Source organism: Qipengyuania sp. S6317L1 (assembly GCF_023015615.1).
GTDB lineage: Bacteria > Pseudomonadota > Alphaproteobacteria > Sphingomonadales > Sphingomonadaceae > Erythrobacter.
This window is the reverse complement of sequence record NZ_JALKAJ010000002.1, coordinates 799,196-855,583: the sequence shown is the minus strand read 5'-3', so window position 1 is coordinate 855,583 and position 56,388 is coordinate 799,196. Positions and strand designations below refer to the sequence as shown.

The 56,388-nt window shown below is 57.7% G+C and carries 54 protein-coding genes (2 of these 54 only partly in view); 37 read left to right on the top strand and 17 right to left on the bottom strand.

Translation table 11 applies throughout. The annotated features are described in order from the left end of the window. On the bottom strand, positions 1–82 hold the 5' end (the start) of the coding sequence (locus tag MWU38_RS05440; RefSeq protein WP_247270799.1) for a helix-turn-helix domain-containing protein. 272 nt of this gene lie to the left of the window's left edge; 82 of the gene's 354 nt are visible here — the first part of the coding sequence; it begins with the start codon at positions 80–82; its stop codon lies beyond the left edge, outside the window. A gap of 123 nt (positions 83–205) precedes the next feature. On the opposite strand from MWU38_RS05440, the gene MWU38_RS05435 reads away from it, so the two are divergent. The 4 genes from MWU38_RS05435 to MWU38_RS05420 all read left to right on the top strand — a co-directional run bounded on the left by MWU38_RS05435 (position 206) and on the right by MWU38_RS05420 (position 10,939). Beyond that, complete coding sequence (locus MWU38_RS05435; RefSeq protein ID WP_247270798.1) at positions 206–1,198, top strand: zinc-dependent alcohol dehydrogenase family protein; 993 nt, start codon at positions 206–208, stop codon at positions 1,196–1,198. Positions 1,199–1,528: 330 nt separating this feature from the next. Then, a complete protein-coding gene (gene rpoB / locus MWU38_RS05430; RefSeq protein WP_247270797.1) occupies positions 1,529–5,719 on the top strand; it encodes a DNA-directed RNA polymerase subunit beta in 4,191 nt (1,396 codons plus the stop codon). Between the two features lie 69 nt (positions 5,720–5,788). Beyond that, positions 5,789–10,087 (top strand): DNA-directed RNA polymerase subunit beta', encoded by a 4,299-nt coding sequence (gene rpoC / locus MWU38_RS05425; protein WP_247270796.1) that lies wholly within the window; start codon positions 5,789–5,791, stop codon positions 10,085–10,087. Positions 10,088–10,213: 126 nt separating this feature from the next. Then, entirely contained in the window at positions 10,214–10,939 is a 726-nt protein-coding gene (locus MWU38_RS05420; protein ID WP_247270795.1) for a hypothetical protein, read from the top strand. A gap of 6 nt (positions 10,940–10,945) precedes the next feature. Here the strand turns inward: MWU38_RS05420 and MWU38_RS05415 are convergent, their stop codons facing one another. After that, positions 10,946–11,857, bottom strand: coding sequence for a hypothetical protein (locus tag MWU38_RS05415; RefSeq protein WP_247270794.1), 912 nt, complete (start codon positions 11,855–11,857; stop codon positions 10,946–10,948). A 130-nt stretch (positions 11,858–11,987) separates the two neighbouring features. On the opposite strand from MWU38_RS05415, the gene MWU38_RS05410 reads away from it, so the two are divergent. Both MWU38_RS05410 and gltX read left to right on the top strand, forming a co-directional pair. Further along, positions 11,988–12,428, top strand: a complete 441-nt coding sequence (locus MWU38_RS05410; protein WP_247270793.1) for a DNA-directed RNA polymerase subunit beta' — start codon at positions 11,988–11,990, stop codon at positions 12,426–12,428. A gap of 56 nt (positions 12,429–12,484) precedes the next feature. After that, the gene (gene gltX, locus MWU38_RS05405; RefSeq protein WP_247270792.1) at positions 12,485–13,810 is read left to right on the top strand and encodes a glutamate--tRNA ligase; all 1,326 of its coding nucleotides are present in this window, start codon (positions 12,485–12,487) and stop codon (positions 13,808–13,810) included. 35 nt (positions 13,811–13,845) lie between these two features. Here the strand turns inward: gltX and pyk are convergent, their stop codons facing one another. After that, positions 13,846–15,327, bottom strand: a complete 1,482-nt coding sequence (gene pyk / locus MWU38_RS05400; protein WP_247270791.1) for a pyruvate kinase — start codon at positions 15,325–15,327, stop codon at positions 13,846–13,848. An 81-nt stretch (positions 15,328–15,408) separates the two neighbouring features. Here pyk and MWU38_RS05395 point away from each other — a divergent pair, with 81 nt between their 5' ends. Continuing rightward, positions 15,409–15,723 (top strand): DUF1244 domain-containing protein, encoded by a 315-nt coding sequence (locus tag MWU38_RS05395; protein ID WP_247270790.1) that lies wholly within the window; start codon positions 15,409–15,411, stop codon positions 15,721–15,723. A gap of 30 nt (positions 15,724–15,753) precedes the next feature. Here the strand turns inward: MWU38_RS05395 and MWU38_RS05390 are convergent, their stop codons facing one another. After that, positions 15,754–16,920: an adenylate/guanylate cyclase domain-containing protein gene (locus tag MWU38_RS05390; RefSeq protein ID WP_247270789.1), complete on the bottom strand. Its 1,167-nt coding sequence runs from the start codon at positions 16,918–16,920 to the stop codon at positions 15,754–15,756. A gap of 202 nt (positions 16,921–17,122) precedes the next feature. On the opposite strand from MWU38_RS05390, the gene MWU38_RS05385 reads away from it, so the two are divergent. Further along, on the top strand, positions 17,123–17,359 hold the full coding sequence (locus MWU38_RS05385; protein ID WP_223073326.1) for a DUF2312 domain-containing protein: 237 nt from the start codon (positions 17,123–17,125) through the stop codon (positions 17,357–17,359). A gap of 20 nt (positions 17,360–17,379) precedes the next feature. Here the strand turns inward: MWU38_RS05385 and MWU38_RS05380 are convergent, their stop codons facing one another. Next, positions 17,380–18,138 carry a CPBP family glutamic-type intramembrane protease gene (locus MWU38_RS05380; RefSeq protein ID WP_247270788.1) on the bottom strand — a complete coding sequence of 253 codons (759 nt, stop codon included), beginning with the start codon at positions 18,136–18,138 and terminating at the stop codon, positions 17,380–17,382. Between the two features lie 112 nt (positions 18,139–18,250). On the opposite strand from MWU38_RS05380, the gene MWU38_RS05375 reads away from it, so the two are divergent. Both MWU38_RS05375 and ruvC read left to right on the top strand, forming a co-directional pair. Next, positions 18,251–18,997, top strand: a complete 747-nt coding sequence (locus MWU38_RS05375) for a YebC/PmpR family DNA-binding transcriptional regulator (protein WP_247270787.1) — start codon at positions 18,251–18,253, stop codon at positions 18,995–18,997. Positions 18,998–19,098: 101 nt separating this feature from the next. After that, complete coding sequence (ruvC, locus tag MWU38_RS05370) at positions 19,099–19,563, top strand: crossover junction endodeoxyribonuclease RuvC (protein ID WP_247270786.1); 465 nt, start codon at positions 19,099–19,101, stop codon at positions 19,561–19,563. 17 nt (positions 19,564–19,580) lie between these two features. On the opposite strand, the gene MWU38_RS05365 is transcribed toward ruvC, so the two are convergent. Next, positions 19,581–19,850 (bottom strand): hypothetical protein, encoded by a 270-nt coding sequence (locus MWU38_RS05365; protein WP_247270785.1) that lies wholly within the window; start codon positions 19,848–19,850, stop codon positions 19,581–19,583. A 170-nt stretch (positions 19,851–20,020) separates the two neighbouring features. Here MWU38_RS05365 and MWU38_RS05360 point away from each other — a divergent pair, with 170 nt between their 5' ends. The 3 genes from MWU38_RS05360 (at position 20,021) to MWU38_RS05350 (ending at position 21,852) form a co-directional block, all read left to right on the top strand. Beyond that, complete coding sequence (locus tag MWU38_RS05360) at positions 20,021–20,371, top strand: arsenate reductase (RefSeq protein WP_247270784.1); 351 nt, start codon at positions 20,021–20,023, stop codon at positions 20,369–20,371. A 38-nt stretch (positions 20,372–20,409) separates the two neighbouring features. Continuing rightward, positions 20,410–21,396 (top strand): glycerophosphodiester phosphodiesterase family protein, encoded by a 987-nt coding sequence (locus MWU38_RS05355; protein WP_247270783.1) that lies wholly within the window; start codon positions 20,410–20,412, stop codon positions 21,394–21,396. Between the two features lie 63 nt (positions 21,397–21,459). Continuing rightward, positions 21,460–21,852 (top strand): hypothetical protein, encoded by a 393-nt coding sequence (locus MWU38_RS05350; RefSeq protein ID WP_247270782.1) that lies wholly within the window; start codon positions 21,460–21,462, stop codon positions 21,850–21,852. Positions 21,853–21,859: 7 nt separating this feature from the next. Here the strand turns inward: MWU38_RS05350 and ubiG are convergent, their stop codons facing one another. Further along, positions 21,860–22,621, bottom strand: a complete 762-nt coding sequence (gene ubiG / locus MWU38_RS05345; protein ID WP_247270781.1) for a bifunctional 2-polyprenyl-6-hydroxyphenol methylase/3-demethylubiquinol 3-O-methyltransferase UbiG — start codon at positions 22,619–22,621, stop codon at positions 21,860–21,862. 132 nt (positions 22,622–22,753) lie between these two features. Here ubiG and MWU38_RS05340 point away from each other — a divergent pair, with 132 nt between their 5' ends. The 8 genes from MWU38_RS05340 (at position 22,754) to MWU38_RS05305 (ending at position 30,515) form a co-directional block, all read left to right on the top strand. After that, the gene (locus MWU38_RS05340; protein WP_247271247.1) at positions 22,754–24,007 is read left to right on the top strand and encodes an aspartate kinase; all 1,254 of its coding nucleotides are present in this window, start codon (positions 22,754–22,756) and stop codon (positions 24,005–24,007) included. Between the two features lie 132 nt (positions 24,008–24,139). Beyond that, on the top strand, positions 24,140–24,844 hold the full coding sequence (locus tag MWU38_RS05335) for a helix-turn-helix domain-containing protein (protein ID WP_247270780.1): 705 nt from the start codon (positions 24,140–24,142) through the stop codon (positions 24,842–24,844). A 240-nt stretch (positions 24,845–25,084) separates the two neighbouring features. Continuing rightward, a complete protein-coding gene (locus tag MWU38_RS05330; protein WP_247270779.1) occupies positions 25,085–26,140 on the top strand; it encodes a diguanylate cyclase in 1,056 nt (351 codons plus the stop codon). Between the two features lie 63 nt (positions 26,141–26,203). Then, entirely contained in the window at positions 26,204–27,379 is a 1,176-nt protein-coding gene (purT, locus tag MWU38_RS05325) for a formate-dependent phosphoribosylglycinamide formyltransferase (RefSeq protein ID WP_247270778.1), read from the top strand. A gap of 38 nt (positions 27,380–27,417) precedes the next feature. Beyond that, entirely contained in the window at positions 27,418–28,437 is a 1,020-nt protein-coding gene (locus MWU38_RS05320) for a nitronate monooxygenase (protein WP_247270777.1), read from the top strand. Beyond that, complete coding sequence (locus tag MWU38_RS05315) at positions 28,438–29,238, top strand: SDR family NAD(P)-dependent oxidoreductase (RefSeq protein WP_247270776.1); 801 nt, start codon at positions 28,438–28,440, stop codon at positions 29,236–29,238. 10 nt (positions 29,239–29,248) lie between these two features. After that, positions 29,249–30,103 (top strand): formyltetrahydrofolate deformylase, encoded by an 855-nt coding sequence (gene purU / locus MWU38_RS05310; protein ID WP_247270775.1) that lies wholly within the window; start codon positions 29,249–29,251, stop codon positions 30,101–30,103. Position 30,104: 1 nt separating this feature from the next. Next, on the top strand, positions 30,105–30,515 hold the full coding sequence (locus MWU38_RS05305) for a VOC family protein (protein WP_247270774.1): 411 nt from the start codon (positions 30,105–30,107) through the stop codon (positions 30,513–30,515). Here the strand turns inward: MWU38_RS05305 and MWU38_RS05300 are convergent. After that, the gene (locus MWU38_RS05300; protein ID WP_247270773.1) at positions 30,487–31,419 is read right to left on the bottom strand and encodes a LytTR family DNA-binding domain-containing protein; all 933 of its coding nucleotides are present in this window, start codon (positions 31,417–31,419) and stop codon (positions 30,487–30,489) included. The two genes, MWU38_RS05305 and MWU38_RS05300, sit on opposite strands and share 29 nt — an antisense overlap. A 125-nt stretch (positions 31,420–31,544) precedes the next feature. Here MWU38_RS05300 and MWU38_RS05295 point away from each other — a divergent pair, with 125 nt between their 5' ends. Next, positions 31,545–32,006: a DUF2306 domain-containing protein gene (locus tag MWU38_RS05295; RefSeq protein WP_247271246.1), complete on the top strand. Its 462-nt coding sequence runs from the start codon at positions 31,545–31,547 to the stop codon at positions 32,004–32,006. A gap of 9 nt (positions 32,007–32,015) precedes the next feature. Here MWU38_RS05295 and MWU38_RS05290 read toward each other — a convergent pair whose 3' ends face one another. Then, positions 32,016–34,184 carry a PQQ-dependent dehydrogenase, methanol/ethanol family gene (locus tag MWU38_RS05290; protein WP_247270772.1) on the bottom strand — a complete coding sequence of 723 codons (2,169 nt, stop codon included), beginning with the start codon at positions 34,182–34,184 and terminating at the stop codon, positions 32,016–32,018. 133 nt (positions 34,185–34,317) lie between these two features. On the opposite strand from MWU38_RS05290, the gene MWU38_RS05285 reads away from it, so the two are divergent. After that, positions 34,318–35,202 carry a dienelactone hydrolase family protein gene (locus MWU38_RS05285; RefSeq protein ID WP_247270771.1) on the top strand — a complete coding sequence of 295 codons (885 nt, stop codon included), beginning with the start codon at positions 34,318–34,320 and terminating at the stop codon, positions 35,200–35,202. Positions 35,203–35,376: 174 nt separating this feature from the next. On the opposite strand, the gene MWU38_RS05280 is transcribed toward MWU38_RS05285, so the two are convergent. From MWU38_RS05280 to MWU38_RS05260, 5 genes are all read right to left on the bottom strand, one after another. After that, positions 35,377–36,345, bottom strand: coding sequence for a complex I NDUFA9 subunit family protein (locus MWU38_RS05280; RefSeq protein ID WP_247270770.1), 969 nt, complete (start codon positions 36,343–36,345; stop codon positions 35,377–35,379). Between the two features lie 113 nt (positions 36,346–36,458). Continuing rightward, positions 36,459–37,178 (bottom strand): hypothetical protein, encoded by a 720-nt coding sequence (locus MWU38_RS05275; protein WP_247270769.1) that lies wholly within the window; start codon positions 37,176–37,178, stop codon positions 36,459–36,461. Continuing rightward, positions 37,175–38,521 carry an O-antigen ligase family protein gene (locus MWU38_RS05270; protein ID WP_247270768.1) on the bottom strand — a complete coding sequence of 449 codons (1,347 nt, stop codon included), beginning with the start codon at positions 38,519–38,521 and terminating at the stop codon, positions 37,175–37,177. The genes MWU38_RS05275 and MWU38_RS05270 overlap by 4 nt, the downstream gene beginning before the upstream one ends. A gap of 130 nt (positions 38,522–38,651) precedes the next feature. Next, on the bottom strand, positions 38,652–38,903 hold the full coding sequence (locus tag MWU38_RS05265) for a hypothetical protein (protein WP_247270767.1): 252 nt from the start codon (positions 38,901–38,903) through the stop codon (positions 38,652–38,654). Positions 38,904–39,082: 179 nt separating this feature from the next. Next, the gene (locus MWU38_RS05260) at positions 39,083–39,490 is read right to left on the bottom strand and encodes a lasso peptide biosynthesis B2 protein (protein ID WP_247270766.1); all 408 of its coding nucleotides are present in this window, start codon (positions 39,488–39,490) and stop codon (positions 39,083–39,085) included. A 107-nt stretch (positions 39,491–39,597) separates the two neighbouring features. On the opposite strand from MWU38_RS05260, the gene MWU38_RS05255 reads away from it, so the two are divergent. The 4 genes from MWU38_RS05255 (at position 39,598) to MWU38_RS05240 (ending at position 43,422) form a co-directional block, all read left to right on the top strand. Continuing rightward, positions 39,598–41,538 (top strand): asparagine synthase-related protein, encoded by a 1,941-nt coding sequence (locus tag MWU38_RS05255; protein ID WP_247270765.1) that lies wholly within the window; start codon positions 39,598–39,600, stop codon positions 41,536–41,538. 36 nt (positions 41,539–41,574) lie between these two features. Continuing rightward, positions 41,575–41,703 (top strand): lasso RiPP family leader peptide-containing protein, encoded by a 129-nt coding sequence (locus MWU38_RS05250; RefSeq protein WP_247270764.1) that lies wholly within the window; start codon positions 41,575–41,577, stop codon positions 41,701–41,703. 612 nt (positions 41,704–42,315) lie between these two features. Further along, positions 42,316–43,104 (top strand): hypothetical protein, encoded by a 789-nt coding sequence (locus tag MWU38_RS05245; protein ID WP_247270763.1) that lies wholly within the window; start codon positions 42,316–42,318, stop codon positions 43,102–43,104. Positions 43,105–43,140: 36 nt separating this feature from the next. Further along, on the top strand, positions 43,141–43,422 hold the full coding sequence (locus tag MWU38_RS05240; RefSeq protein ID WP_247270762.1) for a PqqD family protein: 282 nt from the start codon (positions 43,141–43,143) through the stop codon (positions 43,420–43,422). Here MWU38_RS05240 and MWU38_RS05235 read toward each other — a convergent pair. Next, positions 43,419–45,071 carry an ABC transporter ATP-binding protein gene (locus MWU38_RS05235; RefSeq protein ID WP_247270761.1) on the bottom strand — a complete coding sequence of 551 codons (1,653 nt, stop codon included), beginning with the start codon at positions 45,069–45,071 and terminating at the stop codon, positions 43,419–43,421. The two genes, MWU38_RS05240 and MWU38_RS05235, sit on opposite strands and share 4 nt — an antisense overlap. Further along, entirely contained in the window at positions 45,068–46,225 is a 1,158-nt protein-coding gene (locus MWU38_RS05230; protein WP_247270760.1) for a nucleotidyltransferase family protein, read from the bottom strand. The genes MWU38_RS05235 and MWU38_RS05230 overlap by 4 nt, the downstream gene beginning before the upstream one ends. A gap of 214 nt (positions 46,226–46,439) precedes the next feature. On the opposite strand from MWU38_RS05230, the gene rfbA reads away from it, so the two are divergent. Genes rfbA through MWU38_RS05195 form a run of 7 tightly spaced genes read left to right on the top strand, consistent with a single transcriptional unit; the run spans position 46,440 to position 52,662 of the window. Beyond that, positions 46,440–47,342, top strand: a complete 903-nt coding sequence (rfbA, locus tag MWU38_RS05225) for a glucose-1-phosphate thymidylyltransferase RfbA (RefSeq protein WP_247270759.1) — start codon at positions 46,440–46,442, stop codon at positions 47,340–47,342. Continuing rightward, entirely contained in the window at positions 47,339–47,884 is a 546-nt protein-coding gene (rfbC, locus tag MWU38_RS05220) for a dTDP-4-dehydrorhamnose 3,5-epimerase (protein ID WP_247270758.1), read from the top strand. The genes rfbA and rfbC overlap by 4 nt, the downstream gene beginning before the upstream one ends. After that, positions 47,881–48,738: a dTDP-4-dehydrorhamnose reductase gene (rfbD, locus tag MWU38_RS05215; protein ID WP_247270757.1), complete on the top strand. Its 858-nt coding sequence runs from the start codon at positions 47,881–47,883 to the stop codon at positions 48,736–48,738. The genes rfbC and rfbD overlap by 4 nt, the downstream gene beginning before the upstream one ends. Then, on the top strand, positions 48,731–49,789 hold the full coding sequence (gene rfbB / locus MWU38_RS05210; protein WP_247270756.1) for a dTDP-glucose 4,6-dehydratase: 1,059 nt from the start codon (positions 48,731–48,733) through the stop codon (positions 49,787–49,789). The genes rfbD and rfbB overlap by 8 nt, the downstream gene beginning before the upstream one ends. Before the next feature lie 2 nt (positions 49,790–49,791). Next, on the top strand, positions 49,792–50,490 hold the full coding sequence (locus MWU38_RS05205) for a sulfotransferase family 2 domain-containing protein (protein ID WP_247270755.1): 699 nt from the start codon (positions 49,792–49,794) through the stop codon (positions 50,488–50,490). 31 nt (positions 50,491–50,521) lie between these two features. Then, positions 50,522–51,493, top strand: a complete 972-nt coding sequence (locus MWU38_RS05200; protein WP_348646864.1) for a glycosyltransferase family A protein — start codon at positions 50,522–50,524, stop codon at positions 51,491–51,493. Continuing rightward, positions 51,493–52,662, top strand: a complete 1,170-nt coding sequence (locus MWU38_RS05195) for a glycosyltransferase (RefSeq protein ID WP_247270753.1) — start codon at positions 51,493–51,495, stop codon at positions 52,660–52,662. Before MWU38_RS05200 ends, MWU38_RS05195 begins: the two co-directional genes overlap by 1 nt. Here the strand turns inward: MWU38_RS05195 and MWU38_RS05190 are convergent. Continuing rightward, positions 52,632–53,009, bottom strand: coding sequence for a DapH/DapD/GlmU-related protein (locus MWU38_RS05190; RefSeq protein ID WP_247270752.1), 378 nt, complete (start codon positions 53,007–53,009; stop codon positions 52,632–52,634). The two genes, MWU38_RS05195 and MWU38_RS05190, sit on opposite strands and share 31 nt — an antisense overlap. A 134-nt stretch (positions 53,010–53,143) precedes the next feature. On the opposite strand from MWU38_RS05190, the gene MWU38_RS05185 reads away from it, so the two are divergent. The 3 genes from MWU38_RS05185 to MWU38_RS05175 all read left to right on the top strand — a co-directional run. Continuing rightward, positions 53,144–53,554 carry an acyltransferase gene (locus tag MWU38_RS05185; RefSeq protein ID WP_247270751.1) on the top strand — a complete coding sequence of 137 codons (411 nt, stop codon included), beginning with the start codon at positions 53,144–53,146 and terminating at the stop codon, positions 53,552–53,554. A 77-nt stretch (positions 53,555–53,631) separates the two neighbouring features. Next, positions 53,632–54,960, top strand: a complete 1,329-nt coding sequence (locus tag MWU38_RS05180; protein WP_247270750.1) for a polysaccharide pyruvyl transferase family protein — start codon at positions 53,632–53,634, stop codon at positions 54,958–54,960. 153 nt (positions 54,961–55,113) lie between these two features. Beyond that, positions 55,114–56,388, top strand: the 5' portion of a protein-coding gene (locus tag MWU38_RS05175) for a hypothetical protein (RefSeq protein ID WP_247270749.1). The gene runs 9 nt beyond the window's last position; 1,275 of the gene's 1,284 nt are visible here — the first part of the coding sequence; the start codon lies at positions 55,114–55,116; its stop codon lies off the right edge, out of view.

Genomic DNA, 56,388 nt, shown 5'->3' with positions numbered 1-56,388 from the left:
GTTCAAGGCATGCTTCTACCGGGCAACCTTGGCTGCAGTCATAGCGCTCGAAGCGCGTTTCAACATTCGGTGCAGTATCCATTTGGTGCCTATATGCAAAAATAGTGCGTACTTGCCGCAAGGTAATCGCAAGCTATCTTGCCGTCAATCACAGGGGATCGACCCGGATTAGCGGTCGTTTCGCACCCGAGAGCAAGAGGATTTCATGATGAAAGCAGCGGTTATCAATAGCTATGGCGAAAATGCGCCGTTTGAAGTCAAAGATGTCGAGAAGCCGATAGCGGGGCCGGGCCAAGTGCTCGTTCATGTCGCTGCAACCAGTGTCAACACCGTCGACACGATGATCCGGTCAATGGGGCCGGAACAATTACCCTTGTCACCGCAAGCGCCCGCAATCCTGGGAATGGATCTTGCGGGAAGGGTTGAAGAGGTGGGTGAGGGCGTCACCGGCTTTGCCCCCGGTGATGAGGTTTATGGCTGCGCAGGAGGGCTTGCGGACCTTCAGGGAGCCTTGGCGCAGTATATGGCAGCAGACGCAAAGTTGCTTGCTCACAAACCAAAGCGGCTCTCTATGCGAGAGGCAGCGGCGCTTCCCCTCGTCGCGATCACCGCGCTCGAAGGGTTGCAGCGCGCCCAGATTGGCGCTGGGCAAAAGGTCCTTGTCCAAGGCGGTGCCGGCGGGGTCGGCCATGTCGCGGTCCAATGGGCAAAGCACCTGGGCGCTCAGGTTTACGCAACTGTGTCGAACCCCGATGATGCTGCGATCGTCTCTGGCTATGGCGCCACTGCGATCAATTACCGCAACCAATCGGTCGACGATTATGTGGCTGAACACACAGACGGCGCTGGCTTTGATGCTGTGTTTGATTCTGTAGGCGGCGAAAATCTGCTCGCCTCATTTGAAGCAGCGGCGCTCAACGCGAACCTTGCAACGACCATCTCAAGGCTTGAGCTTGATCTTTCTGCTGCTCACTTCAAGGGCCTCTCATTGCACGTGGTCTTTATGCTCATCCCAATGCTGCATGATCTGGGCCGGGAAGTTCATGGCAGGTTGCTCGCAGAACTTGCCGGGGTCATCGATGCAGGGGGTGTAAAGCCGCTTGTCGATGACGAGAGATTCTCTCTCGAAACTGTGGCGCAAGCTTACGCAAAACTTAGCGATGGCCGTGCTACGGGCAAAGTTGTGATCGACATTTAAGTTTGTCGATGATGTGGCCGGGGGGCGCGGCCTTGGTTGGCGCGAGGTCAGCCCCCTTTACAAATCCAAAAGTGCCCTTAAATAGCCTGTCACACACCGACTTCGAGCCGGTCTCGTTCATGCGCGACGGATGGGACCAAGAATAGAAGCGGTGCTTTGCCATATTCGCGAGTTTGTTAGCTGCATCCATTTTGGACCCGCACGGGGCCGACGTTGGAGTGCGGCTTATTTGCGTCTCGGATATGGCCCAGTCTCGCGTGATGACTGAAACCAATTTCGTTTTCGGAAGATTCCCTTCGAAAACAATGCAGAAAGAGGCAAATCTCCTCCATGGCAACCAAAGCGAAAGCAACCCGCAGCCGCGAGGCAAAGGGTACCGCAAAGCGGCGCATCCGTAAGATTTTTGGCGACATCCACGAAGTCGTCGACATGCCCAACCTGATCGAAGTGCAGCGGGAGAGCTATGAATTCTTCCTGCGCTCGGACAAAGATACGGGGTACGTTTCGGGCCTTGAAAAGACCCTGCGCAGCGTCTTCCCGATTCGCGACTTCGCGGGCACCGCAGAGCTCGACTTTGTTCACTACGAACTCGAAGAGCCGAAATACGACACCACCGAGTGCCGTCAGCGCGGGATCACTTATGCCGCTCCCATGAAGGTAACGCTTCGCCTGATCGTTTTCGAAGTCGATCAGGAAACCGAAACCCGTTCGGTTCTCGATATCAAAGAGCAGGACGTTTACATGGGCGACATGCCGCTCATGACCGAGAACGGCACCTTTATCGTGAACGGCACCGAGCGTGTGATCGTTTCGCAAATGCACCGTTCGCCGGGCGTCCTCTTCGACCACGACCGCGGCAAGACGCACTCGTCTGGCAAGCTCCTGTTTGCAGCGCGCGTCATTCCTTATCGCGGCTCATGGCTCGACTTTGAGTTTGACGCCAAGGATATCGTCAACGTGCGTATCGACCGTAAGCGCAAGCTTCCGGTGACTGCGCTGCTTTATGCACTTGGCCTCGATAGCGAAGGCATCCTTCACCATTTCTACGACATGATGAAATGGGAACGCGCGAAGGACGGCTGGACCATTCCATTCATCGCCGAAAACTGGCGCGGTTCAAAGCCTGCTTTCCCGCTGGTGGACGCGAAGACCGGTGAAGAGATTTTCCCTGCGAACCAGAAGATTTCTCCGCGCGCTGCCAACAAGGCGGCCAAGGATGGTCTTGAAACGCTGCTTCTTCCGACCGAGGAAGTCGTTGGCCGCTATGCCGCTTACGACATGATCAATGAGCAGACCGGCTCGATCTATATCGAAGCTGGTGACGAAGTGACGCTTGAACACGTCGAGGCGCTCGATGAAGCAGGCTTCGACGCGATCGAGCTTCTCGACATTGATGAGATCAACACCGGTCCCTGGATCCGCAATACGCTGAAGGTCGACAAGGCCGAGAACCGTGATGAGGGTCTCGAGGCGATCTACAAGGTCATGCGTCCGGGCGAGCCGCCCACCAAGGAAACCGCAGAAGCTCTGTTCGAAGGCCTGTTCTTCGATGGTGAGCGTTATGACCTCTCCGCAGTTGGCCGTGTGAAGCTGAACATGCGTCTCGACCTTGATGCCGAGGACACCGTGACGACGCTGCGCAAGGAAGACATCCTTGCCGTGGTCAAGGAACTTGTCGATCTGAAAGACGGCAAGGGCGAAGTCGACGACATCGATAACCTTGGCAACCGCCGTGTTCGTTCGGTTGGTGAGCTTCTCGAGAACCAGTACCGCGTCGGCCTCCTCCGCATGGAGCGCGCTGTTAAGGAGCGTATGTCATCGGTCGATGTATCGACTGTGATGCCGAACGACCTTATCAACGCTAAGCCCGCTGTGGCGGCTGTGCGTGAGTTCTTTGGTTCATCGCAACTTTCGCAGTTCATGGACCAAACCAACCCGCTGTCCGAAGTCACCCACAAACGCCGTGTTTCGGCGCTTGGCCCGGGCGGCTTGACGCGTGAGCGCGCTGGCTTTGAAGTCCGCGACGTTCACCCGACCCACTATGGTCGTATCTGTCCGATTGAAACGCCGGAAGGCCCGAACATTGGTCTGATCAACTCGCTGGCATCGTTCAGCCGGGTCAACAAATACGGCTTCATCGAAACGCCTTACCGTCAGGTCAAAGACAACAAGGTGTCCGGCGATGTGATCTATCTGTCCGCGATGGAAGAGCAGAAGCACACCGTTGCGCAGGCATCTGCCGAACTCAACGATGACGGCACTTTCGTCGAAGAGCTGATCTCTGCACGTCAATCGGGTGACAACCTGATGGCGCCAAACGATCAGATTACTCTGATGGACGTCTCGCCAAAGCAGCTTGTGTCGGTTGCGGCCTCGCTCATCCCGTTCCTTGAGAACGATGACGCGAACCGCGCACTCATGGGTTCGAACATGCAACGTCAGGCTGTGCCGCTTGTAAAAGCGGAAGCCCCCTGGGTCGGCACCGGCATGGAAGAAACCGTGGCGCGCGATTCGGGCGCAGCGATTGCGGCCAAGCGCGGCGGTATCGTCGACCAGGTGGATGCAACGCGTATCGTGATCCGCGCAATCGGTGATGTTGAACCTGGCCAGTCGGGCGTCGACATCTACACGCTGCAAAAGTTCCAGCGTTCGAACCAGAACACTTGCATCAACCAGCGTCCGCTGGTGAAGGTGGGTGAGACGATTGAGCCCGGCGATATCATCGCTGATGGTCCTTCGACCGATCTTGGTGAGTTGGCGCTGGGCAAGAACAGCCTCGTCGCGTTCATGCCCTGGAATGGCTACAACTATGAGGACTCGATCCTCATTTCAGAGCGTATCGTGAAAGACGACGTCTTCACCTCGATCCACATTGATGAGTTCGAAGTGATGGCCCGCGACACGAAGCTTGGCCCGGAAGACATCACCCGCGACATTCCAAACGTCGGTGAGGAAGCTCTGCGTAACCTCGATGAGGCAGGCATTGTCTACATCGGCGCAGAAGTGCACCCTGGTGACATTCTCGTTGGCAAGATCACGCCAAAGGGTGAAAGCCCGATGACGCCGGAGGAAAAACTCCTTCGCGCGATCTTTGGTGAGAAGGCTTCCGATGTTCGTGATACCTCGCTGCGTCTGCCACCGGGTGTGGCCGGGACCGTTGTCGAGGTTCGTGTATTCAACCGTCACGGCATCGAAATCGACGATCGTACCCGTGCGATCCAGAACGAAGAGATCGAACGTCTTCGCAAGGACGCAGCGGACGAACGTGCCATTCTCAATCGTGCAACCTACAATCGTCTTCGCGACATGCTGATCGGCCAAGTGGTCGCAGCAGGCCCGAAAGGCGTAAAGAAGGGCATCGATATCTCCGAGCAAGTGCTTGAAGATATTGAGCGCCACGAATGGTTCCAGTTCGCGGTTGCCGACGATGCGCGTCAAACGCAGATCGAGGCGATCAAGTCGCAATATGACGAAGCGGCCAAGATGATCGACGACAAGTTCGAAGATCGTAAAGAGAAGCTGGAGCGCGGTGATGAGCTTGCACCGGGCGTTCTTAAGATGGTCAAGGTCTTCGTCGCGGTGAAGCGCAAGCTGCAACCGGGCGACAAGATGGCGGGTCGTCACGGTAACAAGGGTGTGATTTCGCGCATCCTTCCTGCCGAAGACATGCCGTTCCTTGAAGACGGTACGCCGGTTGACCTCGTGCTGAACCCGCTGGGTGTGCCTTCGCGTATGAACGTCGGGCAAATCTTTGAAACGCACCTTGGTTTTGCAGCACGCGGCCTTGGCATGGATATCGCCGAGAAGCTCGAAGAGTGGAAAGCGGCCAATCCGAACGCTGCCGAAGACTATGCCGATGTGAAGCCTCCAGAGGCTGTCGTTGATCGTTTGAAAGACGTTTACGGCGAGCAGTATTTCGAAGACCTCGAAAGCCGCTCGACTGCAAGCATCGTTGAGCTTGCAACCAATCTGAAGGCAGGTGTCCCGATGGGTACGCCGGTCTTTGATGGTGCGCGCGAACCGGACGTGACCGATTATCTGGTCAAAGCGGGCGTCGATAGCTCAGGCCAGTCGACCTTGTACGATGGCCGCACCGGCGAGGCGTTCGACCGTAAGGTGACCGTGGGCATTATCTACATGCTCAAACTGCACCACTTGGTCGACGACAAGATCCACGCACGGTCCATCGGGCCATACTCGCTCGTCACCCAGCAGCCGCTTGGTGGTAAAGCGCAGTTTGGTGGTCAGCGCTTCGGTGAGATGGAGGTCTGGGCTCTGCAAGCATACGGCGCGGCCTACACGCTTCAGGAAATGCTCACCGTCAAATCGGATGATGTTGTGGGTCGGACCAAGGTCTACGAAGCCATCGTCAAAGGCGACGACACCTTCGAGGCAGGTATTCCAGAGAGCTTCAACGTTCTCGTCAAGGAAATGCGCTCGCTGGGCATGAACGTCGAACTCACATCGCTCGGTGACGAGGATGAGGACGGCGACGATTTCGGCGCGATTGCAGCGGAATAACGGGAGCGGGCGTTCGCGCCCCTCCCACGTTTCGCAAACAAGTTTTCATCCCAAAAGGGAAACACAGTCATGAATGAACTGACAAAATTCACCAACCAGCTCGCGAAGCCGGAAACCTTTGACCAGATCCAGATCGGCATTGCCTCGCCAGAGCGCATCCGTTCGTGGTCTTTCGGCGAGATCAAGAAGCCGGAAACGATCAACTACCGCACGTTCAAGCCAGAGCGTGACGGCCTGTTCTGTGCGCGTATCTTTGGCCCGGTAAAGGACTACGAATGCCTTTGCGGCAAGTACAAGCGCATGAAGTACAAAGGCGTCGTCTGTGAGAAGTGCGGCGTTGAAGTCACCGTCACCAAAGTGCGCCGTGAGCGTATGGGGCACATCGAGCTTGCTGCTCCTGTTGCGCACATCTGGTATCTGAAATCGCTGCCATCGCGCATCGGCCTTCTGCTCGACATTCAATTGAAGCAGCTTGAGCGCATCCTCTACTTCGAGAGCTATGTTGTGATCGAGCCGGGCCTTACCCCGCTTGAGAAATTCCAGCTGCTCACCGAAGATGAGTTGCTTGAAGCGCAAGACGAATATGGCGAAGACGCTTTCTCTGCCGATATCGGCGCAGAAGCGGTCAAGGTCATGCTTATGGACCTCGACCTCGAGCAGGAGCGCGAAGACCTTCTCGAAGAGCTTGCGACCACCAAGTCGACGCTCAAGCCCAAGAAGATCATCAAGCGCCTCAAGGTTGTTGAGAGCTTCATTGAATCGGGCAACCGCCCCGAGTGGATGATCCTCGAAGTGATCCCTGTGATCCCGCCAGAGCTTCGCCCGCTCGTGCCACTGGATGGTGGTCGTTTTGCGACGTCTGATCTCAACGATCTCTATCGCCGCGTCATCAACCGGAACAACCGTCTGAAGCGTCTGATCGAGCTTCGTGCGCCAGACATCATCGTCCGCAACGAGAAGCGTATGCTTCAGGAAGCCGTCGATGCCCTGTTCGACAATGGCCGCCGTGGCCGCGTCATCACCGGTGCGAACAAGCGTCCGCTGAAGTCGCTGTCCGACATGCTCAAAGGTAAGCAAGGTCGCTTCCGTCAGAACCTTCTTGGTAAGCGCGTCGACTATTCAGGCCGTTCGGTCATCGTGACCGGTCCTGAACTCAAGCTTCACCAGTGCGGTCTTCCAAAGAAGATGGCGCTCGAGCTGTTCAAGCCGTTCATCTACGCACGTCTGGATGCCAAGGGTCTCTCCATGACCCTCAAGCAAGCCAAGAAGTGGGTCGAGAAAGAGCGCAAGGAAGTCTGGGATATCCTCGACGAAGTGATCCGTGAGCACCCGGTTCTCCTGAACCGTGCACCAACGCTTCACCGTCTTGGCATCCAGGCGTTCGAGCCCGTCCTCATCGAAGGTAAAGCGATCCAGCTTCACCCGCTGGTGTGTTCGGCGTTTAACGCTGACTTTGACGGCGACCAGATGGCGGTCCACGTACCGCTCAGCCTCGAAGCTCAGCTCGAAGCGCGCGTTTTGATGATGTCGACGAACAACATCCTCTCGCCTGCTAACGGCAAGCCAATCATCGTTCCGTCACAGGACATGGTCTTGGGCATCTATTACCTCTCGATGGAACGTCAGGAAAAGACCCCCGAGTTCCGCGAGAATGAAGATGGTACCAAGGTCGAAGTGCTGCCGCGTTTTGCCGATATGGCCGAAGTGCATCAGGCATTGGAAACCAAGGCTGTGACGCTTCACACGAAGATCCTGGCGCGCGTTCCGCAAGCGGATGAAGACGGCAAGATCGTCATGAAGCGTTTCGAAACAACGCCCGGCCGGATGCTGATCGGTGAATGTATGCCGAAGAACCACAAGGTTCCGTACGACATCGTCAACCGCCTTTTGACCAAGAAGGACATCGGCGATGTGATCGACGAGGTCTATCGTCACACTGGCCAAAAAGACACGGTGCTCTTTGCCGACGCCATCATGGTGCTTGGCTTCCGCCACGCATTCAAGGCAGGCATCTCCTTTGGTAAGGATGACATGATCATTCCTGATGCGAAGGAAGGCATGGTCGAAGAGACCAAGTCTCTGGTTGCTGACTACGAGCAGCAGTATCAGGACGGTCTCATCACCCAGCAAGAGAAGTACAACAAGGTGATCGACGCCTGGTCCAAATGTGGTGATCTGGTGGCCGACGCGATGATGGCCGAGATTAAGGCTCAGCCCATCGACGAAGATGGCCGCGAAAAAGAGATCAACTCGATCTACATGATGAGCCACTCGGGCGCGCGTGGTTCGCCAGCGCAGATGAAGCAGCTTGCCGGTATGCGCGGCCTTATGGCCAAGCCTTCTGGCGAGATCATCGAGAACCCGATTATCTCGAACTTTAAAGAAGGTCTGTCGGTTCTCGAGTACTTCAACTCAACCCACGGCGCTCGTAAGGGTCTCGCGGATACGGCGCTTAAAACGGCGAACTCGGGTTATCTCACCCGCCGCCTCGTCGACGTTTCACAAGACTGCACCATCGTGGAGCAGGACTGTAAGACATCGAACGCCATGGAAATGCGCGCCATCGTTCAAGGTGGTAGCGTGATCGCATCACTTGGTGAGCGTATCCTTGGTCGTACCGTAGCCGAAGACATCACCAATGCCGCAACCGGCGAAGTGATCGTTCCGGCTGGCACGATGGTCGACGAACCTATGGTGAAGGAAATCGAAGCGGCTGAAGTTCAGTCTGCACGCATCCGTTCGCCACTGCTTTGCGAAAGCGATCAGGGTGTTTGCGGAACTTGCTATGGCCGTGACCTTGCACGCGGTACGCCTGTAAACATCGGTGAAGCTGTCGGCGTTATCGCGGCACAGTCGATCGGTGAGCCTGGCACGCAGCTGACCATGCGGACCTTCCACATTGGCGGTGCGGCACAGCTCAACGAAACTTCGCACCTCGAAGCGACCTCCGACGGTAAAGTCGAGCTTCGTGACATGCCGACGATCACCGACAAGAAGGGCCGTATCCTTTCGCTTGCTCGTAATGGCGAAATTGCGGTTATCGATGCCGAGGGTCGTGAGCGTGAAATGCACAAGGTGCCTTACGGTACCGTGCTGCACTTCGAGCACGGCGCGAAGGTCAAGGCAGGCGAACGTCTCGCAGAGTGGGACCCGTTCACCTTGCCGATCATCACCGAGCAATCGGGTGTGGTGAAGTATCAGGATCTGGTCGAGGGTACGACACTCGAAGAGCAGACCGATGACGCAACAGGTATCGCGCAGCGCGTGGTTACCGAAAACCGCGCCACAGGCCGCAAGAAAAAGGAGGAACTTCGTCCGCGCATGATCCTTCAAGGTGAAGGTCAATCCGACGACGAAGCCGATGCACAGCGCTACATGCTGGCACCGGGCACCACGCTTTCGGTTGAAGACGGTCAGCAGGTTGCAGCAGGTGACATTCTCGCCCGTGCATCGCGCGAGTCGGCGAAGACCCGCGACATCACCGGTGGTCTGCCGCGTGTGGCCGAACTGTTCGAAGCGCGTCTGCCAAAGGACATGTCGGTTATCGCCAAGATTTCGGGCAAAATCGAATTCGTTCGCGAATACAAGGCGAAGCGTAAGATCGCGATTGTTCCGGAGGAAGGCGATCCAGTTGAGTACCTGATCCCCAAGACCAAGGTGATCGACGTGCAGGAAGGCGACTTCGTGAAGAAGGGTGATACCCTGATTTCCGGCGCGCCGAACCCGCACGACATCCTCGAAGTGATGGGCGTTGAGGCACTCTCCGAGTATCTCGTCAACGAGATTCAGGAAGTGTATCGTCTGCAAGGCGTGAAGATCAACGACAAGCACATCGAGGTGATCGTCCGCCAGATGCTGCAGAAAGTTGAGATCACCAATGGCGGTGACACGACGCTTCTGCCTGGCGAGCAAGTCGACCTTGCCGAAATGCTCGAAGTGAACGCCAAGCTTGGTAAGAACAAGACGCCTGCTGAAGGTGTTCCGATCCTGCTTGGTATCACCAAGGCAAGCTTGCAAACCCGCAGCTTCATCTCGGCCGCTTCGTTCCAGGAGACTACTCGTGTTCTGACCCAGGCTTCGGTTGAAGGTAAGAAGGACACGCTGATCGGTCTTAAAGAGAACGTGATCGTGGGGCGTCTGATTCCAGCAGGGACGGGTGCAGGCATGAACCGCATGCGTGTGACCGCCTCGAGCCGCGATGCCGCTCTCAAAGCCGCTTGGAAAAAGCAGCAAGATAAACTGGCAGCAGCGGGCGCCAAGGAAGAAGAACCGGCAGCAGATCCGGTGTCTTCCGAAGACGCCATGAAAGCGGCGATGGGTGGTGGCAACGCTGCTCCAGCCGCTGAAGCGGACGCTGGCGAAGAATAAGCAATCGCCCAAGACATGAAAGAGGCCCCGGAGGAGCAATCCTGCGGGGCCTTTTTTGTAGGCCGTTCAGTTTACAGTCTGTTTTGGCAGCATAGCCTTGCCAATCCAAAATTGGGGGGACTATCCATGAAGAAAATCATCCTACTCGCCGCCACCATTGCCGCAGCCGTGCCCATCATGCCGCTTACAGCACAAGACACGGTTGTCGTCACAGGCTCGCGTCAGGATCGTTCTGCACTCAATGCCTATCTTGGGCCAAGCGGCAATGGTAGCGGGCCTTCTGCTATAGGCGTCACACGCCGCGCGGACTATTTCGTGACCCCGCTCTTCGTAAGTTCGGATTCGCGCAATCTCGACGAACGCCGCGAAGAGTTGTTTACGATGCTTGGTGAAACGCTGCGGCTGGCCGATGCGCAAGGGATCGACATTGTCGCAGGGCGCTATGGCCTAGAGCCCGTAACGCTTGAAAATATGCGCGAGTTGCCACTCGCTGGTGGCAATCGTCCCGACACCAACCGCGTGCAAATCTATGCACGCATCGCCCTGCGGGGCAGCGATCCCATGGTCAGCAAAACAGCCGAGCGTATCAAGGCGTTCGTCAAAGCCATCCCCGCAACCGGGCGTTCCTTTATCGACGTCGGCAACACCGGGCTCGCCATAGACGACCCTGAACAATACCGCGGCGATGTCGTGCGCCAAATTGCGCAGGAAGCGACCAGCTATGCGAAGGCATTCGGCAGCGACTACGGCGTTTCAATCACCGGTCTTCACGGCGATCTCTACTTTCAGCAATCGAGCGAGACCGAGGTGTTTCTATACATTCAGCACGAATTTGAGATCACACCAAAGTAGGCAAGATCAATGTGCGTGCTGCTCTGATCGCCACTCGCGGTCAGCGGCCTGAACGGCTTCTTCGCCTTTGAGCTTTCGCCCGTCTTGCGTCTTGTGCGTAAAATCGGCGATAGCTTCACTGATAGTATCGCTTGCGCAGGCGCTTGCTTCAGCCTGTGTGAGAGGGGATTTGGGGGCGGCACAGCGAAACATGGCCACTTCTTCTGGAACCAGATTCGCAGGCTCAAAGAAAGGATTATTCTGCTGAAGCAAGGCCTTGAGTTCGTCAGCGAATGACTTTGCGCTGGCTCTTTCCCGCTCCGTTTCCGGTAGAAATTCAGACTTCATCAAGAAGTCGAGGCGGCGCAATCCTTCCTCAAAATATCCAAGTTCGCGTAGGACGTTTACGGCCCGTAGATTGTAATGAAACCACAGGCTTGCGTTCTCCTCAGTGCGCTTGGCCCTCAGCGCAAGATTGGCAAACTGGGACTGATATCTGACCTTCCGGTCATAGTTGTCGTCGGTCTCCCAACTGGCTTGCAGGAGAGAACTGAGTTGAGAAATCTCGTCGCGATCTATTTGGCTTTTGAGCCACCAGACGCGGTAATGCTGCGTTTCGGTTACGCGCATTGCCAGATAGTCGGGGGTGGCAATCGCTGCTTCTAGTGTTTCCAATTCTTGAGCGGTGAAGTCTTCGTCGAACATGAGAAGGCCGTTTTCGGGGCATTCCGTCACGGGATAGACAGGCAAGTGACTATAGGGCTTGCCGTCCGGCCGTTGGCCCCAGGTGCTATTGCTCACCACGACATCGGCCTCGAATTCCTCACCGCCTATGGGGCACACAAAATCCACCTTAGTAAACGTAGTTGCGTTTGCGCTCGGCGCGCCGGCGAGCCCCATGGCGGCCAATAAGGCGAATGCGCGATGAAGATTGGTCATTGATCTCTCCCGTTCAACCGCAGGTGTACCCCCGACATCATGACGCCCCAACTGCAAACTTTGCTCTTGCGAGGCATTCGCAATAAATGCATGTTAGCTTCGTCACTGATGCCGAGTCAAAGAGAGCCACATGCCCCGAAACCATACGCCGAACCTTTCGACCATATCCACCATTGCCAGGCTGGCAGAGCCGACCCTTGTCCAGTCGTTGAACCCAATCGCAGCGCGTTTCCTTCATTCACTGCGATTGATCGCAATCCACCAGCGGGCCAGGCGTGATCCCGTGCCCGAGCTTGCCGCAAGGTTGAGCAGCGTTCACGTGGCAGCAAAAGCGCTCGCGCTAAGTCAGATCGTGTCAGCAGTTTGGCCGGAGAACATCCACGTCTCACGCTTTTGCTGCTGCCGAACGACCCATGACGAGGCTACTATAGCCTCCATGATCGAGGGGGCCTGCAACCGTGATCGCGCTCAATTTGATCACGCGGGCGAAGGTTTTATCCGGCCCGATCGAATGGATCGTCTGTGGGCCGGCGTGCTGGAACTGGTCGAGGCCGAACTGACCGCTTGCTGAGCCATCGTGCTGAACCTGCTTGCAGCCGCGCGCGTTGGCCTTTACCGGATGCGCCCATGGTAACAACACGTTTCGCACCTTCGCCCACCGGCCGCCTGCATGTCGGCAATATCCGCACCGCGCTCCACAACTGGATGCTCGCCCAGAACTCTGGCGGCGACTTCATCCTGCGTATCGACGACACCGATGCAGAGCGCAGCCGCGAAGAATATGTCGATGCAATCCGCGCGGACCTCAAATGGCTTGGCCTCGATTGGACGCGTGAAGAGCGACAATCGACGCGCCTAGATGCCTATCAGGCCGCGTTCGAAAAACTGCGTGAGGCAGGCCGGATCTACCCTGCCTATGAAACACAGCAAGAGCTGGAGTTGAAGCGCAAGGTGCTTCTCGGGCGTGGCTTGCCACCAATTTACGACCGCGGCGCATTGGACCTCACGGATGAGCAACGCGCAGCGAAGGAAGCGGAAGGCATCAAGCCGCATTGGCGTTTCAAGCTCGATCATGACGAGGCGCTGGAATGGGTTGATGGCGTGCGCGGCCCTACAAAATTTGATGCAAAGCTTCTGTCAGACCCCGTGATCCGCCGGGCTGATGGCTCTTGGCTTTATATGCTGCCAAGCACCGTCGACGACGTCGATATGGGTGTGACGCAGGTCCTTCGCGGTGAGGATCACGTGTCGAACACTGCAGTGCAAATCCAGATGTTCACCGCGATGGGAGCAGAGCCCCCCGCCTTCGCGCACGAGGCGCTTCTAGTTGGGAAAGAGGGCAAGCTTTCCAAGCGCCTCGGCTCGCTTGGTTGCGATGCGTTCCGCGAAAAGGGTGTTGAGCCTGAGGCCATCATCGCGCTGCTGTCGCGCCTTGGTACGTCGCTTCCGGTTGAGCCGATTGCTGACCGCGCAAAGCTGCTCGAGACCTTCGATCTTGGCACTTTTGGCCGCGCACCTGCGAAATTCGACGATGCGGAGCTCGAACGGATCAACACCGCGATCGTGCACCAGATGTCGTTCGATGTGGTGAAGGATCGCCTGCCAGACGGCATGGACAAAGCTGGCTGGCACGCGGTCCAGCCCAATATCTCGACTGTTGGCGAAGTCGCCGAATGGTGGCGGCTTGTCACAGGCCCGATTGAACAGCCCGAGTTCTCGGACGAGGACAAGGCCTACCTCAAACTGGCTTGCGAAACTTTGGTCTGGGGTGAAGACCCGTGGGGCGCGCTCACCAGCGAATTGAAAGAGGCCACGGGCCGCAAGGGCAAACAGCTTTTCCTCCCGCTACGCCAAGCACTCACCGGCATGAACCACGGCCCGGACATGGGCGAATTGTTGCCACTGATCGGTGAAGCTGAGGCGCGGTCGCGGTTACTTAAGGCGGTGGGATAAGCAGGAAAAATCAAGCGCTTAACGTAATTCGGCGCTCAGCCCCCGTGCTTCTCCAACTCGTCGCCGGCCAGCGTCACCACGTGCAGCAGGTTCGTCGAACCTGGCGTTCCGAACGGCACGCCTGCCAGTGCAATCTGCTTCGATCCTGCTTTGCCAAAACCATGGCGAAGGGCCATGCGTTTGCCTTTGGCGATCATCTCTTCGAAGCTACCGATGTCCTTGGTCACGACCGCGTGTGCGCCCCACAACAAGCCGACGCGGCGCGCGGTTCGTGTGCTGGGGGTGAGGACGAGAATGGGGGTGGCTGGCCGCTCGCGGCTGACACGGCGCGCGGTCGATCCGCTCATCGTAAAGACCGTGATAGCGGTGATCGGGACGGTGTCGGCGATGGTCATGCAGGAGTGAGCAAGCGCATCTGACGTTGTTGCATCGGGCTCTGTTTCGAGCATCCGCACGCGGCGCTTGTAGTCGTCATCCGCTTCGATCTGGCGCGCGATGGAATGCATCATGGATACCGATTCTTCGGGCCAATCGCCTGCCGCGCTTTCGGCAGACAGCATCACGGCATCCGCGCCGTCATAGACCGCATTGGCGACGTCAGAGACTTCCGCACGCGTGGGCGTTGGGCTTTCGATCATGCTTTCGAGCATTTGCGTCGCTACAATCACCGGCTTGCCCGCGCGCCTCGTCGCGTTGACGATCTTTTTCTGGAGCGGCGGCACTTCAAACGGTTCAAGCTCCACGCCCAGATCTCCGCGCGCGACCATGATCCCGTCGGCCATTTCGATAATCTCGGACAAGCGATTAACCGCCATGGGCTTTTCAACCTTGGCGCAAAGCGCCGTGTTCGCGCCGCCGTGGCTCGCCATGAGCTTGCGCGCCTCGGCCAGGTCTTCTGCGCGCTGAACGAAGGAAAGCGCGATCCAGTCGGCCCCTTGTTGGACCGCGAAAGCCAGATCCTTGCGGTCCTTGTCGGTGAGCGCGGGGATGGGCACTTCGGCATCGGGCACGTTAACGCCCTTGCGATCGGAGATCACACCGCCGACTTCGGCTGAACAGAGGATGCGGTTTTCGTCCGCCTCTTTCACCACCAGCTTGATCTTGCCGTCATTGATCAGGAGGCGTTGGCCGCGCTTCATTATCCCGAAAAGTTCCGGGTGGGGAAGGCATACGCGGGTTTCGTCGCCTGGCGTTGGATCGCGGTCCAATGTGAAATGGCCCGAATGGCGGATGACCGCGCTGCCTTCAGCAAATTCACCAACGCGCAGTTTTGGCCCCTGAAGGTCGGCGAGAATGGTGATGGGACGGGCAAATTCCCTCTCCATGGCGCGGATCGAATTGATCGCCTCGGCGTGATCTTCGTGGGAGCCGTGGCTCATGTTGACGCGGAAGGCATCCGCGCCGGCCCTAAAGAGCTTGCGCAGCATCTCCGGCGAGCGGCTGGCGGGGCCGATGGTAGCCAGGATCTTGACCTTGCGTCCGCGCGGGTTGATCCGTGAGTTATCTTTTTTCGTCATGATTCTCTTGAGACCCCAAAGCCCTTTGCATCACTGTCCTTGCTATGACACAGCCGTATTGCAACTCAAGGAAAAGCCCGCATGAATACGAAATCCAGCTCTGATCTCGACCAATTGGACGACGCGGTTGCTGCCGCAGCTTTTCGCCGGCTGGTGCGCCACCTTCAACATCGACATGACGCACAGAACATCGATTTGATGGGGCTTTCAGGTTTTTGCCGCAATTGCCTTGCCGATTGGATCCGAGATGCCGGGTTTGACGGTGATAAAGCTGCCGCGCGCGAGCTCATTCATGGCATGTCGCAAGAGGAATGGAAGGCGACGAGACAGTCGCCTGCAACGCCCGAACAACTCGCTGCGATGGAAGCGAGCATAGCCAAAAACAAATCGGACTGACCCGAAAGGTAAGCTTTTGGCAGTCAGCTCCTAGCAGTCTGCCTTGTCCAGGCGGTAGAGTTCGACCTCGCCGTATTTCTTGGGCAGCAGCACCCGCCCAACGGATGTGAAGGCGCACTCCTTGCAATTGTCCATCAGAAGCGCAGCAGCGAAACTTTCGGTGCAATAGACCCCGCCAACCGGCGTGACAGGTTCGATCCGTGCGGTGCGATTGACCTCGCCTCCATACCATAGCCGGTTGCCGGTGATGCGGTCGGTGCCGACCCAGATCGGGCCGTAATGCACGCCCAGTCGCATGCCGGCGACGGCGCCCGAAGGAACAAGGCCGCGCGGAATGTCTGCCAATGTTTCCTGTAATCTAAGCGCGATCGAGGCGGCGATGCGCGGTTCGTCCACGATGGCATAGACCGCATCGCCCCATGTATTGCGAAATTCGACGTGGTCTCCAAAATCGCTCAGCACCTGGCCGATCCGCCCCATGACCGTATGCATGAAGGCCGGCAATTCGCGCTCTCCCAGCCTTGAAAAGCCTTTGTAGTCCGCGAATAAGATCGAGCGTATCTCGCGCTTGGTCCCGTCGCCAACCTGTTGTTTTGGCGGAAAGCGCAAGTTGCGCGGTACGTTCCCGGCGGGGATTGTGACGCTTTTGCGCCCGAGATCCTGCCACAGCTTCATATCGGCTTTGGTGCCCGCGATGCCGGTGGCCGAAAAGCTGGCGAATTCGTCCGAGACAACCGCGATCTGATATGCCTCGCAATCGCGCTTTCCTGCCCTCAGCAAGGCAAGGCCCATGGCGTAGAGCGTGTTGTAGGCAAATTGATTGTCGTCGCCGACATAGTCAGATGGTGTTGCGAAGCTGATCGATTTGGCAGCGTTGCGACAGGCGTAATAGCGATCTTCCCAGTCGTGCCCGCCACTCACCACGCTTTCGGCGATGAAATCGTCTTCGGCAAAGGGAAGAACCACGTTGAGTTCGGCGCCTCGCTGCAAAATTTGCTCGGCAATAACGATGTCGGCCCCGCAGGCGAGCGGACCGTAACCCACCGAAACGTCGAGCTCGTCCAGATAGTTGGAGATGCGCTGCGCAAGAGAGGTTTCCGCATCGCTCCCCGAATTGAACATATGTCCGCAAAACACAGCGACATTGCCGGTCACGCCGGTTTCTTCGGGGACGACTTCCAGCTCGTCCGGTGTCATTTCGACTGGCCTGTCCACTGGCTAGTCCCCCCTAATGCCTCGTGTCCCTTTGCGCGGGCGATCCTACAAGATCGGCGTATTCGCGCAAGCTGTGGGTAGTTTCGTGGAGAAAGCTGCACACAAAAGCTGCGAAGCGCGGGAAGGGCTGATAGAGCGCATCCCCTAGTTTCAATCTGATTCTCTCAAATAAGGAAATAAGACCTTGGCCGAAGCCACCGATGATCGCCTGCGCCTGCTGATTGAGCGTATTGAACGCCTCGAAGAAGAGAAAAAGGGCATCGCCGATGACATTCGCGATGTTTACGCCGAGGCCAAAGCGGTGGGCTACGACACCAAGATCATGCGTCAGATCATCAAGCTTCGTAAAATGAAGCCTGATGAGCGCTCCGAACAGGATATGGTGCTCGAAACCTACAAATCTGCTCTTGGCATGATGTAACCTTCAGTGGTGGCGGGGCGCTAGCCGAGCTGTCCCGCCAGCGCTGCGATGGCGACGGCTGTACCATTGTGCGCTGCGTGAAGCGCGATTGCCGCCCACAGGCCAAAGCGCACGCGCACATATCCGAGCATTGAGCCCAGAATGAACTGGGGCAGCACGAGCGGCAACAGGATCGCAAGCGAGCCTTCGTCGAAATTTGCCAAGTGCACCAGTGCAAAAGCGATGGTCGAAAGCCAGAAGAACGCTGGAAAGCCGCGCGCGAACCATCCCAGTGTTGGCTTGTTGCGCAAGAGATAGAGGGCCGCGCCCGCCCCCACTATCCCGGCCATCGCAAGTGCAAGGCCAAGCGGCGGGAGCGCAATATGCGCAAGGCCAAAGCCGATGCCGCCTGCCAGTAATACCAGCAAAGCCGCGATTACTGCGGGCTTGCCAGAGAGCCAGCTGCGAAAAGCGACCTCTTCCATCACAGGCGCGCCGATCACCACCATTGCGATGATGCCCCACGTAAATTCCATCCCCGCCAAGGCGGTCGCCGGGATGTAAACGCCCGCCGCGATCAACAGGCTGGCAAGCCCGATCAGCACCGCCATCGCCAGCAGATCGAGTGCGTAGATCCGGGCGAGCACGGTCAATGCACCCTTGCTTTTCGCGCTCACTTCAAGGGTTGGGCGCTTCAGGAATGCGCCGAATTCACGCCATTCAGCGGCCATGCTTGTGGCCGGGCCATCGGTAGCAGGGGAGATGTGCGTTTCGCTTGCGGTGATAGGGGTTGTCGTCATGTCGCTCATGGGGTTAAGGCGGTGCCACTAATTCAAGCTTAAGCGTGTCGCCAAAACACGCACGCCCATAAAGATACGGGCGCAAAGCAAAATCGCTGAGAAGAGTTTTTCAATGGCAGGCCATTCCAAATTCAAGAACATCATGCACCGCAAGGGTGCGCAGGACAAGAAACGCTCGAACCTGTTTTCCAAGCTTAGCCGTGAAATTACGGTCGCTGCAAAGATGGGGACGCCAGACCCCGATATGAACCCGCGCCTGCGCCTCGCGATCAACACCGCCAAGGGGCAATCCATGCCCAAGGACAATATCCAGCGCGCGATCGACAAGGCGAGTGCGGCAGACGGCGAGAATTACGAAGAGGTGCGCTACGAAGGCTATGGCCCGGGCGGCAGCGCGATCATTGTTGAAACGCTGACCGACAACCGCAACCGCACCGCAACAGCTGTGCGCACTGCGTTCTCCAAAAACGGCGGCAATCTGGGCACCGAAGGTTCGGTTGCGCACGGGTTCGAGCGTTTGGGCCTGATCGAATATGCGCCCGAAGCTGGCGATGAAGACACCGTGCTCATGGCCGCGATGGAAGCAGGCGCAGAGGACATCGAATCCAGCGAAGACGGTCACACGATCTGGACCGCCGCCGAGGACCTTCACGCCGTCTCATCGGAGCTTGAAAAGGCATTGGGTGAGGCGAAAGAGGTGAAGCTTGCATGGAAGCCGAACCTTACCGTCGAAATGGACGAGAAAGGTGCGGGCACGCTGCTTAAACTCATCGACACGCTTGAAGATGACGATGATGTGCAAACCGTCTGGGGCAATTACGAAATCTCGGACGATGTGATGGACAAGCTCGACGTTTGAAGCGGCTTGAGCCTGTCTTTTTCACTGCGCTTCTCGCTGCTTTCGCGCTTGCGATAATGTGGCGGCTCGGATTGATGCCAGACTGGATGATCGGGCTTTAGATGATCATTTTGGGCCTTGATCCCTCGCTTACCTGCACGGGCTGGGGCGTGGTGCGCTGCGAAGGATCGCGGCTCACGCATATCGCCAATGGACAGATTAAAACCAATGCCAAATCACCAATGGTGGAGCGGCTTGCCCTGCTGCACGGCGAGGTGGCGAAGGTCATCGAACAGCACCGCCCCGACCGCGCAGCGTGCGAGGAGGTTTTCGTCAATGAGAACCCGAAGTCGACGCTTAAACTCGCTCAAGCGCGCGGCGCAGTACTGGCTGCGTGCGGGGGTGCATCGCTGCGCGTGAACGAACACGCTGCAAGGCTTGTAAAGAAGGCCGTGGTTGGAACTGGCGGTGCCGACAAGGCTCAGGTCGCAGCCATGATCAAAGTGCTGCTCCCGGGATCAAAAGTTGCCGGGAGCGATGCTGCCGATGCGCTGGCGGTTGCAATCGCCGACGCGCATCTGGGCTGACTAATGGGTGTTCGAGCTTAAACCCCGGCCGACTGAAAATCGTCGTCTTCGGTAATTTCGGTCACGAACAAAGTCGTCCAAGCGCCGATATAGGCACCGATCAGGATCGAGACGAAAGAAATGCCGCTGCCAACGCGCTCGCCATTGGCTGTGCGACCCTTGCCTGGCTGCGAAACGCTGTTGCTGTAAATGCTGGAACCGTCGCCCGCACGAGTGCCCGCCGAAGCTGCCACAGGCGAAAGCGCAAGCGCGGCTGCACCAGCGGTGATCACTAATTTTGAAACCATGCGCGACATTGCAAATCCCTTGGAAGTTCAACGCTCTTTAGGGAAAAACACTAAAGGTGGAGTTAACTTCGATTTGTTGACGAACCTTACGCCGCAATCTTCTGGGCAGTGGGGCGCGGGTAGGATATGGCAAGTGCGCAACACGCGGAAGATAAGGATTTACGCTAAGGATGACCATGCATCTCTACGGTATTCCCAATTGCGATACCGTCAAAAAAGCGCGCAAGTGGCTTGATCAAAACGGCCTCGTTTACGTGTTTCACGACTACAAGAAAGAGGGCGCTGATGAAGGCAAAGTGACCTCATGGATCGGCGCGAAGGGCGTTGACACCGTGCTGAACAAGCGCGGCACCACCTTCCGCAAGCTTTCTGATCAAGAGAAGGCCGATGCAGCAGACAGTCACAAGGCAGTCACGCTTCTCGTTCAGCACCCCTCCATGATCAAACGGCCAGTGGTCGAATACGAGGGCGGCATCCTCGTGGGTTTTAAGGAAGATGAATGGTCCGCTTCACTTTTGTAGCTGCGTGTCTAGCGCTTGTGGTTTCTCCTCTACCCGCCATGGCAAATAGCGACCCCCTGATTATCGCCCACCGCGGGGCGAGCGGCGACCGGCCAGAGCACACCTTGGCGGCCTATGAGCTCGCCATTGATCAGGGCGCCGATTACATCGAGCCTGACCTTGTCGTGACCAAGGATCTGAAGCTTGTCTCGCGCCATGAGAACGAGCTTTCCGGCACCACCGATGTCGCAAGCCGCGAAGAATTTGATTATCTGCGGCGCGAAAAGACCATCGACGGTCAGCGCGTGGCGGGTTGGTTTGCAGAAGACTTTACGCTTGCCGAATTGCGCACCCTTCGCGCCAAAGAACGCGTGCCTGCAAGCCGTCCGGCGAACACCCGCTATAACGGGCTTTATCAGGTCCCGACCTTTGAAGAGATTGTGAAGCTGGTGCGTGCGAAAGAGGCGGAGACCGGACGCACAATAGGTCTCTACCCCGAGCTCAAGCACCCGAACTTCATGCTCGAGGTCGAAGGGATCGATATGGTCGATCTTGTCCTGCGCGAGCTGCGCGATCTTGGAATCGAACCTGAAGACCCGATCTTCATCCAGTGCTTTGAAGTCACCACGCTTCGCCGCCTCAATCAACGCAGCGACTATAAACTGGTGCAACTGATCCGCCCCGAAGGTGGCCCGGTGGATGAACCCGATATGCGCTATGCCGAAATGGTGACGCCGAGCGGGCTGGAAGAGCTTGCAACCTATGTCGACGGGATTGGCCCATGGCTTGGCTATGTTCTCGACCCCCAAACCATGGCGCAAACCACGCTGGTCGCCGACGCGCAGGCACTTGGCCTTAAGGTCCACCCATGGACGCTGCGCAAGGAAAACGCTTTTCTGCCAGCCACACTGCAAAGCGAAGGCGGACCCGCCGACGAAGGCCAATGGCGCCTCCTCTGGGGCGCAGCGATAAAAAGCGGTGCAGACGGCTTCTTCACCGACAATGTGAAAGAGTTTGTGGCGCTCTCCAAAAACGAGCCGCGCTAGGGCTTTAACCTCAAATACACCGCGCACAGTTAGTCCGCATGATCATCATGGGGAGTAACCGCGATGAAAGAAGGTGTTGTTCTTGCTGCGCTTGTGGTCGCTGGCGGGTGTGGGCCAATCCTTGGCTCCGGCTCGCTTGAAGACAAGCTCGCCGTCGCCGAGGATTATGTAAATCGCCACGGTACAGACCAAATGCGCAAGCAAATTGGACCACAGTTCGGGAGCGCTAAAGTGTCATCCCGGGTTGATGGGAACGATACTCTGGTGATTGTCATCAAGGACCTGCCAACCGGAAAGGCGAGTTGGGACCCGTTTGTGATGCGTAAGACCTTGCGCGGCGATATGTGTGCGCAGGCAGTTTACAGGGAATTGTTCGAGGCAGGCGGCAAGGCGAAACTGGAGGTCACCTCCAACATCGGCTTCCAATTACCAAGCGTCCAAGTTGCTGGCTGCTGACCCCGCGCTATTTTCTTCGCGCGCTCAGGATGTAATTGAGCGCTTCGTCATCGCTTAGGTGCAGTCCTTTGCCCGGACGCCACGCAATGCCGCGTCTTTCGATCACTTCAAGGCCGACCTCGCCCAGCATCTCTTCAAGTTCTTCCGGAGTGACGAAATCTTCCCAATGGTGCGTGCCTTTGGGGACATAGCCCACCGCCTCTGCCGCGCCGACAAGCAGCACGCGCGATGCAGGCGTGCGGTTGGGGGTGGAGAGCACGAGAAGTCCGTCGGGAGCAAGCCGCGCCGCCACATCGGATAAGAATGCGCGCTTGTCTGCGACGTGTTCGACCACCTCAAGGCTGGTCACAAGGTCGAACGTGCCGATGTCGAGCGAGGCCACCTCGCCCAGCATGTAGCGAATATCGAGCCCGCTGCCTTCCGCGTGCGCGCTCGCTGCCGCGATATTATCGCGCGCCGCATCCACGCCTGTCACCTCAGCGCCCAGCCTTGCCAGAGGCTCGCAGACCAGCCCGGCACCGCAGCCGATGTCGAGCGCGGTTTTGCCCGCCAGCGGCCTGATGCTGCGTTCATCGCTGGCAAAATGCGCATCGACCGCCTGCCTGATAAAGCCGAGCCGCACCGGATTAACCTGATGCAGGCTTGCCATCTTTCCCTTCGGATTCCACCAATCTTTTGCAAGATCAGAAAAGAAAGCAGCCTCTTCGGGGCGGATTGTTACGCCACTGTCATTGGAGCGATTAATTGGATCGACGTTTGCGTTTCCCATCTTCTCCCGTTAGCAGCGCCTTCGACACATAACCAGCAACACGTAACCAGCGATATTCAACGAGCCGGATCACACCAAGGGGGCTAGCGAGGCTTGGCCGAGACAGACACCAAGATGAAGAAACGCGTAGTCATGAAGTTTGGCGGGACCTCGATGGCGGGGACCGAGCGGATTCGCCGCGTCGCCAATATTGTCCGGGCGCAGGCCCAGAACAGTGAGGTTGGCGTCGTCGTCAGTGCCATGGCGGGCGAGACAGATCGGCTTGTGAATTTCTGCCGCGAGGCCAATGCGCTTTACGACCCGGCTGAGTATGACGTGGTAGTTTCAAGCGGTGAGCAGGTCACCAGCGGGCTTCTCGCGCTTACCCTCCAAAGCTTGGGCTGCAAGGCACGCAGCTGGCTTGGCTGGCAAATGCCGGTGAAGACGGTTGAGGCGCACTCCAAGGCGCGCATCTCCACCATCGACGCGCCCGAAATGGTCGCAAGCATGGAAGCGGGCGAAATTGCGGTTTGTCCCGGCTTTCAGGGTATTTCGGACGAGGGCCGCGTGAGCACGCTTGGTCGCGGTGGGTCTGATACATCTGCGGTGGCAATCGCAGCCGCGGTGAAGGCGGATCGCTGCGACATCTATACCGATGTGGACGGGGTTTATACCACCGACCCGCGGATCGTTGCCAAGGCGCGCAAGTTGAAGGCCGTCACATACGAAGAGATGCTCGAGCTTGCATCTGTCGGCGCAAAGGTCCTTCAGACGCGCTCTGTTGGCCTCGCGATGAAAGAGGGAGTGCGCATTCAGGTGCTCTCGAGCTTTGTGGGCGATGACGCTGTGCCCGCAGACGAACTTCCCGGCACTCTCATCGTGTCGGATGACGAAATGGAACTCATGGTCGAAAGGGGCGAAATGGAACGCCAATTAGTCACCGGGATTGCTCACGACAAAAACGAAGCCAAGGTGACGCTCACGCGCGTGCCTGACAAACCGGGCGCTGTGGCCGAAATTTTCACTCCGCTGGCGGCTGCGTCTATCAATGTCGATATGATCATCCAGAACGTCGGGCGCGATAAGGGTGAAACCGATGTGACCTTTACTGTGCCGGCCGCCGACCTTGCGCGGGCAGAGGCGCTTTTGGAAGACAAGCGCGAAGCCATCGGCTTTAACCGCATCATCGCCGACACACAGGTTGCCAAGATAAGCGTTGTGGGTGTGGGCATGAAAAGCCATGCAGGGGTTGCGAGCACGATGTTCAGCGCCTTGTCAGAGCGGGGCATCAACATTCTCGCAATCACCACCTCGGAGATTAAAGTCAGCGTTCTGATCGATGAGGACGAGACAGAGCTTGCCGTGCGTGTCTTGCACACCGCCTACGGGCTCGACGCCGAAGACTGAGCGCGAGCGACTGACGCGTCTAACGGCTTATCGCATAACCGTGTGCTTTGGCCCGCGTTAAGGATGTCTGCTAACAGGTTGGTAAGAGTTTTTACCAGATCGTGAAGCTCCCAATTGAGGAGCCGCGCGATAATGGCCTTGAAAGCCCACCTAGAACCTTTGTCCTCTGCTCAGGCAGCCTCGCTTGAGGCACGGCGGCATGCACGCCGGACCTTGAACCTGAACACGAGCGGGGTGGTGGAAAACGGTTCTCCCGCCAATGTGACGATCCACAATCTCTCGGCAGCCGGCCTCTTGATCGAAACCGATCTGGAACTCGTGCCGGGCGACAGGCTCGCTATTGGCCTTCCCGATGTGGGGCCAGTGGGTGCGGAAATCGTATGGGTGAGCGAGCGCCTTTATGGTTGTGCGTTCGAGCAAGCCCTTGGCGAAGCGGCTCTTGCTGCGAGCCAGCTGGCGGCCAATCCGGCTCAAATCGGCGCACGCGTCGAAGAACCTGCCCAAGCGCCTGAACCTGCGCGTGGCTTTGCTGTGAGCGGCCAATCCTTTGGTGCTCGCCTGAACCGCCTGCGCCGTGAGAAGAGCCTTACGCTTGACCAGGTGGCCAATGCGCTCGGCGTGAGCAAGCCGACTGTCTGGGCGTGGGAGAAGGGCAAGGCGAAGCCCATTCCGGAGCGGATTGAAGGCATTGCCGAGGTTCTCGGGGTCTCGATCGGTGACCTTGCCGAGAGCGGCCCCGAAGGCTCGCGCGAGGCGGTCATTGCGCAATGTCGCTTACGTATCGCTTCGGAATACCAAATTGACCCCGACCATGTACGAATCATGATCGAAGTTTGAGGCGCGCGAATCATAGCGCCGAGGCGTTCATTTCGCGCGACGAAACGTCGTTTTATGGTAAACAAATAGAGTAATGATTCGTATTTTATATCAGTTACTTAACACAAACTAACAGATTTCCCCTGTCAAAGGCGGAATGAGGGTTTCAGCCAAAACGAGGCTCAATTTGTTAGTTTACAGGTGGCTTTTGGACAGTGCGGGTTGTTCGGGATTGTTGTTGGTTTTTCGGGGGCCAAATGCATGTCAATGCACTTCAAACACGCCGGAGCGCATCAGCGCACGGTAAATAAATGTAACACGGCGGATGATGTTCTGGTTCGCCTTGATAGCGCAGGATTTATCGTCGACGCTTCGCACAACGCATCGCGCTTTGGGCTTGAGTTGGATGCACTTCTTGTCAAACCTCATATTGCAGATGTTATCGACCCCAGCGCCCAGGCGAGGGTCACGCATTATTTTGAGCAAATCATCGCCGGCGAGGCTGAAACTCTTGCCAGTTCGGGCGGGGTTGAGTTTCCCCTGCATCAGATGGGCATCGCGTTTGCGCAAGGCGAAGCAGATACAATGCGCAGCAAACCATGCTGTGACATTGCCCATAATGATGCGGTGCAAGAATGGTGCTCGCTCAAGCTCGCGCGGGTAGAGGCAGACGAGAAAGGCCGGTATGAGGCGCTCGGCACATTGCGCGCTATCGAGCCGAGGGTTCCAAGCCAGCACGGTTCTGCGAAAGGCATCAGCACCGATACCGTCACGGGGCTTTGCGGCAGGCGCGGATTTGCTGGTCGCCTGAGTCGGGCCCTCGCAGTTGCAGAAACTGTCAGCGTTGCGTTGTTCGCCGTGGACGGGATGAAGGCGATCTACATGAATTACGGGCAGAACACAGCGGATGAAGTGCGCTGGGGATTTGCGCGTTTTCTCGAAGCGGTAACGGAACAAGAGCACTTTCTTGCCCAAGTCGACGACGAACGTTTCGGCGTCATCTTACCGGGCATGACACCGCGCGAGGCACGCGAATGGTGCGCTGATGCGCTTGCCCTGTTCGCAGGCCTGACCGGTTCGCCTGCGGGTCGGGCCAGTGACCTGACCGCGAGCGCGGGCGTAGCCTCCACCGAGATCAGCGCGGAATGGACCCTTCGTCAGGCCGAACTCGGTCTGATAATGGCGCGCTCGGCTGGTGGTATGCAAACGGGCTATTGCCGGGCGAATCCTCGCCTGTCGGACGGCGAAGCGGTCGAAAGAGCGATTGCGCGCGCTGCTGAACAGGCGGCTGGTCAGGTGAACCGGCGCGCTTCCTGAAAGTTTGCCTCAAAACCAGCTTGAACATTTGGACGCGCGCTGCGCCCCTGCTAGGGCAAGTGCATGTCATCTATTGCCACGATCTTGCTCCTCGGCTCAGGCGAATTGGGCCGCGAATTTGTCATCTCTGCCAAGCGTCTGGGCGCGCGCGTCATTGCGTGTGATGCCTATGATAACGCGCCCGCCATGCAGGTCGCAGACGAACGTGAGGTGTTTTCCATGCTCGATGGCGCGTCCTTGCGCGCAGCAGCCGAAAAGCACCAGCCCGATTTGATCGTTCCCGAGATCGAGGCCATCCGCACCGAAATTCTGGGTGAGCTCGAAGGCGAGGGTTTCAACATAATCCCTTCGGCGCGCGCGGCGCAGTTGACAATGAACCGCGATGCAATCCGCGATCTTGCAGCAGGGGAGCTTGGCCTCACCACTTCGCGCTATCGTTATGCGACGACTTTGGAAGAGGTGCGCGCGGCGGCTGAACATGCAGGGTTCCCTTGCGTGATCAAACCGGTGATGTCCTCCTCGGGCAAGGGCCAGAGCAAGGTCGATAGTGCCGAAGGCCTCGAAGAGGCGTGGGATTATGCCTGCGCCAATATGCGCGGCGACCGCGCGCGGGTGATCGTCGAGCAGTTCATCGCTTTTGATTATGAGATCACACTTCTGACCGTGCGCCATGCCGCCGGCATTAGTTTTTGCCCGCCCATCGGCCACCGGCAGGAACGCGGCGATTATCAGGAAAGCTGGCAACCCGCTGCCATGTCGGACGCCGCCATCGCCAAGGCGCAGGATATGGCGGTCAAAGTGGTCGAAGCGCTTCAGGGTAACGGCAAAGGCTGGGGCCTGTTCGGCGTTGAGTTTTTCGTAAGGGGCGAGGAAGTCATCTTCTCGGAGCTTTCGCCGCGTCCCCATGATACAGGGATGGTGACGCTCGCCAGCCAGCGCCTTACCGAATTTGACCTGCACGCCCGCGCCATCCTTGGCTTGGCGGTGCCCGCCGTGATCGATGCGGAGCCAGCGGCCTCTGCCGTGATCCTGGCCGACCGCGAGAGCGATAACTTCCAATTCGACGGACTGGCCGAGGCGCTGACAACCGACCCGGCCAGCGATGTGCGCATTTTCGGCAAGCCGACCACACGCCCCTATCGCCGCATGGCAGTGGCGCTGGCGCGCGCAGAGGATACCGACACAGCACGGGCGCGCGCTGCCGCGGCGGCACGGCAAGTGCGCATCACCTACTCGTGATTGATCTTTGCGCGTGTGCCCACTAATCGAGCGAGCATATGACCAATTATCCAAAAACGTCCGCCATGATGCAGCGCGGCACCGAATTTCTTGGCTGCGAAAGCGCGATCCTTTGCGGCGCGATGAGCTGGGTGTCTGAGCGGGGTCTTGTCTCTGCCATTTCCAATGCGGGCGGCTTTGGCGTGATTGCCTGCGGGGCGATGACGCCTGAGTTGCTGGATGCCGAAATTGCGGCGACGAAGGAGCTGACCGACAAGCCGTTCGGCGTGAATCTCATCACCATGCACCCACAGCTGTTCGAGCTTATCGCGGTCTGCAAGAAATACGCTGTGACCCATGTGGTGCTTGCAGGTGGCATCCCGCCCAAGGGATCGGTCGAAGCGATCAAGGAGTTTGGCGGCAAGGTTATCGTTTTTGCACCCACGCTTGCGCTGGCGAAGAAGCTGCTGCGCTCTGGCGGCGATGCTTTGGTGATTGAGGGGATGGAAGCGGGCGGCCATATTGGCCCGGTTGCAACCAGCGTTCTGGCTCAGGAATTCCTGCCAGCCCTGGCGAAGGATCACGTCGTTTTCGTCGCTGGCGGCATTGGCCGAGGCGAAGCGATCGCAGGCTATCTCGAGATGGGTGCTTGTGGTGTCCAGTTGGGCACCCGCTTTGCTTGCGCCACGGAAAGCATCGCGCACCCTGATTTCAAAAAGGCATTTTTCCGCGCCAAGGCGCGCGATGCAGAGACAAGCGTTCAGGTCGATCCGCGTCTTCCCGTCATCCCGGTACGCGCTTTGAAGAACAAGGGCACCGAGGAATTCAAACGCAAGCAGATCGAAGTCGCCGGAATGCTTGACCGCGAAGAGGTCAATATGGGTGAAGCGCAGCTTGAGATCGAGCATTTCTGGGCAGGCGCGCTTCGCCGTGCTGTGATCGATGGCGATGTCGAGAACGGCTCGATCATGGCGGGCCAGTCGGTCGGCATGGTAACCAAGGAGGAGCCGGTGGCTGAAATCATCACTGAGCTGATGGAGCAATGCGAAGCGGCATTGAGCGCGCGGGTGGCGGCATAGATGATCAGCGACGAAACAGACAGCTTCGACCTTCCCAATGCGTCGACAGACCTTGAAGGCCATGTTGCACTGGTAACAGGTGCCTCATCGGGTTTTGGTGAAAGGTTCGCCCGGGTCCTCGCAAGCCAGGGCGCGTCCGTGGCGCTATGCGCGCGCCGGGTGGATCGCCTGGAAGCGCTCGCAGAAGAAATCAATGCGGGCGGCGGCAAGGCTGTTGCTATTGAAATGGACGCAACCGACGCCGATGCCCTCATCAGCGCGGTTGAAACGGCGCAAGCCCAGCTCGGCCTTGTCGATATTCTCATCAACAACGCCGGCATCCCCGATGCACAGCGCGCGCACAAGATGGAATTGGAACTGATCGACCGGGTGCTGGGCGTGAATCTTCGCGCGCCGTGGATCCTGTCATGCGAAGTGGCGCGCAGGCTGCTTGCGGCGAACAAGCCGGGGCGTATCGTCAATATCTCCTCGACCGCGCATTACCGCTATGATGGCGGGGGCGCTGCGCTTTACGCCACGACCAAGACTGCGCTTGCCCGGATGACAGAGACGCTGAGCGTCGAGTGGGCCTATGCCAACATCAATGTGAACGCGATTTGCCCCGGCATGTTCGTCACTGAAATGACCGACGGCATGTTCGAGCGCATCGGCGATCCGCGCCCGATGCTTGCTCGCCAGCGCGTGCCCGTGCCGGCGCAGATGGACACAACGCTGCTCTATCTGGTGAGCCCTGCAAGCGAATGTGTGACCGGCGCCGTCATCAAGGTCGATGACGGCCAATCTGCGCGCATGAAAATGTGATCAGGCGCAGATGAGCGAACCTCTAGTTCTCAAGCTGGACTGCAACGATCAGCCCGGCATCACAGCGCGGGTCACCGCTTTTCTCTTTGAGCGCGGTTGCAACATCCTCGATGCGCAGCAATTTCGCGATGAAAGCAGCAATCGCTTTTTCATGCGGGTGGCGTTCGACCCAACCGGGACGACCTCGGAGGAATTGCGCGGGGCATTCGCAAAGCTGGCCGGCGAATATGCAATGGATTGGGAGATCGTTGCAGGCGACCGTCCGCGCCGGGTGATCATCATGGTCTCCAAGGGCGATCATTGCCTTGTCGACCTGCTCTATCGCCTGCGCATGGGTGAACTCAATATAGAGGTGGTTGCGATCATCTCCAACCATCCGCGCGATGTGGCGATCCGCACCGATATTGGTGACATTCCCTTCCATCACGTCCCCGTGACCGCGGATACCAAGCCCGAGGCGGAGGCGCGGGTGCGCGAAATCGCTGAGGAGACGCAGGCCGAACTGATCGTGCTCGCGCGCTATATGCAGATTCTGTCGGATGAGCAGAGCGCCCACTTCGCAGGGCGCTGCATCAACATCCACCATTCGTTCCTGCCCGGTTTCAAGGGCGCGCGGCCTTACCATCAGGCGCACGCGCGCGGGGTAAAGATTATCGGCGCGACAGCGCATTTCGTGACCGCTGACCTCGATGAAGGGCCGATCATTCACCAGGATGTGGAGCGTATCACCCACGCCGACAGTCCCGGCGATCTTGTTCGCAAAGGCCGCGATATTGAACGCCGCGTTCTTGCAGAAGCGGTGCGTCTGTTTGCGAGCGAACGGGTGTTGATGAACGGCAATCGCACGGTCGTTTTCAGAGGCTGATATGATCGTTGAGCGTCTCGACCATGTAAATATCGTGACGGAAGACCTTACCCAGACCGCGCGGTTCTATGCCGAATTGCTTGATCTGGAAGAACGCGATGGACCGCCTTCGATGCGGCCGGATCAGGTGCGCTGGATGTACGATTCTCGCGGGCAGGCGATCCTGCATCTCAACTCGGTCGATTTTCCAAGCACTTACAAGCGGCCCCTGCACCCCGGTGCTGCAACAGGCGCAATCCACCATGTCGCGCTTCGATGTGAGGGGTTTGAGACGGTCAAATCCCGGCTCAGGGATCGCGGCGCTGACTTCACTGTGAATGAAGTGCCTTCGATCGGGCTTACTCAGATATTTACCATCGACCCGAATAATGTCCTGTTAGAGCTTAACTTTTTTGCAGCGGAGCGGGACTAAGCCAACCGTCGTCGCGCAAGGGTTTGACCTGTGCACGGCTGACCGGCACTTCGAGCTCATTTTTCAGGATCAGCCTTATATCGCGGCCCTCGCGCTTGTGGCTCATCACCGCTTCGCGTGCTGCCCACCAGCTGCGGTGGACCTGACGCCCTTCACCTTCGGGCATGAGCGTGACCGCCTCGCTTAGCGGCATCAGCACCATTTCGCTGCGGTCAAACGCATGAACGCGGGTGTAGTGGTCTTCAACCGATAGCGCGAGGATTGCGGGAAAGCCTGTGGGCAGGCGCGCGTGCAGCTCGGTTTCGGCAATGACTGGTGTCGGCGTGTCTTGCGATCCCGCCTCGACCGGGCCCTCAACTTCGGGCACCGTTTCGGCGCGGGCGTAAAGAACATAGAAGAAGGCGAAAAAGCCAAGTCCTATGATGGATGCCCTGATCCAGACGTGGCCAAAACCATCGCCCATCGCGACTTCGTTGCCGCCCGACCAGTATAGAACGCCCCAGGTGATGCCGATCGTCGCCAACGGGATTGTGATCGCGTATCCCCATTGCGGGGCAAGGCCGATCATCTTGGCAACGGCAGTGCCCACAAAGGAGAGCAATTGCACCAAGGCCCAAGCAGCGAGGAAGCCCCCGATCCAATAGGCGAGCCGCGCGCCAAGCGGCATATCGGGCGCCACAAAAAGCCCTGAAATCGCAAGAATACAGCCGCATAGAGCCATAATCCCCGCTTCTGCCAAAAGCCTTTCAAGCCGGGTGAGATGCATCAGCGCGGACCATTCGCGAATTGCGCGGACGATCCGCGCATCACACGGACACGCGGCGCAGATGCGCTTGGAATTGCAGGCCGGAGCGTATTTTTGGAACGGGATTGCAACATCGCTTCGCTTTATCGCGGAGTGCAAAAAGGAAACAAGAGCGACATATGCCAAACCCAGCGCCGAACTCAGGATCCGAGCTGACAACCAAGCCCGCACCAGCGCGCCGGTCCGAAACCCTAAGTCTTGTCATTACAGGTGTATTGACGATTGTGGTCACGATCACCTTGACACTTCTGGCGATGACCTTCGGGGGTTTTGCTGCGCCGCAGTCGGTATCAACTGGCGAGACCCGGCTGACCGTTCCGGTGATGCTGCATCTGGCAACAGTTGTTCCCGCTCTCCTGCTTGGCCCGTTCATCCTGTGGCGCAAGAAAGGCGATGCCTTGCACAAGGTGCTCGGCCGGATCTGGGCGATGCTTATGGTCATCACCGCGATTGCCTCAGCCTTTATCGTTGCGCCGGGCGGAGGGATTGGGGGCACAGGCTTTAGCCCCATTCACTTCTTTACCGTGTGGACGCTGATCAATGTGCCGGTCGCGATATATCTCGCGCGCCAAGGAAAAATTCGCCACCACCGCGGCGCAATGACAGGGCTTTACGTAGGGCTGTGCATCGCAGGCGCCTTTACATTGCTGCCCGGGCGCCTGCTCAACACATTTTTCTTCGGATGAGGTCGGGCCTTAGCGCGCTGCCACCTGCTCGGCGCTTGCTGCTTCGAGCGCTTTGTCCTCATTGGCGCGTTGGATGACGTAAGCGCGGATCGCGTCGATCTCCTCCTTGGAAAGGCTGTCAGCAAAGCTCACCATGCCGTTATCCTTCAAGATGCCGTCATGCACCACCGCCTGCCAGCTTGCAGCGTTGCCAAGCGTGCCGGAGCGTCTTAGGTCCGGCAGCACGGTTGAGCCAACGGCGGCAGGCGCGTGGCAAACGGCACAATAGCGCGCGTAGTTGACCTTACCCAGAGCAATGGTCTCTGCGCTTGCGCGGCTGGGTGGTGGGTCGAGTGGAATGTCAGCAAGAGCCGGCATATCGGGGAGCGCCGCTTCGCCGCCGATCTTGAACACCAACAGGCGCGAGATGTTGCGCACGGGTCCCTGATCGTTGACGAGGTGGCCATCGGCGGTGATCGCATAGGCGCCGCCCCAGCCAGCGAGGACCGCGACATACTGCTCGCCGTCCACGGTGTAGGTGATGGGCGGGGCCACGATCCCGGTCTGCGCTGCAAAGCTCCAGAGCTTTTTCCCGTCGGCGGCATTATAGGCCGCAAACTCGCTTGACGAATTGCCCTGGAAGACCAGCCCGCCGCCTGTTGCGAGCAGCCCGCCATTCCACGGGCCGGGAAACTCGACGGTCCAGCGCGCTTCCTGCGCAACCGGATCCCACGCCATCAGCTTGCCCTTGACCGTGCCGTAAACCGATTTGCGAATGCCAAGATTGGGCGGCAAATCACCGGCGCCAAGGTCGAACCCTACGTTAAAGCCGCGCGCGCGATCAGGCTTCCAATCGGCTTCCGGCGCATAGGCAGAGGCCGCTTCGAAGGCCGGAATGTAGACCAGCCCTTCGCCCGGGTGGAAGGCCATCGGGTGCCAGTTGTGGCCGCCAAGTGGCCCGGGCATGACGATCGCCGGTGCGCCTGTCTTGTCGATGCGCGCTTGCGCGTTGAAGATCGGCCGCCCGTTTTCATCAATGCCCTCGGCCCAGTTTTGCGGAATGTATTCCTCAGCCGAAATAAACTCGCCGGTTGCGCGGTCGATCACATAAAAGAACCCGTTCTTGGGTGCCTGCATGAGGACTTGGCGCTCCTCACCCTCAATCTCCATATCGGCCAGGATTATGTGCTGTGTCGCGGTGTAGTCCCACGTCTCGCCCGGCGTCGTTTGATAATGCCAGACATATTCGCCCGTATCCGGGTTCAGCGCGACGATACTGGAAAGATAGAGGTTATCGCCTTCGCCCGTGCCATCTTCACCCGGCGAACGATAAGCGCGGTTCCAAGGGCTCCCGTTGCCAACGCCGATGTAAAGGAGGTTCAGGTCGGCATCGTAAGCCATCGAATCCCAGACCGTGCCCCCGCCGCCAATAGCATCGGACCCGGCGAGCGCTTCCATGTTCCAGGTTTCAGCAGCAGCTTTCAGGTACTCAGGCGCATCATCGCCTTCTGTCCCGTCTGGCACGGTGTAGAAGCGCCAGAGCTCGCTCCCATCCTCGACATCGTAAGCGGCGACATAGCCGCGAACGCCAAACTCTGCGCCGCCATTGCCGATGATGACTTTGCCATCAATGATGCGCGGTGCGCCGGTGATGGAATAGGCCATGTCCTGATTGACGGTGACGACTTCCCAATTGACCTTGCCCGTATCACGGTTGAGCGAAACAAGCCGCCCGTCGAGCGTGCCAAGGAAAAGGTCATCGCCCCACGCGGCGAGGCCCCGGTTGACCACATCGCAGCATACCTTGACCCCGGTTTCGCCTGGCACTTGCGGATCGTAATCCCACAATGGCTCGCCAGTGGTCGCGTCGAACGCCTTCACTTTGGACCACGCAGTGGTGAGATACATCTTGCCATCAATCACGAGCGGCGTTGCTTCCTGCCCGCGCGCTGTGTCCATATCGGCGTACCAGGCAAGACCGAGTTCTCCGACGTTTTCGGCGTTGATATTGTCTAGTGGAGAGAAGCGCTGCTCGTCATAGGTGCGCCCGTGGGTGATCCAATTGGCATCATCGTCGCCCGCAGCCAGCAGCATCGCCGCCGTGATGCCGCCCTCATTGCCTGACGTCATCTCCTCGCATGAGGCCAAACCCAAAGCGCCCAGCGCCAGCACCGGCGCTGCCAAAATCAGCTTCTTCATGTTCTTTTCTCTCCCAGCGGAACATTTCAGTCCCGTCTTGCAACGCAGTCTGCCTTGCAAAATGCCGCTTGTCCATGGGGGGCACAAAAGCCTATCCATGCACGCAACAGCGCTGATCAAAGGAAGATAATCGATGTGTGATGAAGCCAAATTGAAAGAATGGGCGCGCGGACAATTGAACCGCCGCGAGCTGGGCATCCTGGCGGGTGCTGCTACGATTGCGGCCTGCGCTCCGGATGCTGTGACCGCTGAGGGCGGCGAAAGCGAGGGCGCGGTGCAACTCACACAGACAAATGTGACGTTCGAAACCGCTGACGGCACAATGGATGCTGTCTTCGTGCACCCGGCCAAAGGTGAGCACCCCGCCGTTATTTTCTGGCCCGACATCGCCTCAATTCGTCCCGCCAAGATCGACATGGTGCGCAGGCTTGCGAGCGACGGATTTGCCGTGCTGATGCTCAATCCGTATTACCGCGATGTCGCGGGCCAGCAGTTCGCCGATTTTGCCGATTTCTTTGGCAATGATGGCTTTGCAAAAGTGTCACCGTGGCGCGGGAAACTCGACGCCGATTCGATCGGCCGCGATGCGACTTCGGCAGCGGCATGGCTTGACCAGCAGGACGCTGTCGACACCGGTCAAGGCATCGGCACGCAAGGCTATTGCATGGGCGGACCGTTCACCGTGTGGAGCGCGGCGGCCGTGCCTGAGCGGATCAAGGCTGCGGCGAGCTTCCACGGCGGGGGGCTCGTGCGTGATGACTATGACAAGAGCCCGCACAAGGTGCTTGGTGAAACCACGGCAAGTTATCTGATTGCGGTGGCGCAAGACGATGATGCGAAGGCGCCAACCCACAAGGATGAGTTCGCAGCCGCAGCCGAGGCGGCGGGCCGTCCTGCCAAGGTCGATGTCTATGCAGGCGACCACGGCTGGACCGTGCCCGATAGCCCTGCTTACGCTGAAGACGCCGCTGAAAAGGCGCGCGCCGACCTGCTCGCGCTTTATGAGGAAGCCCTTTAAAGCTCGCCTCCGAAGGCGTTTTCCTACGGCTTGGGCGCTGGTCTATGGCGCTCGCCGTGCGACAAGCTGCCTCCCTTTCTGGCCCCGTCTTTCAAATGGTCAGAAAGGGCGCAGACTTTTGGCCTTTGGACAGTGTCTCAAGTGTCTCAAACGCGGCGAGGGCAAACGTGCAGATCAGCCGTTTGACGCGCGCTTTTTCTGGCGTTCGTTGGCAAGGCCAAAGCGGCCAAACTTGCGATAACGGGTCATCCAGTTTTCAAGGAAGAGGCCCAGCGGGCGCGCCTCGATGCCAAGGACGGCGAGTGTGTTGGCACCGTCCGCCACGACATTGCCCTCTTTCAGAAGCGTCCATTGGTCCCGGCTCATCGGTGTCAGAGGCAGGCTTGCGAAAAGCGCGCTTGCGCCGTCCGGAACTTCGAGAAAGCGCCGCTCGCGTCCTTGCGCCTCGGCAATACGCTGGTGAATTTCAAGCATGGTCAGCTTTTCAGGTCCGCCAAGCTCGAAGATCTTGCCGCCATGGGTTTCAGGGGCCTCAAGCGCGGCCACAACAGCTTCGGCCACATCATCGACATAGACGAGTTGCAATTGCTTATCGTGGCCAAAGACCGGGAGCACGGCGAAATGCTCGATCATGCCAGCGAACATATTGATGAAGTTGTCGTCCTTGCCGAACACGATGGACGGGCGCAGGATCACTGCGTTTTCAAAGCCTTCGCGCACAAGGCGTTCGCCCAGAGCCTTGCTCTTCCCGTATTCGGTGGGCGAGTTTTCATCAGCGCCAATCGCGCTGATATGGACGAAGCCCTTGGCGCCATTTGCGGCCGCCGTGCGCGCCATGTGGCCTGGCGCCTCTCCCATGAGGGAGGTGAGGTCACCTGCGAAGTCACCCACTAGATTGACCACATATTCAGCACCCGCAAGAGCGGCGGTGATATGGTCGTTGTTGAGAAGATCACAACGGGCAAATTGCAATTGGCCGAGATTGGCGAGCGGCTTTAACGGCCAGCTTTTCTCAGGCCTGCGGCTTGCGACCCGGACGCGCGCACCGCGTGCCAGCAGTGCTTGAACAACGTAGTTGCCGATATATCCGCCACCGCCAAATACGGTGACCAGGCAATCAGACAAAGGAGAGGCCTTAGGCATGGCTCGATAATCCCATTGAGCGTATCACAATTCGCCCAAGCCCATGCGCCAAACGCCGGAAATGGGCAAGGGGGGATAGGGCGGAAACGGGTTAGGGTGCAGGCGGTATTTCCTCAGCATTGGCCCTCGGTCAGACGCCTCAGGCTCTCCCCTGCGACCGCGTCTCTTGACGAAAGCGTGCCTACGGCTTGTTCGAGGCGGCGACATTCGAAACGCACGCCTTTGTCGATGTTGATACGAATGATTTCGGCAAAAGCATCGGGCGGCATCACCCGCGCTCCGCGCCGGAGGAAGGTGCTGTGCCAACGTTCGGCACCGCTTACGATTTCAGCAACCACCGCGCGCGCTTCGCTGCCGGGCTCACCCAAAACCTGTGCGCCGTACTGTTTGAGCAGTTCTTCCTCGGTCCGCGGAATCATGAAAAGGGCTGTGTATCGGCGGGCGGCCTGCGCCGCGTCACCCACTTCCAGTGCGATTTGCAGCATGGCTTGCTGCGCAACCGGATTACGCCAACCGCGCTGCGCTGCGTATTGGACAGTGATTGTTCCCGCCTCGGCCTTGCCTGCATTCACTTGCGCCTGAGTAAGGAGAAGCAGGTGCTCAGCGGGCATCGGGCGGCGTTCGACAAGCTTGCGCGCCTCCGCAAGGCCAGCCTCAGGCGTGCCGACCGCGACAGTGTTGACCGCCACGATGCGCTGGGCCGAGGACCGCAACGGCTCGGGCACATATCGGGCAAGCTCGGGGTCTTTACGCGATTGGCGGTCGAGCTGAACGCTGACACAAACGCCAGCGACTGCGATCAGGATAACCAGCCAAAGAACGCGGCCAATCATAGTCTTGTCCCTCTTGGTGGGATGCTGAAACGTACGAGAAGCACGAGCGTAAAGGCAGCGAATGCCAACATGGATTGGTTGCGCAATGGGTAATCGGTTATCGATTGCAGTGCGATGGCGAGAAGCGCGATGGAGCCACTCCATGCGATCCACCGGTCAGGCGAGGTGCGCGCGCGCCAGCTTAACCAGGCAAGGAGCGCCAACCAGCCGGCGATCAGCAGAAGGCCCGAAAGTCCCGCTTCGATCGCGACCTCAAGATAGTCGTTATGCGCACGGCCCGCACGGCGAAGCGTTATATTCTCAAGCGATTCGTCAATCTGGAAAACGTCATCGAAGGTACCCGTGCCAGCTCCCACAGGCCAATAGCGCGAGGCCGAATAGGCAGAGTCCTCCCAAATGTAGGCACGCGCATCGGTGCCGTCTTCCTGAAAGCGGTCTACCACTTCGCCCAACCGGCCAGGCGCACCCACGGCAAGCGTTGCAACCGCTCCAAGCACAAGAACGCCTGCTCCAATTGCTGCAACAACGGTCATCTGCGATGCACCGGAACGCTTGCGCGTTTCCTTCAGTCGCCGGCTCATCATCTGAAGCGCGAGCGCGCCAAGCGGAAGAGCAGAAAGGACGATCGCGGTGCGTGAACGGGTCAAAAGCACAGCAAGAAGCAGCAGGACACAAACAGCTATCCGCGCTGGAAAAGCTGCGGTTCCCATTCTGCGCGGTATGGGGAGAAGCGCTGCCAAGGACAAGCAAAGCACGAGGAAAAGTCCCGCCGTGTTCCGATTCGCGAAGCTCCCGAACAACACGCCCGGCATCGGGATCTCAGGATAGAAAAGGCCCGTCGCACCATTGGAAAGCACCTGAACCATGCCGATTGCGACGTTTGCGAGGCCAAGGCCGACCACGATCCAGCCAAGATCAATCAGTTGCTCGCGCCCTGTGCCAAGGCCAATCACCAGAACGGCGAGCGGCGTGATCAGCGCAGTGAGGGCAAGCAGGGTCCGGACCGGCTCCACGCTAGCGGTAGCCCACCCTGCAACGCCTGCAAGTTCAAATGACTGCGCCACAAGCTCACGACCTGGAAGCGCGCTCCATACGGATTGCGGCAACGGGACAATAAAGAGCGCGGGAAGCAATAAGGACAGCGCAACCAGGATGCGCAATGGAACAGCAGCCCCGATCCAGAACGCGACAAAGGCGCGGCCATGCAGCGCAAGCGCTGCAATGGCTGTCAATTGCACGGCGAGATTGGCAAGGCCGTATCGCGATCCACCGCCACCGAACATGGCCGCGACGATCAGGATCGCACCAAGGGCCCATAGGAGGCTACGCTTTGTGGTATTCAATCTGCTGATCCCTAACGCTGACAAATCTTGCGTGGAGGAACATGCACGCAATCAGGGCAAAGAAAAAGCGCCCGGGAAACCCGCGCGCTCTCTCTTCGTCGCACTCAAAGTGCGGCGTTACCAGTTGCGTTTATACGCCTGGCGATTGGGTGCCGTCGTCGCCGTCTTCGTCAGCTGCGATGACGATACCGCCGATGATTGCGGCACCAGCAAAGAGTGCAACGAGGATGCCGGTGGCACCAACAGCGTTTTCACCTTCAGCGGCACGGCCTTGGCCAGGCTGAGCTGCGGTGTTGCTGTAAACTGGAGCTGCGTCAGCAGCGCGAGTGTTTGCTTGAGCAGCGATTGGCGCAAATGCCAGGCCAGCTGCAGCGGCGGTCATAATAACTTTAGACGTCGTTTTGAACATCAATCCTGCCCTCTTAATGAGTGGTTTCACTTAGGCTTGTTAGTGCAGTGCAACAGGTTTGACAACCGTTGCCTGAAAAAAAGGGTAAATGAAGGACTAACGCCCCTCGCAGGTGCGAACAGATGCGTGACCCCCGACCCTTTTAACGCAAGTCACCTTGATGACGTTTCCGTTCGGTCTTTGGGCTGCGAATCGGACAAGATCAGGTCGTATTGCGCAATATCCCCGCCGGTCACGACACTATCGCCATGCAAAAGCCACGCGTGAGCGCCGAACTTTCCGTCTTGCGGATTTTCGACGCCAATCTGGATTTCGCCATATGCGCCGCGAGCACAAAGCCAGTTTTGGCCGGCAATAGATTGGATCAGACAATCGCTTCGCCACGGCAGACGGTCTGAAATACGCGGGATCACATATGCGATTCGCGCAAGGTCGGCCTCCGGTATGCTGATGCTCTTTCCTGCGAGAGCTCTTGCCCGCTTGTTGCGTTGAGGAATGGTCTTCGCCTCGAAACGCGCAAAGATAATCCGGGCACGGACAAGTTCGAATAGTCCGCGCATACAATACAGCAAAAGCCACCCCAGATCGCGTGCGCGAGGACGTGTGCCGTTTGCCGGGACGTGAGGTGATTGCGCCAAATTCATCATCTGCCTATTACCGCGCCGCCATGGCACAGCGCTACGCTTGCTGCCAAGCCTTGCTTCTCAACCCGCTTAAGGAACGCTGCCTCTTGTCCGTCATTTGCGCCATCTTCTCTACTTCGGGTGTGAGCGATGATGAGGTGCAGACCGCACTCACTTCACTCGAAGCGTATCCTCATGATGCAAAAGGAAGCTGGAAGGCCGGACCCATGGCGCTTGCGGCGTGCACTTTGCACACGACCAGCGAATCGCAAAAACAAAGCCAGCCGATTGTGACGCAAGATGAGAAACTGGCTTGCGTCTTCGATGGCTATCTCATCAATCATCAAGAGGTCGCAGCCGACCTGGAGGCGCGCGGGGTCGCCTTGAAGAACCGGTCGGATGTCGAGATCGCCCTTCGGGCTTACGAAGAGTGGGGTGAGGGTTGCGCGGACCGGTTGGAGGGCGAGTTTGCTTTCATCATCGCAGACCTCGAACAGGGCCGTCTGTTTGCAGCGCGCGATCACATTGGCTTCGTCCCGCTTTATTTCCTCCAAGATGGCGACCGTCTGATCATCGCATCGGATTTTCGCACGATCATCGCTCTTACACCTAAGTCTCTTGAGCCGAACCTGCGGTATCTCGCTCAGACGATCACCAATCGCTGGTATTTGCCCGACGAAACACCGTGGAAGCAGATTCAGCGTATGCGGCGCGCACATCACTTGAGCTTTAATGGTCAGACCCTGTCTCAGCGGCAATATTGGTCGCCTCCCACTCAAGTGACAATTGTTTACAAGAGCCTTGAGGAATACGCAGAGCACTACCTCGAGGTCTTGACTGATTGTGTTCGGAGGGCATCGCGTTCGAACGCCCAAATTGGTGTTGCGATCAGTGGCGGACTCGATTCTTCAGCCATCTTCGCTGTTGCAGATAGGTTGGAAAAAGACGGCCAGTGGAATGCGCCGGGCTTCCACGGATATTCGCTCGCCGCAGCCGATGGGACCAGCGCGTTTGAGCTGCCATATGCCAGAGCAGCCGCCGAGCACGTGGGACGATCGATAAGCGAGATCCCGTTGTTTGACCCGGACATCGACTACTACACTCGCGATGCAGCGTGGCACAAAGATATCGCCATCCCTTCCAACGGGGCGATGATGATCAATCTCGAAGAGCAAGTTGTCGCCGATGGCTCACGCGTCTTGTTGAATGGTGCTGGCGGGGATGAATGGTTGCAGGGCGTAGGCCATTGTTATGCCGAGTTTTTGGACAGCGGAGATATCCCGGGTCTCTATCGAACGTTCAGGGATGAGGTGCAGTATCGGGGGCTGGGGCGCGGCGCATTCCAAGGGATTAGACAGCTTGCCGTATGGGCTGCGCCTGATCTGCTGCGCGAACCCATTCGGCGCAGGGCGCGCGAACAACGGCGCAGGGACGATGTTGCTCTGACCTGGCTTGCCCCTGAACTTCGCGCAGCATTGCGCGAGGCTGAGGAGGCCTATGAGGAAGAATTGCCGACTGACCCCATGGCCTGGTCAAAGGTCCACCTAGTCTCGACTGCGCGCAGCGACCTCACCCACACGATGATGCGCCGACAGCGCAACCGCATTGGGGTCGAATCGCGTCACCCCATGCACTATCGATCATTTATCGAATTCTCTTGCTCTACTCCTGCACACATCAAGCGTAAGGGAGCCCTGACCAAGCTTACCCACCGGATCGCGATGCAGGATTATCTGCCGGAGAAGGTTCTTAATCGTGTGTCCAAGGCTAACTTTGCTAACACGAAGATTGACCATCAATTTGCAGAGTATGCGCGCGCGCACGCCGACGAAAGCTTGCAAAATTTATGCGATTTTAAGGGGATTTCGCAGATTTTTGACGTCGATTTCCGAGGGCCAGAGGGAGATTATTGGGCTTGGGAAATTTGGGGTCTTTACGCTTCCGCAGCATTTTTGTATCAAGCTAACCGTACAGGCGATTATTAACCCTGCCAAATGGGGTGCAACTGGACAGGAAATGCAATGAACAAGACTTTTGAAAAAGCTAAATACGAAGCTCCGAAGCTCACTACCTTCGGTTCAGTCCGCAACCTCACCGGCGGCAGCGGCACGCGTTTCCGTGACGGTACGGTAGACAACTCACGCTTCTAAGCTTCGGCATTTTCGCCCCCGGGAACGGGGCGTGAAAAGACGAAATCGAAAAGGCATCCGCAAGGGTGCCTTTTTGTGTTTCTAGGCCTAAACCCTTCAATTTGTTATAATTTCGTCCAAGCGATGGTGTGAAGTTCGGTGGTTCTGCTCACGTGATCTTTCGCTGGTGCAGTTTCTCGTGGCTGGAATCCAACGCACGCATCTTCCCACAAGCGCATATGAATGTTGATTTGAGATCCAGACCAGCCTTCAAAGATCGGTCCCTTCGATAACCTCGTTCAGTGTGAAGCGATTGCGAGCCTCACGGCGAATGCCGAAAGGCCCGGTTTTGCGAATCGCCCAGCGCCGCTGCGAATCTGCTCCGGCATTGATGCATCGCAGCAAAATTCCGGGGTCATCTGATAAAATATTGTAATCAATAGGCGCAATTTGATCCTGATCGCGTTGTCGGTCGGCAAAATTTGCTGTGGTGCATCTGCATCTCGCGCTTGGTTTTGGTCTTTGGGAAGGGCTACAGCACTCGATATGGACTGGACGGCGCACCCCCCCAAGGCACAAGGCAAGTTAGCCAGTGAGCCCTATGATCGGTGGATTTCACCCGAAGGGGTGTGCATGGCCGAGTTTCATAGAACCGATGATGGTTTTCTCGTCCGCTTCCCGCATCAAGCCGATTTCCTGATTGGACAGCAGGGTGATGCATATCGGATTTCAGCATGGCCAACGCCCGATTGCGATGCGCCAACGCTTGGCAATCTTTACCATAACCAAATCACGCCGATTCTCGGCAATCATGCAGGTGGGCTCTTCCTCCATGGGAGCGCAGTGCTTTTGTCGGCATCTGAAGGTTCGGGCAATGTCGAGGGTGTTTGCGCGTTTCTGGGGCTGTCGCGAGGCGGCAAGACCACACTCGCGGGCTCTTTTGCGCGGGAGGGTTTTCCCTTTCTGACTGAAGATGTGATTGATCTTCGGCGCGGTGACGATGGTTACTGGGTCCAGCCCAAACGTTCGAAACTGCGACTTTTTGCTGATAGCGCGCGCTTTCTTCTCGGCGAACACACCGAAATTGAAAACGACAATCTAAAGCAGGATGTCGATGCAGGGGGCGATTTTCCCTTTGCAAGGCAAGAGGCGCCGCTGCGACAAATCTTTCTTCTGGGCACAGACCATCAGGCCGATCTTTCGATCAAGCGATTGTCGAGCGCGGAGGCATTGAGCGCGCTCCTGCCGCACTCCTTCATTCTCGACGTAACCGACAAGCCCCGCCTCAAAGCGCATTTTGGCCGCATGGCTGACCTGTCTCAGGACATCGCTTGCTATACACTTGACTTTGCGCGCGACTATGCGGAGTTGCCTCGGGTGCGCAGGGCGGTTCTTGAGACGTTTTCGGAAAGCTCGTCCTGAAGCGCGCCGCAGCGTCAGGCCATTTGGGATAGGTACATGCAACTCAATGATCGTTTTACTGTTTCGGACGAGGTGGTCGCCCGTGAAGTGAACGGAGAGATGGTGCTGCTCGACCTCAATTCGGGACAATATTTCGGGCTTGACGCGGTTGGCGGCCGAATTTGGCAATTGCTGTCAGACGCGCCGCGTACCTTGGCGCAAATTTGCGATCAGATTGAAAGCGAGTTCGATGCCCCGCGCGAGCGTATCGAAACAGACTTGTTGACGCTTGCGAAGCAACTGCACGAGCAAGAGCTTATTCTGTCTGACGCCGCTTAGCTTTCGGCGACACCGTCCGGGCTGATGCGAACCACCCGGTTTGCCAGGGCAAGGCTAGCGGGACGATGGGTGATCAGGATCACTGTCCGCCCTTTGAGCATATCGACGCACTCTTCGACGAAAGCTGCCTCGCTTTCGAGGTCATACATTGAAGTTGCCTCATCAAGGATCATGATTGGCGGATCGCAGTACAGCGCGCGGGCAAGGGCAATACGTTGGCGCTGCCCACCTGACAGCTTGACCCCGTGGTCGCCGATTACGGTGTTCAGACCTTCGGGTAGGCCTGGCAAAAACTGGTCCACCCGGGCAAGCCGCGCGGCACGCTCGATGGATTGATCGCGGTCGCTAACGCCCTGTCCAAAGGCGATGTTGTCGGCAATGGTGCCGTTGAAAAGAAGCGCCCGTTGCGGAACATAACCGAACTGGCGGCGAAAGCTTTGGATCTGGTATTCCGAAATCTCACGATTATCGAGCCTGATGCTCCCTGCTTGCGGCGGGTAGAAGCGCAAAAGAAGACGCACGAGCGTCGATTTGCCCACACCGTTTTCGCCCGTCAAAGCGATGGTTTCTCCCGGTCGGATGTCGAGATTAAGCCCCTTGAAAACAGGTGACCTTCCAGGATAGCCGAATGTGAGATTGTCGAATTGAACAGCGCCTTTGGCGCGGGTGATCTCGATCCCGTCATGGTGTCCGGGCTCAGGCTCAAGTGCGAGCACCGTCTCCAGGCGGGCGAGGGTGCCGCGGGCCATCTGATAGGAGGAATACATGGTGGCAAGACCGCCCGCTGGCCGCGTTAGAAGCGCTGCGTAAAGAAGAAACGCGAACAGCTCTTCTGGCGAAGATGTCTCACCGGTCAAATAACCGCTGCCAATAACCAGCACGCCAATCGCTGCGAGCGCTGCAAGAAGCGCCATGAGAGGTCCGATGAAAGCTTTAAGCTGCGCCTGCCGCACGGCGAATTCGCGCGAAATCTCCGCGGCCTTGGCAAAGGCTCGTTTGTGATGCTCTTCGGCAGCGAAAGCTTTGATAGCGGGAAGAATCTCAAGGTCGCGCTCGGCAATGGCGACGAGTTCGACTTCTGCTGCGCGGGCGCTGCGCGAAAGGCCTCGCAAGGTGCGCCCCGTCAGCCTGATCATGATCGCAAATGCGGGCACCAGAAGCGGGACGATCAAAGCCATCACGGGGTCGATCCAGTACAAAATGGCAACCGCGCCCAAGGTAGTCAGCAGTATCGCCGGCGCATTGGCCAGTGTGTTGGCGAGAAAGTCGCTCAAGTTGCCGACCTCGTACGAAGTCAGCGCCAGCACATCGCCAGATCGCTGCTCATCGTGAAAGGAGAGCGGCATGATCTGGACGTGTTCATAGATCCGCTTGCGAAGATCGGTGAGGATGCGCGTCGATGCGCGTTCGGACTGGATGGTGGCCGCTATGTTCAGCGCGGTGAGCAATACAAGCACGCCGATCAGCAGGACAAGGATCCGGTTCAAATCAGGGACCGCGCCGTCCGCTGTGATAACGATGCCCAGGACCTGCGCCGCAAGCCATGGAACAGCCAGTGTTGCTGCCGAACTCAGCAGGGTGAGAAGGCTGATCCCTGCCAATTGCCAGCGGAAACGGCGCACCCATTCAAGCCAGAAACCGACACTCATCGCTGTCCCACCTTACGCAAGGCCCGACCCGCGGTTTCAAGCAGCATTCGCCCTTGGAGAAGGACCGTTGGCCATTTCGTCGCGCCGGGATATTTTTCGAGCAAATGATCGCGAGGCGGAAGTGCTCTGGTTGAAAGCAAACGGCGCTTTTGCTCCCACGAACGCGCTCTTCTCAAATCGATCCAGAACTGTGCGAGGCTGTCCGGATTGGCGAAATAGCGGATGAGAGTGTCATCCATCGGCGCTTGATCAAGCTTTGCAAGAACACTTTCAGGGATGCTGTTATGAAGATCGGCGCTCATCCCGCGCAGGGCTTCCGCCACCAACGGGCCCACTCCGTGTGTATTGCAATGCGCGTGCAACCGCGCCCAGTCCTGATGCTCCATCGCTTCGCAAAGCAGATCGAAATCAACCGACCAGATGAGCCTTCGAGCGGCTGCCAGGCGGCCATTTTCCGTGTCGTAGCCGTGAAGCGCGTGCCATTTCTGATTGATTACCGCGTGCACAATCATAATCGCAGGATCGGGATGAAAAGCGTGCGTCTGCAAGGTGGGCATCGCACGCCTACCTTCAAAGAAAGTATCTATCGGCAGGACGGGTTGAAGGACGGGCCTGTCCGATGGTTCCCAATGAAGGTCGATCGCGTGAACGAAGAACCCGGCTGCATCGTGCAGCCAGCCTTCTTGATAGTAAAGGCCGTGGGGGTCGTCTTTGCGATACCAGCCAAGTTCCCTGAGTATGGCACGCGTGCGGTCCTGATCCTCGGGCCGGACCAGAAGGTCGGTATCGCCGCGCCTGCGCGTCGCGGGTTCGGCGTGGAACGCGTAGGCGAGCGCAGTCCCCTTCATGACCACGCTCTCAATGTCGGCCTGAGCGAGCGCGTCGATCACCTGCGATACTGATTTTTGATGGGTTGCTTCCCACAGGGCAATCAATCGCGCCTCTTCGGCCATGCGATCAATCAGTGTTTCGGGCCATTTCGTGAGATGCTGCTCATGGGCATTGAGAAGAAAGGCGATGCCATGAAACTCTACGCGCTCCCAGACTTTGGCGGGATCGACATTTGTCGCCAGCGTCCAAGGCGCGTCTTGCCCGGCCCGGCAAGCGCGGACCGCGACAGCCAGAAATTCATCAATGGACGCGATTTCGTTCATAGGCTTTTTGAAAGGTCGATCCTCGAAATTGTGAGCGCCCCCGATCCACGTTGCCGCTTCGCATAATAGGCCGTCTCTTACGACAATTTGCGCAAAATTATCTGCGCCCCAAATCCACCGCGTTCACATTAGGACATTAAGCCTTGACCTCTAAAGGCCTTGCTGCAAAGCGCAAGCAAGGGTTCGGATTTCCGGGGTAATCAAGGCGAATATTGTGACACAGTCGCGCACGAAATCGCGCAAGGGTATCATCCTCGCAGGAGGGTCAGGTACGCGCCTCTATCCTTTGACCAAGGGCGTCTCGAAGCAGCTTATGCCGATCTTCGACAAGCCCATGATCTATTACCCTTTGAGCACTTTGATGCTTGCCGGGATCAAGGATATTTTGATCATTACGACGCCTGAAGATGCAGCGCAGTTTCAGCGTGTTTTGGGTGACGGCTCGGACTTTGGGGTGAACCTGTCCTACGCCGAGCAGCCGCGACCGGAAGGGCTGGCGCAGGCTTTTCATATCGGTGCTGATTTTGTGGACGGGGGGCCAAGCGCGCTGATCCTTGGCGACAATATCTTCTACGGTCACGGCCTCCCCGACATTTTGCAAAGCGCCAATTCAAGGGATGAAGGCGCGAGTGTATTTGCCTACCGTGTGACCAACCCCGATGCATTTGGGGTGGTGGAGTTCGACGCAACGGGCAAGGCGATATCAATCGAAGAAAAGCCTGCTGCGCCAAAGTCCAACTATGCGGTGACAGGGCTCTATTTCTACGATGAAACTGTCGTTGACCGCGCCCGCGATCTCAAGCCTTCAGCGCGTGGAGAGCTCGAGATCACCGATCTCAATCGCCTGTATCTCGATGAAGGTTCGATGTCGGTTGAGATCATGGGTCGAGGCTTTGCTTGGCTTGATACCGGGACCCATTCCTCTCTGCTTGATGCTGCGACCTATGTGCGCATCACCGAAGAGCGCCAAGGGTTGAAGATCGCTTGCCCTGAGGAAATCGCATGGCGTCAGGGCTTTATCGATGATGCGCAACTCGCCAGGATCGCCGAGCCGCTTCGTAAGTCGGGCTATGGCGAATATCTTCTGGCTCTGCTTGAGAAGCCCGTCTTGCCGTGAACATCATTGAAACCGACATTGAGGGTGTGCTGATCATCGAACCGCGCGTGTTCGGGGATGAGCGCGGCTTCTTCATGGAAACCTGGAACGAGGGCGCTTTCAAGGAAGCCGGGCTCGACCTTACATTTGTCCAGGACAATCACAGCCGCTCGCAAAAGGGCGTGCTTCGCGGGCTGCACTTTCAGAACCCGGGGCCGCAGGGAAAGCTCGTGCGGGTTACCAATGGAGCCGTCTTCGACGTGGCTGTCGACCTTCGCGAGGGCTCGCCGACATTTGGCAAATGGGCAGGGGTTGAGCTGACGGCCGAGAATAAGCGGATGTTCTGGGTGCCCGAAGGGTTCGCCCACGGTTTCCTGACGCTCGCCGATGACACCGATTTTCTTTACAAGTGCACCGCGCCTTACGCTCCTGGCAGCGAGCACACACTGGCTTGGAATGACCCCGGTGTCGGGATCGATTGGCCAGTCGCGAACCTTGATCCGATCATTTCCGAGAAAGATGCCAAAGGACTTTCGTTGTCAGACGTGCCGGTGTTTTCATGAAAGTTCTGATCACAGGAGCAGGCGGGCAGCTGGGGCGAGCGCTTCAGGCAACTGCACCAAGTGGCGCTGAATTGAGCGCGATTGATGTCGATGACGTCGATTTGACCGATGAGGCGATGCTCACTGCGCGCCTTGCAGTGGAAGCGCCTGAGGTACTGATCAATGCAGCCGCCCACACTGCCGTTGATAAGGCCGAAGAGGAAGAAGAACTCGCCCGCGCGATCAATTCCGACGCTGTTCGGATCATGGCCGGGGCAATGGAGCAATCAGGCGGCAAGCTCGTCCATGTCTCCACCGATTTTGTCTTCGACGGGACGTCTGAACGCCCCTACCGACCCGACGACGAGCGCGCGCCTTTGAGCGTTTATGGGCGCACCAAAGCGCAAGGCGAGGACCACCTGCGCGACAGCGATCTCCTGGTGCGAACCTCTTGGGTCTATGCTGCGGGCGGCGCGAATTTCGTGCGCACGATGATCCGCCTGATGAATGAACGCGATGAGCTTGGCATCGTGGCGGATCAAGTGGGATCGCCGACCTGGGCAACAAGTTTGGCGCAAACGATCTGGGGCCTGATCGCAAAGGACGCTTCGGGAACGTTCCACCACAGCGATGATGGCAAAGCGAGCTGGTATGATTTCGCGCTCGCCATTGCAGAGGACGCGCACGCGCAAGGCCTCATCAAGCGTATTCCCGAAATCAAGCCCATCGCGACCAGCGACTATCCAACGCCCGCCGCGCGCCCGGCATTCTCTCTGCTCGATTGCAGCAAGACGCGTGAATTGCTGGGCGACACTCCAACCCCTTGGCGCGAAAACTTGCGCGCAATGCTGAAAGAGGAAAAGGCTCTTGGCTAATCTGCTCGTCACTGGCGGCGCCGGTTTTATTGGCGGTAATTTCGCACATTACTGGAATGCGCGTCACGCCGATGACCACGTTATTGTGCTCGATGCACTGACCTATGCAGGCAACTGTTCAACGCTCGAAGGCGCTGACACGGCTGAACTCATCGTTGGTGACATCCGCGATCAGGAGCTTGTCGAAAAGCTGCTGCGTGAGCGTGACATTGCCACAGTGGTGCACTTTGCCGCCGAGAGCCACGTCGACCGTTCAATCACTGGCCCCGATGCCTTCATCGACACCAATATCCTCGGCACGAACTCCCTTCTTAAGGCTGCGCGAGCCGTGTGGCTTGATGGCGATGGGAAAGATCATCGCTTTCACCATATCTCGACCGATGAGGTGTATGGCTCGCTTGGGAGCGACGACCCCGCATTTAGCGAGACGACGCCATACGCTCCGAATTCGCCCTATTCAGCGTCAAAGGCAGCGTCGGATCACCTGGTGCGCGCCTATCACCACACATACGGCCTCAATGTGACGACGAGCAATTGTTCGAACAATTATGGCCCCTATCAATATCCGGAAAAGCTCATCCCGCTGTTCTGCCTCAACGCCTTGTCGGGCAGGAGCCTGCCGATCTACGGCGACGGGATGAACGTGCGCGACTGGCTCCATGTCGAGGACCATTGCCGCGGGATCGAAGCCTGCCTTGAGAAAGGCGTGCCTGGGGAAACATACAATATCGGCGGCGGGGCAGAGCTTCCCAACCTTGAAGTGATCGCCGCGATTTGTCGCGAGGTCGATCTTGCCTTTGAAGAGGTTGATGGTTTGGCCGATCGTTACCCCGACGCGCCAGCCGCGAAGGGCAAGAAAAGCGAGACGCTCAAGACCTTTGTTAAAGACCGCGCAGGTCACGACCGCCGTTATGCGATCGACGAAACAAAGGCGCGCGGCGAACTGGGTTATGCCGCGACCCGCAGTTTTGACGAAGGCTTGCGGCAAACCTTGCGCTGGTATTTGGATAACGAAGAATGGTGGCGGCCCTTGCTCGGGGCAAAGGAATAGGTATGCCATTTTTTCGTGTTAACTCGCGCAATATCTACTTCACTCATATCCCCAAATGCGGCGGAACCACCGTTGAGCGCACACTTCATGCAAGCGGGCTTGATGTCAATTTCCTCGATGAACGCTTTGGCCTCCACGAAACCGATCCGTGGTATCGGTCCTCGCCCCAGCATTTGACATTCAGTGACCGGGAAAGGCTGATGCACTCAGGCTTTTTCGACTATGATTTTGCAATCGTGCGCGACCCGGTCCGGCGTTTCCTGAGCGCATTCAACCATCATCGCCGCGCCATTGGCGTGTTTGTTTCCTTCGAAAGCTTCCTCAGCCAAATCGAAAAGCGCAATGATGCGCATGACGATTATTTCGGATATCGTTATGACAATCACTTTGTCCCGGCAGCGCGGTTTTGCGCCCCGGAAACAGAGGTCTTTGCCCTTGAAGAGGGCATGGATGCGTGCATGGCCAAGGTATCGGAAAAAATCGGAATTACAGTAGAGGCGATCCATTCCGATAATCAGCGCGATTATGCTTTTACCAAGACTGGCACGCCGTTGCGCAAAGCCTTGAAGCAGGCTTTCGCCTCTGATTCGCCAAAGATATCCGACCTTAGCGAAAGCCAGTTGGCGCGGGTCGAAACGCTCTATGCCGAAGATTACGAGCGACTGCCGTTCTACAAACGTGCGACAACGGGTGAGGGATGAGATCGCCCGCCTTTAATCACACTGGCCGAACATGATGATAGAAGCGCCAAAAAACGGCCCAAGGGTCAGTGTTGTGATCCCAGCGTATAACTCTGCTGCCTTCATCGAAGGTACAATCGAGAGCGCGCGTAAGCTGCGCCATGATGATCTTGAGCTGATCGTTGTCGATGATGGATCAAGCGACGATACCGCGCAAATTGTCGGGGCGATGAATGATGTCTTGTTGATCGTGCAGGCGAATGCCGGAGATTCCGCCGCGCGCAATACCGGTCTTCAATCCGCGACAGGCGGCTACATTCTCTTTCTCGACCATGATGACCTTTTGCTCCCTGACGCTGTCTCGCATCACCTTCGTGCGATGGAGGATGAGCGGTGTTTTGATATGGTTTTCGGGTCCAACTACCTGATCAATTCAAGCGGAGAAGTGACAGGCGAGAACAGCCTTGCGTCGCGTAGTTTTTCGGGCCGTGATGTGGTGCTTGGTACCACTCCAAGTTTTTCTCAATGCCTCTACAGGCGCTCCGCTCTTGAGCGCATCGGCGGGTTTCGTCCCGAGGCGGGCATGGCAGCCGACCATGACCTCAATATCCGGCTTCTTGGCAAAGCCGGACAAGGCTTTATCCATGGCAATCCTGTCATGAAGTACCGCTTGCATGAAGGGCAGCAGACCAAATCTCCTGCAAAGCTTTTTCGGGTTCACATGCAGGCTCTGGAAGGGCTGCTGGGGCCGGGAGGCGAATTGGAAGACCCTGCATTATTGCGTGAGGCCAAAGAGTACTGGCAGCGGTATTATGGCAAATTCCTTCCTTCCGAAACGGCGCGAATGCTGAGGCAGGGGGACTTTGCGCGGGCGTGGAAGGCCGGTTCACTGTTTGCATCCTTCGCCCACCGATCATTGCCAAGCGCGATTGGCTTTTGGGCAGCCCGGCTGGGTGGCAAGATGCCCGGCCGCAAGATCGCCAGCAATCCGCAGGCACACTCTGATGGCAGCGAGGCGGGCTGATGAACGTTTCTGCCCAATGTCTTGTATGGTTGCCCCATTCCTACACCGCACGAGGGCCTGCCGAGAGCTGTGTGCGCATTATCGAGCAATTTCCGGCCGCCGGAATTGAGACGACCCTGTTCGTGAACCGCGCCCGGCATCCTATCCCTGATGGCGTTCATTTGGTCGAAGGTGCCGGATCGGTGCTTCGTAATGCTCCATATCGATTGGTGGCAAGGGCAGCAAAATGGCGGCTTGAGCGACTGTTTCGAAAGGCTGTCGAGAACGCACCTGCTGGGACGATCGCGTATTTTTGGCCCAACACTCCTGGCGAGTTGTTCGAGTATGCAAAGTCACGCCGGCTTATCTGTGTGCGTGAAATGATCAACAGCCCGGTTGGCAATGCCAAGCCTATCCTCGACAAAGCCTACCGCGATGCAGGGTTGGATCCTGTCCATGGCATCACGGATGCTATGGTCGACACAGAGAACAAGCAGCTTGACCGGGCAGATTTTGTGTTCTCCTCGAACGCACAAGTCGACGCCGCTCTCAAGGTTCTTGGTGTTAACGAAGACCGGCTTTTGCCTTCGAGCTTTGGCTGGGTGAAATCGCGCTTCAGCGGGAATGCTGAACTATCGCCGGAGCCAGGTAACAGCGGCGATCGCCCAAAATTTCGCGCCGTATTCGTTGGCACCATGAACGTGCGCAAAGGTGTGGTGACCTTGCTTGAGGCTTGGGAGAAAGCGAGCATTGATGGTGAGTTGGTGTTGGCAGGTGCGGTGGAGCCCTGTCTTGAACCGCTTGTCCAACAATATTCTGCCAAGCCTGGCGTAACGCATCTCGGTCATGTGAGCGATGTGGCTTCGCTTTACCGTTCCTGCGACGCATTTGTTTTCCCGACCCATGAGGAGGGCGGACCGCAAGTCACCTATGAGGCGGCAGCCTGTGGTATTCCGGTTGTCACCACTCCGATGGGCGCAGCGCGTCTGGTGCGCGATGGTGAAACCGGGCTTTTGGTTGAAGCGGGCGATGTCGACGGTCTGGCAAAGGCACTTCAGCGTTTGGCAGATGAACAAGGCCTCGGCGAAAAACTGGCCAAACAAGCCTTGGCCGAGGTCGACCGGTTTGAATATACAAATGTCGGACGGGGCCGGGCAACTCAATTGCTCGAGGTTTGTTCTTCCAACTGAGAAACCGGCTTGGCAGGATTGCCGCGCACATGACTATTGTCAGGCACGTCTCTGATCACAACCGAGCCGGGGTCGATGACGCAGTTCGCACCGACCGAAAGCCCGGGCATAATGATCGCTCTGGCCCCGATGATGCTGTTCTTGCCGATGTAAGTGTCGCGGTACATTCCGCGGGTCATATCGTGGGTGAGAATGGACGCTTCGTCTTCGATGATAACGCCTTGCCCAATATGGATCCCAGCCGGGAAAGTGCGATCAATATAAGCGCTTCCTGCGATCCACGCATCGCTCGCAATTTCCATCCGCCACATGTATTTGCGCACAACGCTGTTCCAGCGCTGACGCATGGTTTGTGGTCGATTGAGGCGAGGCTTTTGCTGTGAAACTGCGCTTTGCATTGAGGATTGCTTCATCTAGTTAACGCGGGTGTACAACAGTCTGGTCGAAGATGCCCATAAACTCTCTTAACAAACTGGCACCTTTGCGAAAGTTCGTAACGGGCCTTCGCCGCAAGTGGATCACGCGTGTAACCGGTGTGGAATTTGCTGACAATGTTAGCGTTTCGCTGACCGCGCGGTTCTCAAGCCGTTCGAGAGGCGCCATCGTAATAAGCCCGCACACGCTCATCGCCTTCAAATCGATGATCCGAACCACTCGAAGCGACGGCAGTGAGGGGCCTGTGCACATCAAAGAGAATTGTTTTATCGGAGGCGGCTCGTTGATCTTGCCCGGTGTTACCGTGGGCCCAAATGCGATTGTTGGGGCAGGCGCAGTTGTGTTTGGTGACGTCCCTCCCTATTCGATCGCCGCTGGAAACCCTGCTCGCATCATTGCAACCGATATCGAAGTTGGCCCCTATGGCCGTTTTCTGGACGCAGGGCCCAACAGGTAGCGCCCGAAAAATTCACAGGCATTGCCGTTCCCGCAGGAACCGAGCACCTTGATCTACTCCTTCTTAGGACCTTCGTTTTGACTGATAGCTTTCCTGAAAACCAACCTGCCAAGAAAATTGGTTTCGTCGGGACTTTCGATGTCGCCAATTATGGGGACTGCCTCTTCCCGGTGGTCTATATGCATCTGCTTTCACAGCGTATGGATGGGTTGGAATTTTCATACTATTCCCCCCTGGCCCGATCAGCTGAAATAATGGACTATGGGCCCATCAAAGCTCTCCCCGAAACGGTGCCTCAAATTGCCTTCGGGGAAGACGCGTTGATTTTGTGTGGCGGGGAGACCTTGTGGTTCGGCCACAGCAGCGGCACGTTCAATTTCCACAAATCGACGCTCAGCTCTTACCTGCGCTTGTGGCTCGCGCCTTGTATTGCAGCTTCCCGCGCCGAGGTGAATTTCTACGTCCACAGTGTTGGAATGCCGCGCGCTGACCTCGATGCGCCTCCAGAAATCGCCGAGGTGCTCAGTGCTGCCACTATGGTGAGTGTTCGCGATGAAGTGACCGCAAAACGACTGGGCAACCGCTTTCCCGTTGAAGTGGATCCCGTGTTTTCGCTGTCGAATATGAAGCGGCACACAGAATGGCAGAGCGAGGCGCGCAAATGGCTTCCTGCGGATTACGAAATCGGCAAATATCTCGTGGCTCAGGTGTCCATGCCCTATCTCGACAATGGGCTATCACAATGGTGTGAGCAGGTCGCAAAAACCGCCAGAAGCCATGATCTGCCGATCCTGCTTGTACCGATCTGCCATTTTATGGATGACCGCTACAACCTGGAAGAGGCGCGGTCGATTTTGATCGGGATGGGCATTGCCGAGCACCGGGTGTGCCTGCCGCCACTGGCAAGCAAGGATGTGATCGCCACTGCCTCCCTGCTTGGGATGAGCGCCGGGGTGATTACCAGCTCGCTTCATGCCTGCGTAACCGCTGTGTCATTCGGCGTTCCCTTCGCGGGGTTTGTCGGCAATGGAAAAGCGGACGGGAAACACCGTCAAACCCTGCTTGCGGCCGGTGTTGATTACGGCATGGCAATGGAGATCGAAGATCTGGCCCAGACCTTTGCCGATTCATCAAACCAGGATTGCGCTGCAGCGCAGTCTGTGGCGATCAAGCGTTCGTTGAGGGGGCTTGAGCCCTTGGTCAATGGATTACAACATGATGAGAACGCAAACAGACCTCTGCCACAAGCGACTATTGATGCGATGCTCTTCCATGATACACGCCCAACGAGGAACTTGCGCCTGGAGCTTAAACGCACAATTTTGCGCTGGGCCAACAAGTCGCAACTGCTAACGGATTTGTTGGTGGCTCGCCGCCGCGCTCGTATAAGGCGCAAGACTGCCTAGTTATGGTGCATTGAGGGAACAGACATGAACAATCCGAGCGATCTTCGCCGTCTGCCTCCTCCTACCATGCGGATGCGGCCTGCGCCTGTGTCGATGATCAATCCAAACTTGCGCGTTCTGCCGCTGGTTATCTTGATCTACTCTTTCCTGCTTTTGCCGATCGAGGTGAAGTTTGTTGCAGGCGGGCTGAACCTATACGCTTATCGGATTGGCATTCTGATCGCTCTGCCATTGCTGATCTACCTCGCGCCGAGGCGCACAGGCCAGTTTAGCAAAGTCGATTTTTTGGTTGCGACAGGGTGCATCTGGATGATGGTTTCCTTCGTCCAACTATACGGTCCAGGCGATGGCCTGGTCCGCTCTGTTGCGCTCGTTCTGGATACTTTTGGCGGCTATTTGATTGCGCGCGGTTCCATTTCGAGCCTCAATGACCTTCGCCGAGTTCTCATTCTCGTCCTTCCCGGTCTGCTATTTGCAGCAGCTTTCTTCATGATCGAAAGTGTTAGCGACCGGCTGATGATCCGCCCTTTTTTCAGCTCCATTTTCGGTAACGCTGTGAACTATGAGGGGGGAAGCGCGCGGGGGAATTTGAACCTTCTGTATGAAAGACGGCTTGGCCTGCGCCGAGCCTACAGCGTGTTTTCCTACCCCATCCTCGGGGGCATTATCCTGGCCTCCTTCTTGCCGCTGTTCCTGATGAGCGGCATAAGATCAAAAGCACTGTATGCGGGTATCATCGCGTCGTGCGCTGCATTTTTCTCGCTGTCATCTGCTACGTTCCTTGCGCTTGCGATGGGGGTCGGATTGGTTATTTCTGATCGTCTCCTGCCCTTGTTCCGCCCCTTGCGCTGGCCACTGCTCTCAGCGGTCCTGGTGTTCTACGCGATACTGGCAGAGATCGCTCTCAAAGGCGGTATTGTTGGTGTTGTAAGCCGTTTTACACTCAACCCTGCGACGGCCTATATCCGGCGCATGCAATGGAAGTATGGCGGTGAAACCGTTATGGAAAATCCATGGGTCGGGATCGGGTTCGGGCAGTACGATAGGCCCGAATGGCTTACGGGCGCGATTGATGCCCATTTTCTTGCTTTGGCTTTGCGGTTTGGCCTCATCCCGCCAATCCTGTTCGCGATCGCTATTGCTATTGTGATGATTTCGATTGGACGGGTGGCCCCTCGATTGGCCAAGAGCGAGCGCGATTTTCTGGTCGGGTTGAACATCATGATGACCATCCTGGTCTTTTCCTCGATGACCGTTACATATTTTTCCGAAGCCAATGTCTTCTTCATGATCGCCTTGGGAATAACGACATCCTGTCTGCTTGCTGTCTCAGGACAAACTATGCGGGGGCCGGCTCCGCTTTACCGTAGACCTGACAATAGAGTCGTACCGGCCCCGGAAATGGCGGCATCTTCGCAAAAGCGCACC

Bases quoted from the DNA above. Each gene is read 5' to 3' on its own strand.
- MWU38_RS05380 (WP_247270788.1), bottom strand. From the start codon at position 18,138: ATGACGACAACCCCTATCACCGCAAGCGAAACGCACATCTCCCCTGCT.
- MWU38_RS05250 (WP_247270764.1), top strand. From the start codon at position 41,575: ATGAACAAGACTTTTGAAAAAGCTAAATACGAAGCTCCGAAGCTCACT.
- MWU38_RS05195 (WP_247270753.1), top strand. From the start codon at position 51,493: ATGAACGTTTCTGCCCAATGTCTTGTATGGTTGCCCCATTCCTACACC.
- MWU38_RS05365 (WP_247270785.1), bottom strand. From the start codon at position 19,850: ATGGTTTCAAAATTAGTGATCACCGCTGGTGCAGCCGCGCTTGCGCTT.
- MWU38_RS05355 (WP_247270783.1), top strand. From the start codon at position 20,410: ATGGCAAATAGCGACCCCCTGATTATCGCCCACCGCGGGGCGAGCGGC.
- MWU38_RS05315 (WP_247270776.1), top strand. From the start codon at position 28,438: ATGATCAGCGACGAAACAGACAGCTTCGACCTTCCCAATGCGTCGACA.
- MWU38_RS05360 (WP_247270784.1), top strand. From the start codon at position 20,021: ATGACCATGCATCTCTACGGTATTCCCAATTGCGATACCGTCAAAAAA.
- MWU38_RS05435 (WP_247270798.1), top strand. From the start codon at position 206: ATGATGAAAGCAGCGGTTATCAATAGCTATGGCGAAAATGCGCCGTTT.
- MWU38_RS05200 (WP_348646864.1), top strand. From the start codon at position 50,522: ATGATGATAGAAGCGCCAAAAAACGGCCCAAGGGTCAGTGTTGTGATC.
- MWU38_RS05350 (WP_247270782.1), top strand. From the start codon at position 21,460: ATGAAAGAAGGTGTTGTTCTTGCTGCGCTTGTGGTCGCTGGCGGGTGT.
- MWU38_RS05290 (WP_247270772.1), bottom strand. From the start codon at position 34,184: ATGAAGAAGCTGATTTTGGCAGCGCCGGTGCTGGCGCTGGGCGCTTTG.
- purT (WP_247270778.1), top strand. From the start codon at position 26,204: ATGTCATCTATTGCCACGATCTTGCTCCTCGGCTCAGGCGAATTGGGC.
- MWU38_RS05285 (WP_247270771.1), top strand. From the start codon at position 34,318: ATGTGTGATGAAGCCAAATTGAAAGAATGGGCGCGCGGACAATTGAAC.
- MWU38_RS05205 (WP_247270755.1), top strand. From the start codon at position 49,792: ATGCCATTTTTTCGTGTTAACTCGCGCAATATCTACTTCACTCATATC.
- ubiG (WP_247270781.1), bottom strand. From the start codon at position 22,621: ATGGGAAACGCAAACGTCGATCCAATTAATCGCTCCAATGACAGTGGC.
- MWU38_RS05235 (WP_247270761.1), bottom strand. From the start codon at position 45,071: ATGAGTGTCGGTTTCTGGCTTGAATGGGTGCGCCGTTTCCGCTGGCAA.
- rpoB (WP_247270797.1), top strand. From the start codon at position 1,529: ATGGCAACCAAAGCGAAAGCAACCCGCAGCCGCGAGGCAAAGGGTACC.
- MWU38_RS05410 (WP_247270793.1), top strand. From the start codon at position 11,988: ATGCCCCGAAACCATACGCCGAACCTTTCGACCATATCCACCATTGCC.
- gltX (WP_247270792.1), top strand. From the start codon at position 12,485: ATGGTAACAACACGTTTCGCACCTTCGCCCACCGGCCGCCTGCATGTC.
- MWU38_RS05320 (WP_247270777.1), top strand. From the start codon at position 27,418: ATGACCAATTATCCAAAAACGTCCGCCATGATGCAGCGCGGCACCGAA.
- MWU38_RS05260 (WP_247270766.1), bottom strand. From the start codon at position 39,490: ATGCGCGGACTATTCGAACTTGTCCGTGCCCGGATTATCTTTGCGCGT.
- MWU38_RS05395 (WP_247270790.1), top strand. From the start codon at position 15,409: ATGAATACGAAATCCAGCTCTGATCTCGACCAATTGGACGACGCGGTT.
- MWU38_RS05265 (WP_247270767.1), bottom strand. From the start codon at position 38,903: ATGACCGCCGCTGCAGCTGGCCTGGCATTTGCGCCAATCGCTGCTCAA.
- MWU38_RS05375 (WP_247270787.1), top strand. From the start codon at position 18,251: ATGGCAGGCCATTCCAAATTCAAGAACATCATGCACCGCAAGGGTGCG.
- MWU38_RS05330 (WP_247270779.1), top strand. From the start codon at position 25,085: ATGTCAATGCACTTCAAACACGCCGGAGCGCATCAGCGCACGGTAAAT.
- MWU38_RS05305 (WP_247270774.1), top strand. From the start codon at position 30,105: ATGATCGTTGAGCGTCTCGACCATGTAAATATCGTGACGGAAGACCTT.
- rfbD (WP_247270757.1), top strand. From the start codon at position 47,881: ATGAAAGTTCTGATCACAGGAGCAGGCGGGCAGCTGGGGCGAGCGCTT.
- MWU38_RS05190 (WP_247270752.1), bottom strand. From the start codon at position 53,009: ATGCGTCAGCGCTGGAACAGCGTTGTGCGCAAATACATGTGGCGGATG.
- MWU38_RS05280 (WP_247270770.1), bottom strand. From the start codon at position 36,345: ATGCCTAAGGCCTCTCCTTTGTCTGATTGCCTGGTCACCGTATTTGGC.
- MWU38_RS05390 (WP_247270789.1), bottom strand. From the start codon at position 16,920: ATGACACCGGACGAGCTGGAAGTCGTCCCCGAAGAAACCGGCGTGACC.
- MWU38_RS05255 (WP_247270765.1), top strand. From the start codon at position 39,598: ATGGCACAGCGCTACGCTTGCTGCCAAGCCTTGCTTCTCAACCCGCTT.
- MWU38_RS05420 (WP_247270795.1), top strand. From the start codon at position 10,214: ATGAAGAAAATCATCCTACTCGCCGCCACCATTGCCGCAGCCGTGCCC.
- ruvC (WP_247270786.1), top strand. From the start codon at position 19,099: ATGATCATTTTGGGCCTTGATCCCTCGCTTACCTGCACGGGCTGGGGC.
- MWU38_RS05240 (WP_247270762.1), top strand. From the start codon at position 43,141: ATGCAACTCAATGATCGTTTTACTGTTTCGGACGAGGTGGTCGCCCGT.
- MWU38_RS05230 (WP_247270760.1), bottom strand. From the start codon at position 46,225: ATGAACGAAATCGCGTCCATTGATGAATTTCTGGCTGTCGCGGTCCGC.
- purU (WP_247270775.1), top strand. From the start codon at position 29,249: ATGAGCGAACCTCTAGTTCTCAAGCTGGACTGCAACGATCAGCCCGGC.
- MWU38_RS05340 (WP_247271247.1), top strand. From the start codon at position 22,754: ATGAAGTTTGGCGGGACCTCGATGGCGGGGACCGAGCGGATTCGCCGC.
- rpoC (WP_247270796.1), top strand. From the start codon at position 5,789: ATGAATGAACTGACAAAATTCACCAACCAGCTCGCGAAGCCGGAAACC.
- MWU38_RS05245 (WP_247270763.1), top strand. From the start codon at position 42,316: ATGGCCGAGTTTCATAGAACCGATGATGGTTTTCTCGTCCGCTTCCCG.
- MWU38_RS05415 (WP_247270794.1), bottom strand. From the start codon at position 11,857: ATGACCAATCTTCATCGCGCATTCGCCTTATTGGCCGCCATGGGGCTC.
- pyk (WP_247270791.1), bottom strand. From the start codon at position 15,327: ATGACGAAAAAAGATAACTCACGGATCAACCCGCGCGGACGCAAGGTC.
- MWU38_RS05335 (WP_247270780.1), top strand. From the start codon at position 24,140: ATGGCCTTGAAAGCCCACCTAGAACCTTTGTCCTCTGCTCAGGCAGCC.
- MWU38_RS05275 (WP_247270769.1), bottom strand. From the start codon at position 37,178: ATGATTGGCCGCGTTCTTTGGCTGGTTATCCTGATCGCAGTCGCTGGC.